General features: G+C 64.5%; 49 protein-coding genes, 6 tRNA genes and 1 pseudogene (1 of these 56 only partly in view). 29 read left to right on the top strand and 27 right to left on the bottom strand.

Features of this window, described 5'->3' with window-relative positions; genetic code table 11:
• A protein-coding gene (locus tag ACI2KK_RS20420; protein ID WP_404670316.1) for a glutathione S-transferase crosses the window boundary here: on the bottom strand, positions 1-79 show its 5' end (the start). It extends 545 nt beyond the left edge of the window; the window shows 79 of its 624 coding nt (coding positions 1-79); the start codon lies at positions 77-79; its stop codon lies off the left edge, out of view.
• Positions 80-878: 799 nt separating this feature from the next.
• Here ACI2KK_RS20420 and ACI2KK_RS20415 point away from each other — a divergent pair.
• The 10 genes from ACI2KK_RS20415 (at position 879) to ACI2KK_RS20370 (ending at position 14916) form a co-directional block, all read left to right on the top strand.
• On the top strand, positions 879-1106 hold the full coding sequence (locus tag ACI2KK_RS20415) for a hypothetical protein (protein WP_404670315.1): 228 nt from the start codon (positions 879-881) through the stop codon (positions 1104-1106).
• Positions 1103-1357: a DUF3077 domain-containing protein gene (locus ACI2KK_RS20410; RefSeq protein ID WP_404670314.1), complete on the top strand. Its 255-nt coding sequence runs from the start codon at positions 1103-1105 to the stop codon at positions 1355-1357. The genes ACI2KK_RS20415 and ACI2KK_RS20410 overlap by 4 nt, the downstream gene beginning before the upstream one ends.
• A gap of 277 nt (positions 1358-1634) precedes the next feature.
• Entirely contained in the window at positions 1635-4082 is a 2448-nt protein-coding gene (locus ACI2KK_RS20405; RefSeq protein WP_404670313.1) for an acyl-CoA dehydrogenase, read from the top strand.
• Positions 4083-4464: 382 nt separating this feature from the next.
• Positions 4465-4875: a PA2817 family protein gene (locus ACI2KK_RS20400; RefSeq protein WP_404670312.1), complete on the top strand. Its 411-nt coding sequence runs from the start codon at positions 4465-4467 to the stop codon at positions 4873-4875.
• A 352-nt stretch (positions 4876-5227) separates the two neighbouring features.
• Entirely contained in the window at positions 5228-5770 is a 543-nt protein-coding gene (locus tag ACI2KK_RS20395) for a fimbrial protein (RefSeq protein ID WP_404670311.1), read from the top strand.
• An 86-nt stretch (positions 5771-5856) separates the two neighbouring features.
• On the top strand, positions 5857-6609 hold the full coding sequence (locus ACI2KK_RS20390; protein WP_404670310.1) for a molecular chaperone: 753 nt from the start codon (positions 5857-5859) through the stop codon (positions 6607-6609).
• A gap of 35 nt (positions 6610-6644) precedes the next feature.
• Positions 6645-9140, top strand: a complete 2496-nt coding sequence (locus tag ACI2KK_RS20385) for a fimbria/pilus outer membrane usher protein (RefSeq protein ID WP_404670309.1) — start codon at positions 6645-6647, stop codon at positions 9138-9140.
• 52 nt (positions 9141-9192) lie between these two features.
• Positions 9193-10242 (top strand): fimbrial protein, encoded by a 1050-nt coding sequence (locus tag ACI2KK_RS20380; protein WP_404670308.1) that lies wholly within the window; start codon positions 9193-9195, stop codon positions 10240-10242.
• Between the two features lie 299 nt (positions 10243-10541).
• On the top strand, positions 10542-12551 hold the full coding sequence (locus ACI2KK_RS20375; protein WP_404670307.1) for a hypothetical protein: 2010 nt from the start codon (positions 10542-10544) through the stop codon (positions 12549-12551).
• A 238-nt stretch (positions 12552-12789) separates the two neighbouring features.
• The gene (locus ACI2KK_RS20370; RefSeq protein ID WP_404670306.1) at positions 12790-14916 is read left to right on the top strand and encodes an autotransporter outer membrane beta-barrel domain-containing protein; all 2127 of its coding nucleotides are present in this window, start codon (positions 12790-12792) and stop codon (positions 14914-14916) included.
• Positions 14917-15092: 176 nt separating this feature from the next.
• Here the strand turns inward: ACI2KK_RS20370 and ACI2KK_RS20365 are convergent.
• The 5 genes from ACI2KK_RS20365 to ACI2KK_RS20345 form a co-directional block, all read right to left on the bottom strand.
• Positions 15093-15168, bottom strand: a tRNA-Gly gene (locus ACI2KK_RS20365).
• 82 nt (positions 15169-15250) lie between these two features.
• Positions 15251-15326 (bottom strand) — tRNA-Gly (locus tag ACI2KK_RS20360).
• Positions 15327-15331: 5 nt separating this feature from the next.
• Positions 15332-15407: transfer RNA gene (locus ACI2KK_RS20355), tRNA-Glu, on the bottom strand.
• 93 nt (positions 15408-15500) lie between these two features.
• A tRNA-Gly gene (locus ACI2KK_RS20350) sits at positions 15501-15576 on the bottom strand.
• A gap of 4 nt (positions 15577-15580) precedes the next feature.
• Positions 15581-15656: transfer RNA gene (locus ACI2KK_RS20345), tRNA-Glu, on the bottom strand.
• A gap of 440 nt (positions 15657-16096) precedes the next feature.
• On the opposite strand from ACI2KK_RS20345, the gene ACI2KK_RS20340 reads away from it, so the two are divergent.
• Positions 16097-16864 carry a hypothetical protein gene (locus ACI2KK_RS20340; protein ID WP_404670305.1) on the top strand — a complete coding sequence of 256 codons (768 nt, stop codon included), beginning with the start codon at positions 16097-16099 and terminating at the stop codon, positions 16862-16864.
• A 146-nt stretch (positions 16865-17010) separates the two neighbouring features.
• On the opposite strand, the gene ACI2KK_RS20335 is transcribed toward ACI2KK_RS20340, so the two are convergent.
• Together ACI2KK_RS20335 and ACI2KK_RS20330 are read right to left on the bottom strand one after the other, a co-directional pair.
• Positions 17011-17493: a GAF domain-containing protein gene (locus ACI2KK_RS20335; RefSeq protein ID WP_404670304.1), complete on the bottom strand. Its 483-nt coding sequence runs from the start codon at positions 17491-17493 to the stop codon at positions 17011-17013.
• Entirely contained in the window at positions 17494-18381 is an 888-nt protein-coding gene (locus tag ACI2KK_RS20330; protein WP_404670303.1) for an ATP-binding protein, read from the bottom strand. It abuts the gene before it with no gap.
• Between the two features lie 174 nt (positions 18382-18555).
• Between ACI2KK_RS20330 and ACI2KK_RS20325 the strand changes: the two genes are divergently transcribed.
• On the top strand, positions 18556-20916 hold the full coding sequence (locus tag ACI2KK_RS20325) for a response regulator (protein WP_404670302.1): 2361 nt from the start codon (positions 18556-18558) through the stop codon (positions 20914-20916).
• Here ACI2KK_RS20325 and ACI2KK_RS20320 read toward each other — a convergent pair.
• Both ACI2KK_RS20320 and msrB read right to left on the bottom strand, forming a co-directional pair.
• Positions 20906-21394 carry a glutathione peroxidase gene (locus ACI2KK_RS20320; protein ID WP_404670301.1) on the bottom strand — a complete coding sequence of 163 codons (489 nt, stop codon included), beginning with the start codon at positions 21392-21394 and terminating at the stop codon, positions 20906-20908. The two genes, ACI2KK_RS20325 and ACI2KK_RS20320, sit on opposite strands and share 11 nt — an antisense overlap.
• Before the next feature lie 15 nt (positions 21395-21409).
• Complete coding sequence (gene msrB, locus ACI2KK_RS20315; protein WP_404670300.1) at positions 21410-21805, bottom strand: peptide-methionine (R)-S-oxide reductase MsrB; 396 nt, start codon at positions 21803-21805, stop codon at positions 21410-21412.
• A 166-nt stretch (positions 21806-21971) separates the two neighbouring features.
• On the opposite strand from msrB, the gene ACI2KK_RS20310 reads away from it, so the two are divergent.
• Both ACI2KK_RS20310 and htpX read left to right on the top strand, forming a co-directional pair.
• Entirely contained in the window at positions 21972-23183 is a 1212-nt protein-coding gene (locus tag ACI2KK_RS20310; RefSeq protein WP_217842393.1) for a pyridoxal phosphate-dependent aminotransferase, read from the top strand.
• A gap of 274 nt (positions 23184-23457) precedes the next feature.
• The gene (gene htpX, locus ACI2KK_RS20305; protein ID WP_404670299.1) at positions 23458-24345 is read left to right on the top strand and encodes a protease HtpX; all 888 of its coding nucleotides are present in this window, start codon (positions 23458-23460) and stop codon (positions 24343-24345) included.
• Positions 24346-24466: 121 nt separating this feature from the next.
• Here htpX and ACI2KK_RS20300 read toward each other — a convergent pair whose 3' ends face one another.
• Positions 24467-25114: a thiopurine S-methyltransferase gene (locus ACI2KK_RS20300; protein ID WP_404670298.1), complete on the bottom strand. Its 648-nt coding sequence runs from the start codon at positions 25112-25114 to the stop codon at positions 24467-24469.
• A 102-nt stretch (positions 25115-25216) separates the two neighbouring features.
• On the opposite strand from ACI2KK_RS20300, the gene ACI2KK_RS20295 reads away from it, so the two are divergent.
• Positions 25217-25969 (top strand): DODA-type extradiol aromatic ring-opening family dioxygenase, encoded by a 753-nt coding sequence (locus ACI2KK_RS20295; RefSeq protein WP_404670297.1) that lies wholly within the window; start codon positions 25217-25219, stop codon positions 25967-25969.
• A gap of 223 nt (positions 25970-26192) precedes the next feature.
• Here ACI2KK_RS20295 and ACI2KK_RS20290 read toward each other — a convergent pair.
• Positions 26193-27906, bottom strand: a pseudogene (locus ACI2KK_RS20290) (DEAD/DEAH box helicase).
• A 353-nt stretch (positions 27907-28259) separates the two neighbouring features.
• Complete coding sequence (locus ACI2KK_RS20285) at positions 28260-29015, bottom strand: spermidine synthase (RefSeq protein ID WP_404670296.1); 756 nt, start codon at positions 29013-29015, stop codon at positions 28260-28262.
• A gap of 113 nt (positions 29016-29128) precedes the next feature.
• Here ACI2KK_RS20285 and ACI2KK_RS20280 point away from each other — a divergent pair, with 113 nt between their 5' ends.
• Positions 29129-30475 carry a class II 3-deoxy-7-phosphoheptulonate synthase gene (locus ACI2KK_RS20280; RefSeq protein ID WP_404670295.1) on the top strand — a complete coding sequence of 449 codons (1347 nt, stop codon included), beginning with the start codon at positions 29129-29131 and terminating at the stop codon, positions 30473-30475.
• On the opposite strand, the gene ACI2KK_RS20275 is transcribed toward ACI2KK_RS20280, so the two are convergent.
• Together ACI2KK_RS20275 and ACI2KK_RS20270 are read right to left on the bottom strand one after the other, a co-directional pair.
• Positions 30456-31676: a winged helix-turn-helix domain-containing protein gene (locus tag ACI2KK_RS20275; RefSeq protein WP_404670294.1), complete on the bottom strand. Its 1221-nt coding sequence runs from the start codon at positions 31674-31676 to the stop codon at positions 30456-30458. The genes ACI2KK_RS20280 and ACI2KK_RS20275 overlap by 20 nt on opposite strands.
• 122 nt (positions 31677-31798) lie before the next feature.
• Positions 31799-31990: a DUF1127 domain-containing protein gene (locus tag ACI2KK_RS20270; RefSeq protein WP_217842385.1), complete on the bottom strand. Its 192-nt coding sequence runs from the start codon at positions 31988-31990 to the stop codon at positions 31799-31801.
• Positions 31991-32086: 96 nt separating this feature from the next.
• Here ACI2KK_RS20270 and ACI2KK_RS20265 point away from each other — a divergent pair, with 96 nt between their 5' ends.
• A complete protein-coding gene (locus ACI2KK_RS20265) occupies positions 32087-32938 on the top strand; it encodes a LysR substrate-binding domain-containing protein (RefSeq protein WP_404670293.1) in 852 nt (283 codons plus the stop codon).
• A 108-nt stretch (positions 32939-33046) separates the two neighbouring features.
• On the opposite strand, the gene ACI2KK_RS20260 is transcribed toward ACI2KK_RS20265, so the two are convergent.
• A complete protein-coding gene (locus ACI2KK_RS20260; RefSeq protein WP_217843540.1) occupies positions 33047-33796 on the bottom strand; it encodes a sulfite exporter TauE/SafE family protein in 750 nt (249 codons plus the stop codon).
• A gap of 113 nt (positions 33797-33909) precedes the next feature.
• On the opposite strand from ACI2KK_RS20260, the gene ACI2KK_RS20255 reads away from it, so the two are divergent.
• From ACI2KK_RS20255 to ACI2KK_RS20245, 3 genes are all read left to right on the top strand, one after another.
• Entirely contained in the window at positions 33910-34866 is a 957-nt protein-coding gene (locus ACI2KK_RS20255) for a LysR substrate-binding domain-containing protein (protein ID WP_404670292.1), read from the top strand.
• Positions 34867-34921: 55 nt separating this feature from the next.
• Complete coding sequence (locus ACI2KK_RS20250; protein ID WP_404670291.1) at positions 34922-35377, top strand: MarR family winged helix-turn-helix transcriptional regulator; 456 nt, start codon at positions 34922-34924, stop codon at positions 35375-35377.
• 131 nt (positions 35378-35508) lie between these two features.
• The gene (locus ACI2KK_RS20245; RefSeq protein ID WP_217842381.1) at positions 35509-35937 is read left to right on the top strand and encodes an organic hydroperoxide resistance protein; all 429 of its coding nucleotides are present in this window, start codon (positions 35509-35511) and stop codon (positions 35935-35937) included.
• A gap of 207 nt (positions 35938-36144) precedes the next feature.
• Here ACI2KK_RS20245 and efp read toward each other — a convergent pair whose 3' ends face one another.
• Positions 36145-36714: an elongation factor P gene (efp, locus tag ACI2KK_RS20240; RefSeq protein ID WP_013971530.1), complete on the bottom strand. Its 570-nt coding sequence runs from the start codon at positions 36712-36714 to the stop codon at positions 36145-36147.
• A 48-nt stretch (positions 36715-36762) separates the two neighbouring features.
• Positions 36763-37893, bottom strand: coding sequence for an elongation factor P maturation arginine rhamnosyltransferase EarP (gene earP / locus ACI2KK_RS20235; RefSeq protein ID WP_404670290.1), 1131 nt, complete (start codon positions 37891-37893; stop codon positions 36763-36765).
• A 128-nt stretch (positions 37894-38021) separates the two neighbouring features.
• On the opposite strand from earP, the gene ACI2KK_RS20230 reads away from it, so the two are divergent.
• Both ACI2KK_RS20230 and ACI2KK_RS20225 read left to right on the top strand, forming a co-directional pair.
• Entirely contained in the window at positions 38022-38420 is a 399-nt protein-coding gene (locus ACI2KK_RS20230) for a hypothetical protein (RefSeq protein ID WP_404670289.1), read from the top strand.
• A gap of 2 nt (positions 38421-38422) precedes the next feature.
• Positions 38423-38905, top strand: coding sequence for a GreA/GreB family elongation factor (locus ACI2KK_RS20225; protein WP_217888270.1), 483 nt, complete (start codon positions 38423-38425; stop codon positions 38903-38905).
• 106 nt (positions 38906-39011) lie between these two features.
• Here the strand turns inward: ACI2KK_RS20225 and ACI2KK_RS20220 are convergent, their stop codons facing one another.
• Positions 39012-39965: a LysR family transcriptional regulator gene (locus ACI2KK_RS20220; protein WP_404670288.1), complete on the bottom strand. Its 954-nt coding sequence runs from the start codon at positions 39963-39965 to the stop codon at positions 39012-39014.
• A 117-nt stretch (positions 39966-40082) separates the two neighbouring features.
• On the opposite strand from ACI2KK_RS20220, the gene ACI2KK_RS20215 reads away from it, so the two are divergent.
• Entirely contained in the window at positions 40083-40832 is a 750-nt protein-coding gene (locus tag ACI2KK_RS20215; RefSeq protein ID WP_404670287.1) for a 3-oxoacyl-ACP reductase family protein, read from the top strand.
• A 144-nt stretch (positions 40833-40976) separates the two neighbouring features.
• Here ACI2KK_RS20215 and ACI2KK_RS20210 read toward each other — a convergent pair whose 3' ends face one another.
• Positions 40977-41858: a LysR family transcriptional regulator gene (locus ACI2KK_RS20210; protein WP_404670286.1), complete on the bottom strand. Its 882-nt coding sequence runs from the start codon at positions 41856-41858 to the stop codon at positions 40977-40979.
• Between the two features lie 107 nt (positions 41859-41965).
• On the opposite strand from ACI2KK_RS20210, the gene ACI2KK_RS20205 reads away from it, so the two are divergent.
• Positions 41966-43156 carry an MFS transporter gene (locus ACI2KK_RS20205; RefSeq protein ID WP_404670285.1) on the top strand — a complete coding sequence of 397 codons (1191 nt, stop codon included), beginning with the start codon at positions 41966-41968 and terminating at the stop codon, positions 43154-43156.
• A 284-nt stretch (positions 43157-43440) separates the two neighbouring features.
• Here the strand turns inward: ACI2KK_RS20205 and ACI2KK_RS20200 are convergent, their stop codons facing one another.
• The 5 genes from ACI2KK_RS20200 to ACI2KK_RS20180 form a co-directional block, all read right to left on the bottom strand.
• Positions 43441-44721 carry a TolC family outer membrane protein gene (locus ACI2KK_RS20200; RefSeq protein WP_404670336.1) on the bottom strand — a complete coding sequence of 427 codons (1281 nt, stop codon included), beginning with the start codon at positions 44719-44721 and terminating at the stop codon, positions 43441-43443.
• Positions 44722-44793: 72 nt separating this feature from the next.
• Entirely contained in the window at positions 44794-46086 is a 1293-nt protein-coding gene (locus tag ACI2KK_RS20195; RefSeq protein WP_404670284.1) for an HlyD family type I secretion periplasmic adaptor subunit, read from the bottom strand.
• On the bottom strand, positions 46083-47804 hold the full coding sequence (locus ACI2KK_RS20190) for a type I secretion system permease/ATPase (protein ID WP_404670283.1): 1722 nt from the start codon (positions 47802-47804) through the stop codon (positions 46083-46085). The genes ACI2KK_RS20195 and ACI2KK_RS20190 overlap by 4 nt, the downstream gene beginning before the upstream one ends.
• A 44-nt stretch (positions 47805-47848) precedes the next feature.
• Entirely contained in the window at positions 47849-48220 is a 372-nt protein-coding gene (locus ACI2KK_RS20185) for an AprI/Inh family metalloprotease inhibitor (RefSeq protein ID WP_404670282.1), read from the bottom strand.
• Positions 48221-48277: 57 nt separating this feature from the next.
• The gene (locus tag ACI2KK_RS20180) at positions 48278-49735 is read right to left on the bottom strand and encodes a serralysin family metalloprotease (protein ID WP_404670281.1); all 1458 of its coding nucleotides are present in this window, start codon (positions 49733-49735) and stop codon (positions 48278-48280) included.
• A gap of 431 nt (positions 49736-50166) precedes the next feature.
• Here ACI2KK_RS20180 and ACI2KK_RS20175 point away from each other — a divergent pair, with 431 nt between their 5' ends.
• Positions 50167-50544 (top strand): hypothetical protein, encoded by a 378-nt coding sequence (locus ACI2KK_RS20175; protein ID WP_404670280.1) that lies wholly within the window; start codon positions 50167-50169, stop codon positions 50542-50544.
• Between the two features lie 180 nt (positions 50545-50724).
• A complete protein-coding gene (locus ACI2KK_RS20170; protein ID WP_404670279.1) occupies positions 50725-52860 on the top strand; it encodes a TonB-dependent siderophore receptor in 2136 nt (711 codons plus the stop codon).
• 140 nt (positions 52861-53000) lie between these two features.
• On the opposite strand, the gene ACI2KK_RS20165 is transcribed toward ACI2KK_RS20170, so the two are convergent.
• Positions 53001-53897, bottom strand: coding sequence for a class I SAM-dependent methyltransferase (locus tag ACI2KK_RS20165; RefSeq protein WP_404670278.1), 897 nt, complete (start codon positions 53895-53897; stop codon positions 53001-53003).
• 203 nt (positions 53898-54100) lie between these two features.
• Between ACI2KK_RS20165 and ACI2KK_RS20160 the strand changes: the two genes are divergently transcribed.
• Positions 54101-54343: a type II toxin-antitoxin system Phd/YefM family antitoxin gene (locus tag ACI2KK_RS20160; protein WP_404670277.1), complete on the top strand. Its 243-nt coding sequence runs from the start codon at positions 54101-54103 to the stop codon at positions 54341-54343.
• Positions 54340-54603 carry a Txe/YoeB family addiction module toxin gene (locus ACI2KK_RS20155; RefSeq protein WP_404670276.1) on the top strand — a complete coding sequence of 88 codons (264 nt, stop codon included), beginning with the start codon at positions 54340-54342 and terminating at the stop codon, positions 54601-54603. Before ACI2KK_RS20160 ends, ACI2KK_RS20155 begins: the two co-directional genes overlap by 4 nt.
• A gap of 67 nt (positions 54604-54670) precedes the next feature.
• Here the strand turns inward: ACI2KK_RS20155 and ACI2KK_RS20150 are convergent.
• Positions 54671-54760: transfer RNA gene (locus ACI2KK_RS20150), tRNA-Ser, on the bottom strand.
• Between the two features lie 289 nt (positions 54761-55049).
• Here ACI2KK_RS20150 and ACI2KK_RS20145 point away from each other — a divergent pair.
• A complete protein-coding gene (locus ACI2KK_RS20145) occupies positions 55050-55739 on the top strand; it encodes a crotonase/enoyl-CoA hydratase family protein (RefSeq protein ID WP_404670275.1) in 690 nt (229 codons plus the stop codon).
• Positions 55740-56010: the final 271 nt, after the last annotated feature.

Raw genomic sequence — 56010 nt, 5'->3', positions numbered from 1 at the left:
AGTCCAGGCCCAGTTCGTGGGCGACCCACAGTGCCTTGCGTACGTTGCTCGAGTTCTTGCGGCCCCAGATCTTCAGCATGACGACGTCCTTATGTGTGTGCAGGGTGGAGAGTCTACTCCATGTAAGGGTCCTATCCCTTTCAAGGTGTCCGCGTCAGGGCTGAAAAGTGTTCGCCGAAGGTTTTGCAGCGCCTATGAGATCGAGCGCCGCCCGCGCGGCGCTTCGCGGGTAAACCCGCTCCCACAGTTTATTTCGGGCCAATTACTCCTGTGCAAGTACCGGTGCCTGCCTTGGTGCATGTCTTGAGCCATGTGGGGCGGCTGCAATGCTCACGCTGAAACCGCGTCGTACAAACAAGGCGGACCCGGTACCAGCACAGGAGAGACTGGCCCGAAATAAACTGTGGGAGCGGGTTTACCCGCGAAGCGCCGCGCGGGCGGCGCTCGATCTGATAGGCGCTGCAAGGATTGTGGCGAGCACTTGGAGGCCCTGACGCGAACCCTCGGCAAGCACCTGGCAGCCCTGACGCGACCACCTCGAAAAGGATGGCCCTAAGCCTGTAAGACATTTCCCAACCTGAAACCAAATGCTTCAGCCCAAACACTCTTCGGAACTATCCTACGCGCTTGCCGGAAGCAGCCGCGTTGTCGGGGAAATCATCCGGGGATAACTTCACCCGGTCGCCACATTTGGTGACCGGGTGTGAGAACCCGACGCCCCACATCGAAAGCCGCTCTGCTCTATGGCAGCCGTGCGCGGGCAGGTTCGTCCTGACCGGTTTTCCTTGTGGCCGGGTTCTCACCCCTCGCACGGTTGCCACCCAATCCTGTGAGAACGATCAGGTAGCAACTCCAGCTAAAACATAAGGAGTTCCACCATGAAAAAACTGGTCCCTGACCCACCCCGCTTCATCCCCGCCCCCCACTTGACCCAGGCACAGCTGGAAACCGAAAAAGCCAACCTGGCCACCTGCCTGGTCGACACCCTCGACCTGCACGCCGCCGCAGCGCCGGGCCCTGAACGCGACAACCTGCTGCAGGCCAGCACCTACCTCGCCGAACTGGCCAGCTGCCTCAACCGCTACCGCCCCGGGGCGCAACCATGAGCGCCTTGCCTGTTACCTGGACAACCGCCGGGCGCAGCGAATGCCTGGAGCTGTACCAGGTGCGCCCGGGCGTGCCGTTCGAGGATGCCTTCAGCGAGTTGTCGGTGCTACTGGGCTGCATTCGCCACCTCACCTGCGAGGCCGAGATGGAAGGCTGCGTGCTGGCGGGCAGTTCGGCGCGCATTCTCAGTGCCATGGCCAAGGCGTTGATCGATGACATGGAATTGGGGATGAAGCGCCGGCCCGGCTGACCAGGCCAGGCACGGTCCCTGTAGGAGCGGCCTTGTGTTGCGAATGGGGCGCGCAGCGGCCCCGGGATCTCGACATCATGCAAAATCGCCGGGGCTGCTTTGCAGCCCTTTCCGACCGGTCCGGCGCCCCGGCGAGGCCGCTCCTACAGGTTATGGCGAATGGCCGAACTTACGTCCCCTCCCCCCGGTCTGTGTTCAAACAAGGCCACCCCCGGCAATGCGTCTAAGCTCTGAGGGTTCGGCTGAACACCCCCCAGGTTTCCATGGAGGAAAGCTCATGTTGCTGTTGTGGTTGCTGGTCCTGTTGCTCGGTGCTGTCTACCTCACCCACCGGCGCCTGCCGCCGTTGCAGATCCTTGGCGCGATGGCCGCCTTCACCTTGCTGATGGGCATTTTCAGCAGCGCGCCTGGCTGGCTGCTGACGCTGATCTGGCTGGTGATCGCCGTCAAGGTAGCCTTTGTCACCCTGCACGCGCAGCGCCGCGCGCTGTTCACCGCGCCGGTGTTCAAGTGGTTCCAGCGCACCCTGCCGCCCATGTCGCAAACCGAACGCGAAGCCATCGACGCCGGCACCGTGTGGTGGGACGGCCACCTGTTCAGCGGCCGGCCCGACTGGAACACCCTGCTCGACTACCCGGCGGCGAAACTCAGCGAAGAAGAACAAGCCTTCATCGATGGCCCCACCGAGCAACTGTGCGCCATGGTCAGCGACTGGCAGATCGGCCAGGACCTCGACCTGCCGCCCGAAGCCTGGGCGCATATCAAGCAGCATGGCTTTTTTGCCCTGATCATCCCCAAGGAGTATGGCGGCAAAGGCTTCAGCGCCTACGCCCATTCGCAGGTGGCGATGAAGCTGGCCACCCGCAGCGGCGACCTGGCCTCCACGGTGATGGTGCCCAACTCCCTGGGCCCTGCCGAACTGCTGCTGCACTACGGCACCGATGAACAACGCAACCACTACCTGCCACGCCTGGCCCGTGGCGACGACATCCCCTGCTTTGCCCTCACCGGCCCATTGGCCGGCTCCGACGCCGGCGCCATGCCCGACACCGGCATCGTCTGCAAGGGCCAGTGGCAGGGTGAAGAAGTCATCGGCCTGCGCCTGAACTGGGAAAAGCGCTACATCACCCTGGGCCCGGTGGCCACCTTGCTGGGCCTGGCGTTCAAAGCCTATGACCCCGACCACTTGCTGGGCGACGAGGAAGAGCTGGGCATCAGCCTGGCGCTGATCCCCACCGACACCCCCGGCGTTGACATCGGCAAGCGCCACCTGCCCCTGGGCGCGGCCTTCATGAACGGCCCCAACAGCGGCAAGGATGTGTTCGTGCCGCTGGACATGCTGATCGGCGGCCAAACCATGCTCGGCAAGGGCTGGATGATGCTGATGAACTGCCTGTCGGTTGGCCGTTCCATCTCGCTGCCTGCCGTGGGCACGGGTGCTGCCAAGTACACCAGCCTGGTCACCGGCCAGTACGCCCGGGTACGCGAGCAGTTCAACGTGCCGCTGAGCGCCTTCGAGGGCATTCAGGAGTCGCTGGCACGCATCGGCGGCAACGCCTGGCTGATGGACAGCGCCCGCCTGCTCACCGCCAAGGCAGTGGACCTGGGTGAAAAACCCTCGGTGCTGTCGGCAATCCTCAAGTACCACCTCACCGAGCGCGGCCGCGAGTGCATCCAGCACGCCATGGACGTGCACGGCGGCAAGGGCATCATCATGGGCCCGAACAACTACCTGGGGCGCAACTGGCAGGGCGCGCCGATTTTCATCACCGTCGAGGGCGCCAACATTCTCTCGCGCAACCTGATGATCTTCGGCCAGGGCGCCATCCGCTGCCACCCGTTCGTGCTGCGCGAAATGGCCCTGGCCGGCCGCGAAGACCACGACCAGGCGCTGCACGAGTTCGACGACCTGCTGATGCAGCACATCCTGTTCGCCGCCGGCAACGCCGCCAGCACCCTGGTGCTGGGGCTGGGCCTGGGGCATTTCGAGAAGGTGCCGGGCGATGCCCTGAGCCAGGGGTACTTCCGCGCCCTCAACCGCCAGGCCGCGGCCTTCGCCCTGCTGGCTGACCTGTCGATGATGCTGCTGGGCGGCGCGCTCAAACGCCGCGAACGCCTGAGCGCGCGGCTGGGCGATGTGCTGAGCTACCTGTACCTGGGGTCGGCTGCGCTCAAGCGCTACCACGACCAGGGCTCGCCCGAGCACCTGCAACCCTTGCTGCGCTGGGCCATGGAAGAAAGCCTGGGCAAGGCCGAGCAGGCCCTGGACGCGCTGCTGGACAACTTCCCCAACCGTTTCATTGGCTGCGCCTTGCGCGTGCTGGTGTTCCCGCTCGGCCGCCGGCATGCCGGCCCCAGCGATGAACTGGACGCCGAGGTGGCCGCGCTGATCAGCCGCAACCAGGGCGATGCTGCGCTGGAAGAACTGCTGGCCGGCTGCTACCGCCCGCAATCCGAAGGCGACCCGGTGGCGGCGCTGCAACGGGCCTGCGACCTGCTGGATGAGGTGGCGCCGTTGCAGGCGCAACTGCACAAGGCACTCAAAGAGGGCAAGGTGCAGCCTGAGCCCGGGCAGCCAGTAATAGATGCGGCAGTGGCGGCCGGCGTGCTGCAGCCAGAAGATGGCCAACGCCTGCACGCCGCCGAGCAAGCAAGGCGACGGGTGATCGATGTGGATGCGTTCGACAAGGAGCAGCTGCTGGCGGTGCCGGGCAAGGTGCGCTGAGCCGGCCTCATGCACCTGCCGGCTCCTATGGAACGAATCACAACTCGTTGATTTAACGAAGATTCTGTGAGAGCGGCTTTAGCCGCGAACACCGGCGAAGCGCCGGTGCCATCTAGCGCGGCGCCTGCTTCGCGGCTAAAGCCGCTCCCACAGGGATTGCATAAACTTCAGGCCTGTGCCGTACCTGTAGGAGCCGGCTTGCCGGCGATGAGGCCGGAACAGGCAGCACAAGACAGTTGCTCCCACAGGTATCGCGGGCGCGCTGTGTTCCCTAGGCAACAGCGCAGCCCGCAGGGCTGGGTGATCGCCTACAGCTACGGCGCCGACCTGAAGCGATTGCCGTATACTGCGCGCCTGTTTCCGAACCACCGAGGACCACCCCATGGCCAACCCCCACCTGCAATACCACCTGCAACTGCTGCACCACCTGCGCACCATCCTGGCCGCGCTGGGCGAGGCCGAGCAGGTGCCGGAGGAAAGCCACGCCCTGTTCCTCGAACGCTTCGACGAACTGCTGACCCTGCTGCCGCAAGACCCGCTCGAAAGCCAGTACCTGGGCCAGGACCTGATCTGCCAGGTGATCCAGCGCTACCCACAAATCGCCCACCTGGTGCCCCGCGACCTGCTGTGGTTCTTCGGCGGTGACTGCCTGCACTTCATGCCGGACGAAGAGCTCGATCTGTACCAGCAACTGGAAGAGCGCCGCTTCGAGGCCGAGCAGAACGACGAACCGTTCGACTGGCACCAGGAAAAACAACTGCTGAGCCAGGCCGGCCAGGGCAGTACGCACTAAGCTGTAGGACGTCCCGCGCAACGGCGTGGGACATCTCCCCCCACCAACTCCCCTCCCTCGCTTAAACACCTCGCCCTACAACGCACTCAGAAAACCCCTGCTTTCAATTGGCGAATTAATTGAACCGGGTAAACATGCGCACAACAACTTCAGAATTATCCCAAACTTCCAATCCAATACATTACTAGATAAAAAACATATCAAACTTCGATCGCACATAACGTTTGCAAAGTAAAACCTGCACTTTATAAGATACCCGCCGAACCGTGGCTGCTCTCGAAGCCGCAACTAAAACTTCGCGAGCCAGCAAAGACTTCGCAACTAAACACATCCCCTCTTACAAGGACATCTCATGAAGAAGTCGCTGTTTGCAACTTCGTTCGGCCTCGTTTTAAGCGTGGCTGCAAGTTCGGCATTCGCCAATACCGGTACCGTGCACTTCCAGGGCACCATTACGGCCGCCACTTGCCCAATCGTCATCCAGCCGCCGTCCGGCCTTGAGGGCGGCATCATCGACATGGGTGAGGTTCCGGCCTCGGCCTTCGAAAAGGTGAGCGACGAGAAAAACCCCCGCGACTTCGATCTGGTGGTGAAGGACGGTGTTATCTGCGGGATTACCCCTGGCCAGGTTGCCAAAGTGACCTTCGATGGCCCGTCTGCCGCTAACAACTACTACGCCATCAACCGCAGCCCCGACGCGGCCCTTGGCGTGGCAGTAGCCCTGCGCGACCGCAACTTCGACCTGGTCCCACCGGGCAGCTCATCTGCCGAGTACCCGCTCAATGAGCAAGGCGAATCGCGGCTGCGCTTCACCGCCTCCTACGTTTCGATCACCGACCAGGTACGCGCGGGCGAAGCCTTGGCCGACCTGAGCTTCACCGTCGACATTCCCTGACGTACCCGGCCTCAGCCGGCTCCCGCACCTACGTCTCGTTACCCCCCAGGTGCACCTCTGCGCCTGGGTTTTCAGGATAAATCCCCATGCCCGGCCTCACCCTGCCGGCAGCCCGCCTGCGACATGCCTTGGGCATCGGCGCAGCCTTGCTGCTCAGCCTGTCGACCAGCGCCAGCCACGCGGCGCTGACACTGAACAACACCCGCGTGGTGTTCGACAGCGACAAACGCAGTACCGCGGTGGTCATCCGCAACCCCAGCAAAGCCACCTACGCCGTCCAGGCCTGGGTCAATACCGAGGCGGACGCCGATACCGTCAGCGTGCCGTTTTTGCCGTCGCCGCAACTGTTCCGCCTTGCCCCCGACAAAGAGCAGCAAGTGCAAATCACCCTGCTGCCCAACGACTTGCCCACCGATCGCGAATCGCTGTTCTATTTCAACGTGCAGGAAATCCCCCAGGTGGATGCCAGCGCCAAGAACGCCTTGAGCATCGCCTTGCGCACGCGCATCAAGCTGTTCTACCGCCCGCACCAGCTCGAGGGCTCGCCTACCCGGCAACTGAAGTCACTGGTGTTCTCGCTGGTTAACGAGCAGGGCGCCCCGGCACTGCGGGTTGAAAACCCCACCCCCTTCCACATCACGTTCTCGCGCATGGAGGTCAGCGGCAACGGGCAGTACGCCACACCGCAGGCTACCGACATGCTGGCGCCGCACTCGAGCCTGGTTTACCCCTTGCCCGGCATCCGGCCGGCGCCCGACCTGCAGGTGCTGTTTTCGATCATCAACGACTACGGCGGCCACTCCGCCCCTGTAACGCTGCCGATCGCGCTGCCTCGTTAAGGCACCGCCCTGCCATATCGCAAGGATTACCGCACATGCGTCTTTCCCAGCCCCGCGGGCGCGCACCAGGCCGCCTGCGTCATGTATCCGTTTGCCTGCTCGCCGGCGCTACAACCTGGCTGATGCCCCCCATGGCCCTGGCCGAGCTTAAGTTCCAGAGCGGCTTTCTGCGCCAGGTGCCGGGGCAGCCCGAAACGTCTTCGGCCTGGGCCTTGCAGGCATTGGCCGAAGACCAGGTACTGCCGCCCGGCCGCTACCAGGTTCAGGTGCAGGTCAACCTGGAGCCGGCCGGCCTGCACAGCCTTGATTTTCAGCCAGACGCACAGGGCCAGCTGAGCCCCTGCCTGGCCCCGGCGCAGCTCGAAGACTGGGGCCTGCGCCTGGCATCGCTGCCCCTCACCGACGCCCCGCTGCCAGCCTGCCTGGATTTGGTGCAACTGGTGCCCGGCGCCCAGGTGAACTTCACCCCCGACAAGCTGCAACTGGCGCTTTCCATCCCGCAGATCGCCATGCGCCGGGAGGTTGCCGGCCAGGTCGACCCGCAGCAATGGGACAGCGGCATCAATGCTGCTTTCGTCAGCTACCAGGCAGCCCTGCAAAATGGCCATAGCCGCTACCGCGGCGGCTACGACAGCCGTGACCTGTACCTGAACAGCGGCCTCAACCTGGGCCCGTGGCGCCTGCGCAGCACGCAGTCCTGGCGCCAGGACAGCCACGGCAACCAGCAGTGGACCCGCGGCCAGGCCTTCGCCCAACGCGACCTGCCGGGCACCCTCGGCACCCTGACCCTGGGTGAAACCTTTACCGACAGCGACGTCTTTCGCGGCGTACCCATCGCCGGCGTACGCGTCGCCTCGGACATGAGCATGCTGCCAAGGGCAATGCAGGGTTATGCCCCGGTCATCCGTGGTGTGGCGCAAAGCCGCTCAAAGCTTGAAATCTGGCAGAACGGCTACCCGATCTACGCCACCTACGTCAGTGCCGGCCCCTATGCCATCGACGACCTGAGCACTGCCGGCAGCGGCGAGCTGGAAGTGATACTGACCGAGGAAGACGGCCAGGTGCGGCGCTTCACCCAGCCTTACTCGGCGCTGGCCAACCAACTGCGCCAGGGTGTGTGGCGCTACAGCGCCACGCTGGGGCGCTACAACCCGGCCAGCGCGCAGCAAACGCCGCTGTTCTGGCAGGGCACGCTGGCCGTGGGCAGCGCATGGAACACCACGCTTTACGGCGGGCTGATGGCCGGCGAGTACTACCAGGCGGGCGCGCTGGGCGCCACCAAGGATCTGGGCGAAATCGGCGCGCTGTCCTTCGATGTCACCCGCTCGCTCACCGAGCTTGCCCACGGCCCGACCGACAAGCTCCAGGGGCTGAGCTACGCGATGCGCTACAGCAAGGCCTTCGGCACGCAGACCACCCTGCGTTTTGCCGGCTATCGCTACTCGACACCAGGCTACCGGGATTTCGACGAAGCGGTGAACCAGCACAGCCATGATGGCAGCTTTCTCGGCAGCCGCCGCAGCCGCCTGGAAGCCTCGGCGCAGCAGCGCCTGGGCAAGGCCAGCTCGCTCAACCTGACCCTGTCGCAGCAAGACTACTGGCATCGGCGCGACACCCAGCGCCAATACCAGGTCTACGCCAGCACCCACCAGTGGGGGGTGAACTTCAACCTGTTCGCCTCGCAGTCGCTGACCCGCGGCCGCGGCAGCGACCGGCAGTTCGGCCTGAGCCTGTCGATGCCGCTGGCGTTCGGCCGGCATGCCCGTGCCGGCCTGGACCTGCGCAGCAGCGAGCGCGGCTACAGCCAGCGCGCCTCGCTCAATGGCAGCAGCACCGACCAGCTTAGCTACAGCGCCGCCCTGAGCCAGGATGCAAGCCGTAACCAGGCCGCGACCCTGGCACTCAACTACCGTGCGCCCCAGGCATCGCTGGGCGCTGCGCTCACCCAAGCCGACGACTATCGCAACCTGTCGCTCAATGCCAGCGGCGCACTGCTGGTGCATGCAGGCGGCGTTACGCTCGGGCCGTACCTGGGCGACACCCTCGGCCTGATCGAAGTCCCCGGCATTGCCGATGTTGGCTTGCTCAACGGCGCTGGCGCACGCACCGACCAACGCGGTTTCGTCATCGCCCCCTCGTTGCAGCCCTACCAGCGCAACAACCTGCAACTGAACACCGACCGCCTGGGCCTGGAAGTACAGATAGACAATGGCAGCGCCCAGGTTGTGCCGCGCCGTGGCGCGGTGGTCAAGCACCGCTTCGATGCCCAGCGCGTCTCGCGCCTGGTGCTGACCCTGCGCGACGGCCAAGGGTTGCCGTTGCCATTCGGGGCCCAGGTGCACGGCCAGGACGGCACCGCCATGGGCATGGTCGGCCAGGCGGGCCAGGTGATGCTGTCCACCCACGAAGCGCCTCAGCAGTTGCAGGCAAGCTGGGGCGACCAGGCCAGCAGCCGCTGCCAGTTTGCCCTGGAGCCCAAGGCCATCGCCATCACCGACGGCTTGCGCCTGCACACCCTGGCCTGCCTCTAGCCATTCGATTCGCGCGGCCTGCACCCACCCAGGCCGCGCAAGGGAAACCATCATGCACACGATAAACCGCACCCTGTACCCGGCCCTTCTGGCCAGCCTTGCCTGGCCCGCCACCCAGGCCATGGCCATCACGCAGTGCACGCTGACGCCTCCGGGCGCCTCGCAAAAAGTCTATGAGCGCGACCTGGGCACCCTCTACGTAGGGCGCGATGTCGCGCTGAACGAGGTTATCGGTAACAACAACCTGGTTGAAGACACGCCAGACCTGAACGGCCTGTCCCTGGACTGCGAAGCCGACAACTACGTCATCAACTTCGACTTCAGGGCCGTCAACGGCCAAACCGCGAACCGCGTGATCAATACCAATGTGCCAGGTATCGGGGTCATGGTGCAGATGGGCAATCCATTCCTGGGCGGCCCGAACGAATGGAGGCCTGACGACGGTGTTCCGGTGTTCGTGCCGTTCAACGCCTATCACGAAAACACCGTAGTGACAGGCCCGAAACTCGAGAGCCTGCACAACACCATCACCCTGGTGAAGACCGCCGACCTGGCCCCGGGTGAACACCTGGTGGACGGCCCGCTGTTCACCGGCCACCTCGACTGGGGTGGCATGGGCCAGGTATTGCAGTACTCGCTGAAGGCAAGGGTCATCCAGTCGGAGTGCGAGGTGGACAGCGGGTCGGTCACCACCCAGGTGGACCTGGAGGATTGGAGCATCAGCCAACTCGCCGGCCCGGGCCACACCACCACGCCCACCCCCTTCAGCATTCGGCTGATAAATTGCCTGGCCCCCCCGGCAGGCGGAACCCTGATCATGGCACGCATGGAGCTCAACGGCATCGACGGCTCCGCCCCCACCGGGCCTGCCGGTGAACATGTCTTCAGCCTGACCAGTGATTCCGATGCCGCCGGTGTCGGCATCCAGGTCTTGCTCAACAACAACCCGGTGCCACTGGACACCGTGTTCCGGGCTGCCGACTTGACCAGTGGCAGCATACCGCTGAACTTCCAGGCCCGTTATTACCAGCTCGAACCCCGCGCGCAGGTGCGCACGGGGACTGCCAAGGGGGCGTTGAGGTTCACCATGCACTATCGCTGAGGGCGCTGGATGCTGCTCGGCCAATGGCCATTGATTGTATGCACCAGGCTCGAGGCCATCGGGCGGTACCTGACAAAATTGCCAGGTGCCGGCCGACGATCATTTGGTTAGTGTTTACGGCATGAAGCACGCATTAGGTTGGCAGCCGGTACGCCCAACGCCGAGTGGGCAATGTGCGCCTGCAGCACAACATGTTCATGGACAACGTACAGGAGGAATGAAGCTCCCAGCCATTATCGCGGTATTTTCAACAGGCCCAAGTTTCGAACTTTCACCTCGACAGCTTTGGAGAATTGAAGATGAACACGTTCGTCGTCGCACGCGCACGCGCCAAACAAACTCGACTCGACTACTTTCGGTGGCGATTCAAACGGCTCCTGGGGCTCACCAATACGCTCGAAAAACCTTGGGTAGCCGGCATGGCCGATGAGCTCGACGGCACCTTGAAAAAAGAAACGCTCGCGCAAGACCTCGAAGTCCATGTGCCTAAATGGCTTAACTTTCCGACCAACCCGGCTTTTTGGGAAACGTTACAGCTCAAGTTTTCCCTGACCGGTGCGCCGAACACTTACACAGCCGCAGGCGATTTGCTGACAGTCGTGCCGAAAAACCCTCCCGACCCCGATCAGTTCCCCATCAAAATGCCATTCCCTAAAGAGCTCCTGCCCCGGGATGGCGATTTGTGGATTGTTTACGAGCACGAAAACTACCGGGGCGAAAAGGCCGATTCCGCCCCCATCAAGCTGATCTGCGACTCCACCCCACCTTATGGCGAGCAGGAACCTCGGTTTGCCGAAGGGCCGAGCGATACGATCGACGAGGCCTATTTGCAGACCCATCCGGACGGTATCGAATTTGTGATCCCCGACTACGCCGGACGACAAGCGAGCGACTACTACAAGCTGTACTACCGGACCGAGCCCCCAAGCGGCCCGGGGGACTTGACCATTACTGCCAACGAAGGCGCACTGCAGGACTCGCGGCGAGTCATCATTCCAGTCGAAATAGTACGCAGCAGGGGCGATGGCACCTTCTACAGCGTCTTTACGGTGTCAGACAAGGCAGGGAACACTAGTCGCATATCCTATACCTGGCAGGTCAATGTAAAGCTGACGGAGGAAGAGACCGTTCCCGAAAACTTGCAACCCCCTCTGGTACGGCTTGCCGCCGACGGTGTTCTGGACCTTGCAGATGCCCAGCTCGGCATCAAGGTAGAGATCGATGAGTACACCAACCACGACCCCGAAGACCGTCTGGTCGTCAGTTTCCGTGGCATCCCCTTACCTGAAATAGTACTGGGCGAAACCCCGTTCCCTATCGAGGTGGACGTGGGCAATGGCGTATTGCAGACCGCCTACGGCAATGCCACCGAGTACTTGACCGTACCGGTCAGTTACGAGGTAAGGCGCGGCACGGCTTCCTTTGGTTCCCCGAAAACCGATGTAATCCTGAACTTCTCGGTGGCCGGCCCCGCTCGCCCCGACCCAGACCTGACCTGGCCGTCTTCCACCAACCCTAACTTGACCGCCCCCACGATCACCAGCGCCTCAGGGCCACCCAATGAAGTGGGGACAGGCGACTACGGCAAGGATGTCACGGTGACCTTTGGCTTGTACGCAGGCATCAAACCCGGCCAGGTAATCGATATCTTCTGGGGTGGCACCGAGGTCCCCGAAGCGCAATATGTCCATACCGGGGGCAGCGCCGATATCGAACGCGTGATCCCATGGCTGTATGTCAGCCGGGGAGGCACTGGTGTAGTACAGGTGCACTACACCGCACGTGGCCGCGAGGCCAGCGCCTTCAATGACCAGGAGTCCGTACGCCAGCCCGTGAACGTGCCTACTTTCATCCTGGAAGCTGACCCCGTGGTCTTCCAGAACCTGACACCCAGAGGCTGGCTGAGCTGCAGTTCGCTGTGGGACCCGGACGACCCGGCAGCCCCACCGTCGTTCCGGGTCAAGGTGCCGCCATTTGCGCAATTCGATCTCGGGGTTGGTCAGGCCACAATCTTTATTTCCTGGATGGTCTTCACAGACGACGAAATGAATGTACCGATCACGGAAGTGCGCTTCGATGATGCAGTAGATGTAACTCGGGACATGATCGACAACGGGTTCATCTGGCGAATCGAACCTTACGCAGACTACATACTACCCATCTACGACCAAGCACCAGAGGTCGGTTACGCACGCGTCATATATTCGATTCAACCAGCAAACGGCGCCCCCATCCCATCCGCGAAAGCGCACTGCTATGTCAGCATTGCAGGCGCCGCAACCGAAACCTGCGACATATCCAGGCCCTGAGCGCCCATGGCAGCGGCCTGTTCACCGGGCCGCTGCCAATCAGCAGAAATAGGACTTTGGAGCATTACATGTAGGGCTTTTCTTACACCAATCACTGACTGGCGAACTTACGCTCTCGGCTCGCAGATCCCCTCAGCAAACCACAAGGATCATCCGCACCTCAGCGCCGCACATGAGAACCGCCATGCCAGACCGTATTCGCTTTACCCCCTCCCCGTTAGCACGCTTGAGCAAACTCATGCTCGCCTCCCCCCTGCTGTTCGCGACCTCGGCACTGGCCGAAACGCTCATCGAACACGACCAACTGCTGGATGAAGGATCGCTCCATGACAGCTACCGCGTGCTGGGCCCGGCCACCTTGACTACCCAGGGCGCGACCACCTTTGCCCTGACCGCCGAAGCCGGCGCGGCGCTCGAGCTCAACGACACCACGGTGCAGGGCGGCAACAGCGGCCACGGCATCAGCCTGGAAGCGGCACGCGCCAATGTGCGCGGTAGCACCATTACCAGCAATACTCGCGGCATCTCCCTGTTCAGCGGCTCCCATGCCGTCTTCAGCGACAGCGTGGTCGAAGGCATTGCCAATGGAGCCCTCATCAATGCCAGCACCGTCGAGCTGCTCAACACTAAAGTAAGCGGCACCGGCGCCACTGCCGTGGGCGCCCAGTTGTTCGACGGCAGCTTGACTGCCCGGGCGGGCAGCGAAATCCGCGGCACCACCCATGGCGTAGCCATCGGCGATGATGGAACGCTTGGGGGCTCTACCCTTGAGCTCGACAACAGCCTGGTGGAGGGCATTGGCGGCTCCGCCATTCTGGTGGGCCAGTTCCCGGGCCTGCCCACCACGGCCACCATCAACGTGCTCAACGGCTCGACCCTGGTTGCCGGCAACGGCGTACTGATGGAAGTCGCCGACAGCGCCAGTGCCAACCTGCGGGTCAACAACAGCCACCTGCTCGGCGATATCATCGTCGACGCCGGGGGCACGGCCAATGTGCTGCTGGAAAACGCCGCCACCCTCAAAGGCCGCCTGCACAACGTCGACAGCCTGGGGCTGGCCAGCAATGCCCAGTGGGTCATGGTGGAAGACAGCCAGCTCGGCGACCTGACCATGAACGGTGGTTCGGTGCGTTTTGGCGAGGCTGGCGAGTTTTACCAACTGCAGGTGGATAACCTGGCAGGCAATGGCACCTTCGTGATGGAGGCGGACTTCAGCAGCGGCCAGACCGACTTCCTCGATATCACCGGCAACGCCACCGGCAGCCATGGGCTGTTGATCAGCAGCAGCGGCCGCGACCCGCTCGGCGAAGCCAGCCTGCACATGGTGCATGCCGCCAGTGGCGATGCCTCGTTCAGCCTGGTGGGCGGCCCGGTGGACCTGGGCACCTACTCCTACGACCTGGTCCAACGCGGCGCCAACGACTGGTACCTGGACCTCACCACGCGCATACTCAGCCCCGGCGCACAATCGGTGATGGCACTGGGCGATGCCACACCGACCGTGTGGTACGGCGAAATGGGCGTGCTGCGCAGCCGCATGGGCGAAGTGCGGCGCAACCCGCAACAGTCAGGCCTGTGGCTGCGCAGCTACGGCAACAAGTACAACGTCTCCGAACGCGCTGGCGCGGCCTACCAGCAGCAGCAACATGGCATGTCATTCGGCGCCGACACCCCGCTGGATGCCGGCGACGGCCATTGGCTGGTCGGTGTGACCGCCGGCTACAGCCGCTCCAACCTGAACCTGGCGCGCGGCTCCTCGGGCAGCATCGACAGCTACCACGCCGGCGCCTACGCCACCTGGCTGCAACCGCAAAGCGGCTACTACCTGGATGCAACAGCCCGGCTCAACCGCTTCCAGAACAAGGCCGATGTGCGCCAGAGCGACGGCACCAAGGCCAAGGGTGACTACGCCACCCTTGGCGTGGGTGTGTCACTGGAAGCCGGCCGGCACCTGGCCCTGAGCGATGGTTACTTCATCGAGCCTTTCGTCCAGCTGTCCGGGCTGATGGTGCAGGGCAAGGACTACAGGCTCGACAATGGCCTGCAGGCCGACGTCGACCGCACCCGCTCGCTGCTGGGCAAGCTGGGCGCCACCGCCGGGCGTACCTTCGATGCAGGCCAGGGGCGCACGGTACAGCCCTACGTCCGCGCAGCCGCCGTGCACGAGTTCGTCAGTGACAACCAGGTGCGGGTCAATGGCAATGCACTGGGTAACGACTTGTCCGGCACACGTGGCGAAATCGGCGCCGGCGTGTCGGTAGCCTGGGCGCAGCAATGGCAGGCCCATGCCGATGTCGAATACAGCAACGGCAGCAAGATCGAACAGCCCTGGGGGGTCAATTTCGGGCTGCGCTACAACTGGTAGCCCCTGCCCTTCGCGGCCAAGCCCGCCCCACTGGATTGCACCTGTAGGAGCGGGCTTGCCCGCGATGGGCTGCAGCGCAGCCCCAATAAAACATGAGCCATGAGCTCCGCTTTTATGCCTTGCGAGAAAACAGGGCAAAAAAAAACGCCACTCCGAAGAGTGGCGTTTTTCATGTTTGGAGCGGGAAACGAGACTCGAACTCGCGACCCCGACCTTGGCAAGGTCGTGCTCTACCAACTGAGCTATTCCCGCAAAGTGAAGCTTTACTGCTTTTGGCGTGACCGGCTTTACACCTTTCACCACCGCCGCATCGCCGTAGCGCTGCGTTTTGAACTGGAGCGGGAAACGAGACTCGAACTCGCGACCCCGACCTTGGCAAGGTCGTGCTCTACCAACTGAGCTATTCCCGCAAATATGGCGTCCCCTAGGGGACTCGAACCCCTGTTACCGCCGTGAAAGGGCGGTGTCCTAGGCCACTAGACGAAGGGGACTAAGCCTGCGCTTTGCAGCGCTGCCAGCACATGAACCTCACGATTCAGACTGGGCTTTCTTTTCCTGCCCTGCCGAAGCAGTGCCGGAGAAACTGGAGCGGGAAACGAGACTCGAACTCGCGACCCCGACCTTGGCAAGGTCGTGCTCTACCAACTGAGCTATTCCCGCAATATGGCGTCCCCTAGGGGACTCGAACCCCTGTTACCGCCGTGAAAGGGCGGTGTCCTAGGCCACTAGACGAAGGGGACACGCTGCTCGCATTTACATGCTTGCTTTCACTCCCTGCAGCGTTTGGCTGTGTGCTTTACGCTGCAAGTGGCGCGCATTCTAGGGACGCCTCGGCATAGCGTCAAGCCCTTTATCAAAATTTATTTAAATCAATGACTTCGCGGTGTCTTGGTGCCCTGCACAAGGGGCGCCCGGGGTTTGACGTTGCTTTTCTGGCGGCAGGCCGGCAAGCTCATGGCAATGCGCCATAGCTGGAGAAATCCAGGCGTTGGCCGATAGCAATGGGTGTAGTGCCTGTGCCGGCCTCTTCGCGGGCAAGCCCGCTCCTACAGGGGGCGGTTTGGCTGTGCGGGCAGCTGCCGGGGTGCACTGTTCGGCCGTCGACGAACTCACTACACTCTCTATACACAGATGCAACCTATATACAGATGCAACACTTCTTCATGATGAGGCGTTAACGGTGACACCACTTCTGATCACCCTGCTTATCGTTGCGGGTATCGCACTGCTGATCGTGATCGGCTACCTCAACAACGTGGTCGAAAACGGCAAGCTCGAGCGGGCACGCCTCAAGGTCGAGCTGGCCGACCGCCTGCGCCGCTGCGGCGAAATCAGCGAAACCTTCCCCGGCCAGTTCATGACCCCGGCGCTCAAGCTGCTACTGACCCGCCTTGAGCTCAACCTCAACCAGCGCCAACTGGCGCTGGACAAGCACAGCAGCGAACTGAAGGCGCGCATCGCCGAGCTCGAGGGCCTGATCGCCCAGGGCGACAAGATGCCGGTCAGCAACCCGCCCTCGCCCATCGTCACCGAGGTCAAGGCCAAGGACGTGCGCTTCTTGCTGGAGCTTTTGCACAACCAGATCGTACGCGCCACCCAGGAGAGCTTCCTGGCTACCAACGAGGGCAAGTACTGGGTCAAGGAAATCCGCCATATCCTGGTGCTGCTACATATCGAGTTCTTCAACAACCTCGGCCAGCAGGCCCTGCAGCAGAACCAGCCTGGCCAGGCGCGCCTGGCCTTCGAACGCGGCGTGCAGTACCTGCGCAAGCAACCGGAACCCAAACAGTACGAAGAGCAGCTCACCTACATGGAAAAACTGCTGGCCCGCTCCAATGCCCAGGTACTGGACCAGATGGAGCCTGCCGAGAACGAGCAGAACGCCCTGACCGAAGGCTTGAAGACCGACGACGACGAAACCTGGAAAAAGCGCGTCATCTACGACTGATCCGAAGCCCCCTGTAGGAGCCGGCTTGCCGGCGATAGGGCCAGCAGCTACAGCATCGGTTGCAGGCCCGGCCTCATCGCCGGCAAGCCGGCTCCTACAAGGGACCACGCTAAAACAAGGGGCCATTCAATGGCCCCTTGTTCATTTCAGCAATCGCTCAACTGCAAAAAGATCGCCGCCAGGCGCTCCAGCCCCACTTGGTCCGCTTCACTGAAGCGCGCAAGCTTGGGGCTGTCCAGGTCGAGCACACCGATCAACCGGCCATCTTTGACCAACGGAATCACCAGCTCGCTGTTGGACGCACTGTCACAGGCAATGTGCCCGGGGAAGGCATGCACATCCTCCACCCGCTGGGTCTGCCGGGTAGCCGCCGCTGCGCCGCACACGCCCTTGCTGAACGGGATGCGCACACAGGCCACCTGGCCCTGGAACGGGCCGAGCACCAGCTCTTCGTTGCGGTTGAGGTAAAAGCCGGCCCAGTTCAGGTCGTCCACCTGGTTATAGAGAAACGCCGAAAACTGCGCGGCATTGGCGATGAAGTCGCGCTCGTCGGCAAACAGCGCCTGCACTTGCGCAGCCAGCAGGTCGTAGCCATCGAGGCCTTTGCCACTGGCATTGAGGTCGATCATTTATTTCTGCTCCAGCAATTGCAGCCCGACCCAGTAGCGGGCGAACTGATAGGCACAACGGCCATTACGGTTGCCGCGGCCGGTGGCCCAGCGCACGGCGAGGATTTCGAGCTCTTCGGTACGCGCCCAGCGCAGCCCGGCCGGGCGCGCCAGCTGGCCGATCCAGTGTTCGACCACATCGAGGAAGTGCTCCTGGCTGAACGGGTAGAACGACAGCCACAGGCCAAAGCGGTCAGACAGGGCGATCTTGTCCTCCACCGCTTCGTTGGGGTGCAGCTCGCCGTCGACCATCTTCCAGTTTTCGTTGTCGCTCTGCTTTTCCGGCACCAGGTGGCGGCGGTTGGAGGTGGCGTACAGCAGCACGTTGTCTGGCGCCTGCTCCAGCGAGCCGTCGAGCACGCTCTTGAGCACCCGGTAGTCGCCCTCCCCGGCCTCGAACGACAGGTCATCACAGAACAGGATGAAACGCTGCGGCAGCTTTTGCAGTTGCTCCACCACCCGCGGCAGGTCGGCCAGGTGGTCGCGCTCGATCTCGATCAAGCGCAGGCCCTCGCCTGCGTGCTCGGCCAACAGCGCACGCACCAGCGACGACTTGCCGGTACCGCGCGAGCCCCACAGCAAGGCGTGGTTGGCAGGCATGCCGCTGATGAACTGGTGGGTGTTGCGGCCCAGTTGCTCGCGCTGCTTGTCGACGCCGATCAGGTCGGACAGGCGAATGTCCAGGCTCACTTCCAGCGGCAGCAGGTAGCCGCTGCGGCCATCGCGCTGCCAGCGCGCGGCAAGGGTGTGCGACCAGTCGATGCTTGGGCGTGGTGCGGGCAGCAGCGGTTCGAGGCGCGCGAGGACCGATTCGGCGCGGTCGAGAAAAGCGGTAAGGCGGGCGTCCATGGGGGCTCCAGGAGAATTCAGTAGTTTTGGGGCTGCTTTGCAGCCCATCGCCGGCAAGCCGGCTCCTACAGGGATCAGGTTTTCCTGTAGGAGCCGGCTTGCCGGCGATGGGGCCAAGCGAGCGAGCAACCGAAAGAACAGACAGACCCGCCAGCAGCCAGGGGCTGATCGGCTATGCTTGCGCAGCGCGCACGGAGCAATCACACCGGCTTGGGACCCATGGATATCAAGTTCACCAATCGCCTGTCATACAAGCAAGCCCGGTTGACAGTCCTGGTCGGCTTCATCCTGGGAACATTGCTCAGTCTCATCCAGATCGGCATCGATTATGCCAGCGAAGACGCGTCCATCAACCGTGAAATTCAGGCGCTGCTGAAAATCAGCCACGACACCGCCTCGCGCATTGCCTACAACATCGACACCGAGCTTGCCCAGGAGCTCACTGGCGGCCTGCTCAAATCACCGGCGTTGATCCGCGCACGGCTGATCGACAACAACGACACGGTGCTGGCCGACGTCGAGCGCCCGCGCCTGGAAAGCCGCTACCGGCCGTTGTCGGATTTTCTGTTCGGCGAGCAGCGCCAGTTCCAGGACCGCCTGTACCTGGCCCACCTGCCCGGCGAATTTCTCGGCACCCTGTACCTGGACGTCGACACCTACGCCTTCGGCGGGCGCTTTCTCGACCGCGCCGGAGTCACCCTGCTCAACGGTTTTGCCCGCAGCCTGGTGCTCACCGGCATCCTGCTGGCGTTGTTCTACCTGATGCTGACCAAGCCGCTGGTGACGGTGATCGCCGCCCTGAGCGGCCCAGGCGATACGCGTACGCCCCGGCAAACCCGGGTGGACTGCCCCAAGGGCCACGAGAACGACGAGATCGGCGTACTGGTGAAAGTCGCCAACCAGCAGTTCGTCAGCATGGCCACCGAAATCCAGCAGCGGCGCAACGCCGAAAACCGCCTGACCCAGTACCTCAATGAGCTGGAAGACATCGTCGCCGCCCGCACCACCGAGCTCAAGGCCAGCAACAGCCGCCTCAGCCAGTCCAACCAGGAGCTGGACGACGCCCGCCAGCGCGCCCTGGAAATGGCTCATGCCCGCGCTGCGTTTCTGGCCAACATGAGCCACGAAATCCGCACCCCGCTCAACGGCATGCTGGGCATGATCGCCCTGGCCCTGGACAGCGGCCTGGCAGCAGAGCAGCGCCAACAGCTGTCGATCGCCCACGACTCGGGCAAGGTGCTGGTGGAACTGCTCAACGATATTCTCGATTTGTCCAAGTTCGACGCCGGCCAACTTGAACTTGAGCGCATCCCCTTCGACCTCGGGGCAATGGTGGAAGACACCGCCAACCTGCTGTCGCAGAACGCCGCCCCCAGCGTCGAGCTGACCTGCCTGATTGCCTCGGACTTCCCCAGCACGGTGCTCGGCGACCCCACGCGGGTGCGCCAGATCGTCAGCAACCTGCTGTCCAATGCGTTGAAATTCACCCGCTTCGGCCGCGTCGATGTGCGCCTAGCCAGCATCGTCGGCGGCGTGCGCCTGGAGGTCAGCGACACCGGCATCGGCATCCCCGAGGAAGCCCAGGCGCGGATCTTCCAGCCGTTCACCCAAGCCGGCGCGGGGATCACCCGCCAGTACGGCGGCACCGGCCTGGGCCTGGCCCTGACCCGCAACCTGTGCAAGGCCATGCAGGGCCATTTGCATATCCAGTCCGAAACCGGCTTTGGCAGCCGCTTCAGCGCCGAGCTGCCACTGCCAGCCCACACCCCGGCGGTGCCGCCCGAAACGCTCGCCGGGCGCGTGGTGGCCCTGGGCAACGCTGGCAGCGGCCTGGCCGAACTGCTGCAGGCGCTGCTGCCGCGCTGGGGCCTGGATTACGCCCGCTTCGACGATGCCCGGGAACTGGCCGGCCAGGCGGTGGACGTGCTGATCACCGATGATCTGGACCGGGTGCTGGACCTGCGCCCGCAGGTGCAGGCCCCCATCGTGCTGGTGACCGCCTACGGCAGCTTTTTGCCCGGCGAGCAGGCCACACAACTGGCGCCCTTGCAGCAACTGGCCCGGCCGCTGGCGCGCAATGCCCTGTACCACACCCTGCGGCGTACCTTGCACGGCGAACCCAATGCACCCTTACCCCACGAGCTGCCGCCGGGGCAGGAGCGCCGTGCGCGCATCTTGCTGGTGGAAGACAACCCGGTGAACCAACTGGTGGCCAAGGGCATGCTCGGCAAGCTCGGCTGCCAGGTGCAGGTGGCGGCGCAAGGCGCCGAGGCTTTGGAGTGCCTGGAGCAGGCCACCTTCGACCTGGTGCTGATGGACTGCAACATGCCGGTGATGGACGGCTACGAGGCCAGCCGGCGCATCCGCCAGAGCGGGCGCTGGCCGCAGTTGCCGATCGTCGCCCTGACCGCCAACGCCATGCCCGAGGAGCGCGAACGCTGCCGCGCCGCGGGCATGAACGACTACCTGGCCAAACCGTTCCGGCGCGAGGAGCTGGTGGCGCTGATCGACCACTGGGTGCCGCTCAGCGGCTGAGCAGGCGCTCGATGTCGGCTTGCAGCGCTTCGGGCTTGGTGGTGGGGGCGTAGCGCGTCACCTTGCCGGTGGCCGGGTCGAGCAGGAACTTGGTGAAGTTCCACTTGATCTTCTGCCAGCCCAGCAGGCCCGGGGCGCGGCGCTTGAGCTCGACGAACAGCGGGTGGGCGCCGGGGCCGTTGACCTCGACCTTGCGAAACAACGGGAAGCTCACCCCGAAGTTGAGCTCGCAGAACTGCGCGATCTCCCGGGCATCGCCCGGCTCCTGCTTGCCGAACTGGTTGCAGGGGAAGCCCAGCACCACCAGGCCCTGGCCCTGGTAGTCCTGCCACAGCCGCTCCAGGCCCTTGTACTGCGGGGTGAAGCCGCACTGGCTGGCGGTGTTGACCACCAGCAGCGCCTTGCCGGCGAAGTCGCCGAGGGTTTTCTGCGTGCCATCGAGGGTGACACAGGGGGTGTTCAGCAGGGCATCGGCCATGGGGCGCGCTCCAGGTCAGTCGCGGGGCTTGAAATCAAGGCACACCGAGTTGATGCAATAGCGCAGCCCGGTGGGTGGCGGGCCATCGGGGAACACGTGGCCCAGGTGGGCGTCGCACTGGGCGCAGGTGACCTCGGTGCGGATCATGCCGTGGGAAGTGTCGCGGATCTCGATCATCGCGCTTTGCTCGAGCGGCTGATAGAAGCTCGGCCAGCCGCAGCCGGAGTCGAACTTGGCCTGCGAATCGAACAGCGCCAGGTCGCAGCAGATGCAGTGGTAGATGCCGTCGCGGCGCTCGCTGTTGTACTTGCCGCTGAACGGCCGCTCGGTGCCCTTCAGGCGGCACACCTGGTACTGGGCCGGGTCGAGCATGTCGCGCCATTCGTCCAGGGTTTTGTCGATCTTTTGCATGGGAACCTCGGCAGGCTTGAATTTCACCTCGCACCGGCTTTTCCCTGGCGCGGGTGGCACGTATATTAGTTGGCTTCGTGTGCAAGGCGCCAAGTCTGGCACCCGCGCCCCGCCCTTTCAAACCTTTCGACGGCGGCGCGCGCGTATTCTCAACCGGGATCTCATCATGCAGTTCAGCAAATCGAACAAGCTCGCCAATGTCTGCTACGACATTCGCGGCCCAGTGCTCAAGCACGCCAAACGCCTGGAAGAGGAAGGCCACCGCATCCTCAAGCTGAACATCGGCAACCCGGCACCGTTTGGCTTCGAGGCGCCGGACGAAATCCTCCAGGACGTCATCCGCAACCTGCCCACCGCCCAGGGCTACAGCGACTCCAAGGGCCTGTTCAGCGCGCGCAAGGCGGTCATGCAGTACTGCCAGCAAAAGCAGATCGAAGGCGTCAGCATCGAGGATATCTACCTCGGTAACGGCGTGTCCGAGCTGATCGTCATGTCCATGCAGGCGCTGCTCAACAACGGCGACGAAGTGCTGATCCCGGCCCCCGACTACCCGCTGTGGACCGCCGCGGTGAGCCTGGCCGGCGGCAAGCCGGTGCACTACCTGTGCGACGAGCAGGCCGACTGGTTCCCTGACCTTGAAGACATCAAGGCCAAGATCACCCCGAACACCAAGGCGCTGGTGATCATCAACCCGAACAACCCCACGGGCGCGGTGTATTCCAAAGAGCTGCTGCTGGGCATGCTGGAGCTGGCGCGCCAGCACAACCTGGTGGTGTTCTCCGACGAAATCTACGACAAGATCCTCTACGACGAGGCCGTGCACATCAGCACCGCGTCGCTGGCCCCGGACTTGCTGTGCCTGACCTTCAACGGCCTGTCCAAGTCCTACCGCGTAGCGGGCTTCCGTTCCGGCTGGCTGATCATCTCCGGCCCGAAACAGCACGCCCTGAGCTACATCGAAGGCATCGACATGCTGGCCAACATGCGCCTGTGCGCCAACGTGCCGGCCCAGCATGCCATCCAGACCGCCCTCGGTGGCTACCAGAGCATCAACGACCTGGTACTGCCGCCCGGCCGCCTGCTGGAACAGCGCAACCGCACCTACGAGTTGCTCAACGACATCCCCGGGGTGAGCTGCGTCAAGCCGATGGGCGCGCTGTACGCCTTCCCGCGTATCGACCCGAAGGTGTGCCCGATCTTCAACGACGAGAAGTTCGCCCTCGACCTGTTGCTGTCCGAGAAACTGCTGATCGTCCAGGGCACCGCGTTCAACTGGCCGTGGCCGGACCACTTCCGCGTGGTCACCCTGCCGCGGGTGGATGACCTGGAGCAGGCCATCGGCCGCATCGGCAACTTCCTGCGCACTTACTCGCAGTAGTGCGTTACCTGTAGGAGCCGGCTTGCCGGCGATAGGGCCAGGCCTGCAAGCGCTTTGTTGGCGCTGCCGGCCTCATCGCCGGCAAGCCGGCTCCTACAGGGGGTATTCATTCTTACATCCTGCAACGCTCTATCTGACAGCCCTCTCGGCATCCTCTGCCATACTCCCTCGCGTACACAGTTTGAAATAGTCGGCCGGTTGAATCGCCGCCCCCTCCCCCTTATATACCCCCGCAGTACGCAACAATTCCTTCCGTCAGGAGAACGTGACAACCATGATGCGCATTCTGTTGTTTGTAGCCACCAACCTCGCGGTGGTGCTGGTTGCAAGCATTACCCTGAGCCTGTTCGGCTTCAACGGGTTCATGGCCGCCAACGGGGTCAACCTCGACCTCGGCAAGCTGCTGGTGTTCTGCGCCGTGTTCGGTTTCGCGGGCTCGCTGGTCTCGCTGTTCATCTCCAAGTGGATGGCCAAGATGAGCACCGGCACCCAGATCATCACCCAGCCGCGCACCCGCCACGAACAGTGGCTGCTGCAAACCGTCGAGGAGCTGTCCCGCGAGGCCGGTATCAAAATGCCCGAAGTGGGTATTTTCCCGGCTTACGAGGCCAACGCCTTCGCCACCGGCTGGAACCGCAACGACGCCCTGGTGGCGGTTTCGCAGGGCTTGCTGGAGCGCTTCTCGCCGGATGAGGTGCGTGCGGTGCTGGCCCACGAAATCGGCCACGTGGCCAACGGCGACATGGTCACCATGGCGCTGGTGCAGGGCGTGGTGAACACCTTCGTGATGTTCTTCGCCCGCATCATCGGCAACTTCGTCGACCGGGTGATCTTCAAAAACGAAGAGGGCCACGGTATCGCCTACTTCGTCGCCACCATCGTCGCCGAGCTGGTGCTGGGCATCCTGGCCAGCATCATCGTCATGTGGTACTCGCGCCGCCGCGAGTTCCGCGCCGACGAAGCCGGCGCCCAGCTGGCCGGCACCGGCGCGATGATCGGCGCCCTGCAACGCCTGCGTTCGGAACAAGGCCTGCCGGTGCACATGCCCGATACGCTGAAGGCCTTCGGCATCAACGGCGGCCTCAAGCACGGCCTGGCCGGCCTGCTGATGAGCCACCCGCCGCTGGAAGAGCGCATCGACGCCCTGCGCCGCCGCGGTTGATAGGCAGATGTGAGTGAAAAAGGGCGACTTCGGTCGCCCTTTTTTATGGCCCCATCGCGGGGCAAGCCCGCTCCCACACAGGCCGGATAATCCGTGGGAGCGGGCTTGCCCCGCGAAGGCCCTAACGCCGAATGCGGTACACCCGCTCAACCAGGCTCGGCACCCCGGCCTTCTGAAACTTGGAGCTTTCCCCGATAATTTCCGGCGCTTCGAGCACTTCCACCTGCCACCCGGCGAGCCCCGTCCGCACCTCATCATCCCCTACCGAGAACGGCGGCCCGTCGATCAGCGCCTGGTCGTAATCCAGGGTCACCAGCAGGCCCTTGCAGGCCGGCAGCAGCTCACCGAGCAGCGCCAGATACTGCTTTCGCATCTCAGGCGGCAAGGCAATCAACGCCGCACGGTCGTACAGCCCGGTGCAACCGGCCACGTCTTCGGCACGCAAGGCGAAGATATCCCCGCACCACAACTCGACTTCGCCACTACTCCACACCTCGAACGCCCCGCGCCGAGACACCTGCGCCACCAACCCATGCTCGGCAAAAAAGTCTTCAACAGCCCGACGCGACAGCTCCACACCCATCACCCGATGCCCCTGCCCGGCCAGCCAGGCCAGGTCCAGGCTCTTGCCGCACAACGGCACCAGCACCCTGGCGCCAGGTTCAAGCCCCAGCGCCGGCCAGTGTGCTTGCAGGTACGGGTTTACCTGGGCCTGATGAAAGCCGATCTGGTTGTCAGCCCACCGCTTGTGCCAGAACGCTGGCTCCATGATCCCTCCCGGTTTTTCGATAAATAGCCGTAAAAACTTATATTGGATCTCGATCGTTGCCTGACCGAAGATGACAGCATCTTACCCGTCAGGACCCTTACCATGCTGCCCAGCCTGTTCATTTCCCACGGCTCACCCATGCTCGCCCTGCAACCCGGCGCCAGCGGCCCTGCGCTGGCCAACCTGGCCCGCGCCCTGCCCCGGCCAAAGGCGATCGTGGTGGTGTCGGCGCACTGGGAAAGCCGCGAGCTGCTGGTGATGAGCAACCCGCAACCCGAAACCTGGCACGATTTCGGCGGTTTCCCGCCGGCGCTGTACGCCGTGCAGTACCCGGCACCGGGCGAGCCGGCACTGGCTGCGCGGGTGGCCCAATTGCTCGGTGCCCGTCTTGATGCGCAACGGCCCTTCGACCATGGCACCTGGGTGCCGCTGTCATTGATGTACCCGCAGGCGGACATTCCGGTGATCCAGGTATCACTGCCCAGCCACGCCGGGCCGGCCTTGCAGTTGAAGGTCGGCGAAGCACTGCGGGCGCTACGTGAGGAAGGCATCCTGCTGGTAGGCTCGGGCAGCATCACCCATAACCTCGGCGAGCTGGACTGGCACGCCGGGCCCGAGGTGATCGAGCCCTGGGCGCTGGCGTTTCGAGACTGGGTGGTGGAGAAGTTACAGGCCGATGACCAGGCAGCGCTGCTGGACTACCGGCAACAGGCACCGTTTGCCGTGCGCAACCACCCAAGCGATGAACACCTGCTGCCGCTGTACTTCGCCATGGGCGCTGGCGAGCGCTTTGGCATCGTGCACCAGGGCTTCACCCTGGGGGCGCTGGGGATGGATATCTACCGGTTCGATTGAACAGACTGGCGCTACCCCCTGTAGGAGCGGCCTTGTGTCGCGAAAGGGCTGCGCAGCGGCCCCGGCGATTTTGTATGAGGCCGAGATCCTGGGGCCGCTTCGCGCCCCTTTCGCGACACAAGGCCGCTCCTACAGGGGAGCGTAAGCCCATGAAAAAAGCGCCAGCAATCAGACAAAAAAAATCCCGGGCCAAGGCCCGGGATTTTTCGTTACTGCCTGAGGATCAATCCTCGCGGTAGCGACGCAGCTTCAGCTGCTTGCCGGCCACGCGGGTGTCCTTGAGCTTGGTCAGCAGACGCTCCAGGCCGTCTTCCGGCAGCTCGATCAGGCTGAAGCTGTCGCGCACCTGGATACGACCAATGGCGTCACGGGCCAGGCCACCTTCGTTGAGGATCGCCCCCAGCAGGTTCTTGGCCGCGATACCGTCACGGGCACCCAGGGCGGTACGGCAACGCACGCGGCCTTCGGCCAGCGGCATCGGCGCACGGCGCTCACGGTCACCACCGGCGCTGCGCTCACCACGTTCGGCACGCTCACCGGTGCGCTCACGCGGGGTGTAGGTCGGCACCAGCGGCTGCTCGCGCTCAACGCTGGCCAGGTCCAGCGCCTGGCCATTGGTGGCCTTGCGCAGCAGGGCCGAAGCCAGGGCGCGGGCACTGCAACCCAGGTCGGCGGTCAGGCGGTCGAACAGCTCGCCGTGGCTGGCCTCGGACTCGGCCACCAGCGGCGCCAGGCTCTTGGTCAGCTTCTTGATGCGCGCATCCAGCACGGCTTGTGGGCCAGGCAGGCGGGCTTCGGCAACTTTCTGCCCGGTGACACGCTCGATCACCTGCAGCATGCGGCGCTCACGCGGGGTGACCAGCAGCAGCGCACGGCCATCGCGACCGGCACGGCCGGTACGGCCGATACGGTGCACGTAGGACTCCGGGTCGTACGGCATGTCGACGTTGAACACGTGGGTGATGCGCGGTACGTCCAGGCCACGGGCAGCGACGTCGGTGGCGACGACGATGTCCAGGCGGCCGTCCTTGAGCGAGTCGATCACGCGCTCACGCTGGTTCTGGGCGATGTCGCCGTTCAGCGCAGCAGCCTTGTAGCCCTTGGCTTCCAGGGCCGAGGCCAGGTCCAGGGTGGCTTGCTTGGTGCGCACGAAGGCGATCAGCGCGTCGAACTCTTCGACTTCCAGCAGGCGCAGCACGGCCGGGATCTTCTGGTCGGCGTGGACCATCAGGTGGGCCTGGTCGATCGCGGTGACGGTCTGGGTCTTGCTCTGGATCTTGACGTGCTTGGGCTCGCGCAGGTGACGCTCGGCGATCGAACGGATCGACGACGGCAGGGTAGCGGAGAACAGCACGGTCTGGCGCGAGGCCGGGATGGCGTCGAAGATCACTTCGAGGTCATCCATGAAGCCGAGCTTGAGCATCTCGTCCGCTTCGTCCAGTACCAGGTACTGCACGGTGGACAGGACTTTCTCGTCGCGACGCAGGTGGTCGCACAGGCGGCCCGGGGTGGCAACGACAATTTGTGCGCCGTTGCGGATGGCGCGCAGCTGCGGGCCCATCGGGGCACCACCGTACACGGCCACCACGTTAACGCCCGGCATCTGCTTGGCGTAGGTTTCGAAAGCGGTAGCTACTTGCAGCGCCAACTCACGGGTTGGCGCCAGGATCAGGGCTTGCGGTTCGCGCTTGCTCACGTCGATCTTGTTGAGGATCGGCAGGGCGAAGGCAGCGGTCTTGCCGGTGCCAGTCTGCGCCTGGCCGATCATGTCGTGACCGGCGAGGATGATCGGGATCGACTGATGCTGAATAGCCGATGGCTCTTCGTAGCCGGTGGCCAGAACAGCAGCAACGATATTCGGATTGAGATCGAGAGCGGCGAATCCGCCGGTTTCCTGGGTCATGGGTCTGCCTCTAGGTGCATCCGCAAAGACCCATGCTCCAAAACTGCACATGCCTTGAAAGACCAAACGGTCACCCAGGCAGCTTTGGCGGCGGGGATTTGCGAAAACGATTGAAATAAGAAACGTGTGAGAGGGTCCGCCTAGCGGACATGCAGCCGAAGCTGGATTCGGAGGATTTGCACCACCTGATTTTAGGGTCCGCTAAAAGACCGGCGCGTACTATATACGAATTAGCGGGGTACCGGGAGAAATATTTCAGTGGCAAAGGCCAGTATGCAGCCATCATTGCACGCACGCTGAAACGTTTCGCTCACGGGCCTCATCGCGGGGCAAGCCCGCTCCCACGCAAGTGACACCGTGGGAGCGGGCTTGCCCCGCGATGAGGCCTCAACTGGCCGGTCGAACTGCCTTGATCAGGTACTCCAGCGAATACCCCAGGCGCGGCGCCAGCGCCTCGGCCCGCGCCCGCAACGCGTCGATGTCCAGCGTTTGCTCAAGGTCTGCCGGCACCAGCAGGATCACGTTGCCCTCCTTCACCGGCAGCTCCCAGTAATGCCGGTGGTACAAGCCGCGCAGCAGCGCCGCCCCCAGCGGCCGGCCATCGTCGCCGGCCCACTGGTTGATCACCAGCCAGCCACCGGGGTTGAGCTGCTTCTGGCAGTTTTCCAGAAAGCGCCAGGCCAGGTGCCCGACACCCGGCCCGTAGTCGGTGTACAGGTCGACGAACAGCAGGTCGGCCTTTTCCGCCGTGGCCAGCAGTTCCAAAGCATCGCCGATGCGCACGTACAACCGCGGGTCGTCTTCCAGGCCCATGTACTGCATGGCCAGGCGCGGTACATCGGGGCGCAGCTCGATGGCTTCGACATCGTCCAGCGGCAGGAACTTCAGGCACGCCTGGGTCAGGGTGCCGGCGCCAAGGCCCAGAAACAGCGCGCTCTCCGGCAACGGGTGGCACAGCGCGCCCACCAGCATGGCGCGGGTGTAGTCGTACTCCAGCCAGCTGGGGTCGGCGGTGAAGGTGCAGCTTTGTTCGACGGCATCGCCGAACTCGAGGAAGCGGTAGTCCTCAACCTCGTACACGCTGATCACGCCGAAGGCGTCCTCCACCCGTGCCAGCAGCCGTTCTTCCCGCTCCGTCGCCATGCCAACCACCGCCTGCGCAAAACGCGCATTGTCCGCCAATGCCGGTGGTGCAACAAGCGGCCCGGCGGCTGTACCATGGCTGCACGCCCGAACCGATAACAACAGAGCCTGCAATGAACCAACCCTGGAGCCCTGACAGCTGGCGCGCCCTGCCGATCCAGCAGCAACCCGTCTACCCTGACGCCGCCCACCTGCACAAGGTCGAACAGACCCTGGCCAGCTACCCGCCGCTGGTGTTCGCCGGCGAAGCCCGCGAACTGCGCCGGCAGTTCGCCGAGGTGACCCAGGGCCGCGCCTTCCTGCTGCAGGGTGGCGACTGCGCCGAAAGCTTTGCCGAATTCTCGGCAGCGAAGATCCGCGACACTTTCAAAGTACTGCTGCAGATGGCCATCGTCATGACCTTCGCCGCCGGTTGCCCGGTGGTGAAGGTGGGGCGCATGGCCGGCCAGTTCGCCAAGCCGCGCTCGGCCAACGACGAGACCATCGGCAATGTCACCCTGCCCGCCTACCGCGGCGACATCGTCAACGGCATCGGTTTCGACGCCGCCAGCCGCATACCCGACCCCGAGCGCCTGCTGCAGGCCTACCACCAGGCCACTGCCAGCCTCAACCTGCTGCGTGCCTTCGCCCAGGGCGGTTTTGCCGACCTGCACCAGGTGCACAAGTGGAACCTGGACTTCATCGCCAACTCGGCGCTGGCCGACAAGTATCACCAGTTGGCCAACCGCATCGACGAAACCCTGGCGTTCATGCGCGCCTGCGGCCTGGACAGCGCGCCACAACTGCGCGAGACCAGCTTTTTCACCGCCCACGAAGCGCTGCTGTTGAACTACGAAGAAGCCTTCGTGCGCCGTGACAGCCTGACCGGCGACTACTACGACTGCTCGGCACACATGCTGTGGATCGGCGACCGTACCCGCCAGCTGGACGGCGCCCACGTCGAGTTCCTGCGTGGCGTGCACAACCCGATCGGGGTGAAAGTCGGCCCAAGCATGAACCCCGAAGAGCTGATCCGCCTGATCGACGTGCTCAACCCGGACAACGACCCGGGCCGCCTCAACCTGATCGTGCGCATGGGCGCCGGCAAGGTCGGCGACCACCTGCCAGGGCTGATCCGCACCGTGCAGGGCGAGGGCCGCCAGGTGCTGTGGAGCTCCGACCCGATGCACGGCAACACCATCAAGGCCAGCAGCGGCTACAAGACCCGCGACTTCGCGCAGATTCTTGACGAGGTGAAGCAGTTCTTCCAGGTGCACCAGGCCGAAGGCAGCCATGCCGGTGGCATCCACATCGAGATGACCGGGCAGAACGTCACCGAGTGCATCGGCGGTGCCCGCCCCATTACCGAAGACGCGCTGTCAGACCGCTACCACACCCACTGCGACCCGCGCATGAACGCCGACCAGTCGCTGGAGCTGGCGTTCCTGATTGCCGAAACGCTCAAGCAGGTGCGCCGCTGAGCAGCGCCTGACGCAGCCGGCGGCCCTCGCTGCGGGGGCAGTTGAGCTGCACGCTCTCAAGGCCCAGCCAGGCAGCCAGTCGGTACAGATTGGCAGCCAGGGCCTGGTAGCCCTCCTCGTCCAGCCCCGCCGGCTCCTCGTGTACCGCATGCACCGCCAGGCGCCCGTGCGCGCGTTCGGCGCGCAGGTCCACCCGCGCGGCAATACGCTCCTGATAGAGGAACGGCAGCACGTAGTAGCCGTACACCCGCTTGTGCGCTGGCGTGTAGATTTCCAGGCGATAGCGGAAATCGAACAGCCGCTCGGTGCGGGCACGCTCCCAGACCAGCGAATCGAAAGGCGACAGCAAGGCGCTGGTGTGGATGCGCCGGGGAATGCGCGGGGTGCCAGCGGTATAGGCGGGCTGCTTGCAGCCTTGTACCGTGCAGGCCTGCAAGCGCCCGTCGGCCAACAGCTCGGCCAGGGCGGCCTTGCTCTGCTGGGGCGACAGGCGAAAGTAATCGCGCAGGTCCTGCTCGGTGGCAACGCCCAGGGCGTTGGCGGCGTGCAGCAGCAGGCCCTGCTGGGCCTGCGCCTCGTCTGGCACGGGCTGATCGAGCACGGCAGCCGGCACCACCCGTTCAGGCAGGTCGTACAGCCGCTCGAACCCTCGGCGCCCAGCCACCGTCACCTCACCTGCAGCAAACAACCATTCCAGAGCGAGCTTCTCTTCGCTCCAATCCCACCAGGGGCCGGCACGCTCTTCGCGGGTGGACAGGCTGCCGGCACCCAGCGCGCCCTGCTGCTGCACGGCGGCCAGCACGCGGTCGATGACCTCGCGCCGCTCGCGGCCGAAGCTTGCCAGTTGCCGGTAGATGCCCCGGCCCTGCGCAGCATCTGCCATGCGCCAGCGCATCAGCGGGTAGAGTTCCAGCGGCAGCAATGAGGCCTCGTGGCCCCAGTACTCGAACAGGCGCCGCTGACGGGGCTTACCCCAGGCCAGTTGCTCGAGCGCGGCCTGTGGATAATCGCCCAGGCGCGAGAACAGCGGCAGGTAGTGGGAGCGCACCAGGGCGTTGACCGAATCGATCTGCACCACGCCGAGCTGTTGCAAGGTGCGCTTGATGGCCGCCAGGCTCGGTGTGCGTTCTGGCGGTTTGCCAAAGCCCTGGGCAGACAAGGCCAGGCGGCGGGCCTGGGGGATGGATAACGCTAGGCTCACTGCGCGCCCTCCTGGTAATGATGCAGTGCCTGCACCATAGCATTCGCGGGTAAACCCGCTCCCACAGGATATGCACTGCCCCTGTGGGAGCGGGTTTACCCGCGAATGCCATCACACCGGCCTTAGCCCTTGCTCAGCGGGTCATCCCAGAAGTGCCGCTCGGCCTCCTGCTGGATGTCGGCCCGCGACAGCCCCAGGTCGTGCAGCGTGGCGTCACTCATGCGCGCCAGCTCCTGACGCTGCTGGTACAGCTCGTACCAGCGCAGCAGGTGGGACAGGACAGGTGATTGGGTGAAGCTTGCATGACCTTTCATCGTGAAGCCCTCCGTGTGGATGGCTTCAGTCTCTGCCCAGGCCTAGGATCAATCCAACGAATGTTTCTGATGCCATGCATCTAGAGGATTGATGCCATGTCCCAGTACCAGAGCCTCGACGCCGAGGTGCTGCGCACCTTCGTCGCCATCGCTGAACAAGGCGGTTTTACCCGCGCCGGCGAAGTGGTCAACCGCACCCAGTCGGCGGTGAGCATGCAGATGAAACGCCTGGAAGAAGACATTTTGCAGCGCCAGCTGTTCGAGCGCGAAGGCCGCCAGGTGCGCCTGACCGCCGAGGGCGAGGTGCTGCTGGGTTATGCCCGGCGCATCCTCAAGCTGCATGGCGAGGTGTTCAATACCCTGCGCATGCCGCACATGGTCGGGGTGGTGCGCATCGGCACGCCGGACGACTACGCCATGCGTTTTCTGCCCGGCATCCTCACCCGTTTCGCCCAGGACTACCCGCTGATTCACGTCGAGGTGCACTGCGACTCGTCCAAGCACCTGATGCAGCGCCAGGACCTGGACCTGACCATCGTCACCCGCGAGCCAGGCAACGAAGTGGGCCAGTTGCTGCGCCAGGAGCGCCTGGTTTGGGCAGCGGCGCACGGCTTTTGCCCGCAGGAACAGCGGCCGATGCCGCTGGCGCTGTTCAACACCGACTGCTTTTGCCGCGCCTGGACCTGCAACGCCCTGGAGCAGCACGGCATCGAGTACCGCATCGCCTATACCAGCCCGAGCCTTGCAGCGCTGTTCGCCATCGTCAGCGCCGGGTTGGCGGTGACCGCGCAACTGCAGAGCCTGATCGGCGGCAACCTGCGCATGCTCGATGAAAGCGACGGGCTACCGCAGTTGCACGTGGCCAATGTGATGCTGCTGCGCAATTCGCAGCAGCAATCGCCGATCACCGACTGCATGGCCGGGTACATCGTCGAGGGGTTCAAGTAACGCAAGCCCCTGTAGGAGCCGGCTTGCCGGCGATGGCGTCACCTGCCCTGACGAAGGCGCCTGAACGGACGCTATCGCCGGCAAGCCGGCTCCTACAGAGAACCGTGATTACAGCTCAAACCCCAGCATCACCGCACACACCACCAAGAACACACAGAACATCCCGCGCAGCACCTTCTCCGGCAGCGCGTGGGCCAGCTTCACCCCCCAGCTGATGCTGAGCAAGCCGCCCACCGCCAGCGGAATGCCAATGCTCCAGTCCACGCTGTGGTGCACGCCGTAGGTCGCCAGGGTCACCATGGTGCTGGGCGCCGCCAGTGCCAGCGACAGGCCCTGGGCCACCACCTGGGTGGTGCCGAACACGCTGGTCAGGATCGGCGTTGCCACCACCGCCCCGCCCACCCCGAACAAGCCGCCCATGGTGCCAGCAAAGCTGCCCAGCACACCCAGCCATGGCCACGGGTAGCGCAGTTCACTGCTCGGCGGCGCCACCCGCAGGAACATCCGCGCCACGTTCCACACCGCCAACGCCACCAGAAAACCGACGAACCCCAGGCGCATGGCGTGGGCATCGATGCCCACCGCCCAGATCGACCCCAGCCAGGCGAACACGAAGCTGCACAGCGACAGCGGCACGGCATGGCGCAGCTCGATGCGGTTGCGCTGGTGGTAGCGCCACAGCGCCAGCAGCACGTTGGGCACCACCATCACCAGCGCGGTGCCCTGGGCCAGTTGCTGGTCCAGGCCAAACAGCACGCCCAGCGCCGGGATGGCGATCAACCCGCCGCCAATGCCGAACAGCCCGCCCATGGTGCCCAACCCCGCGCCCAACACGATATACAACAACCACTCGACCATCTGCCTCATCCAACCTGCTTAAACGATGCAGGCATGCTACCCAGTCGCGGCTGGCGGGGAAACGCACAGCAGCGCACAATGGCTATGCGCATTACGCACAAGCAGAGCCCGCCATGAGCCCCGATATTCTCACCGAACAACTCAGCCTGTTCCTCGACGTGCTGGACACCGGCAGTTTTTCTGCCGCTGCCCGCCGCCACCCGCTGACCCCATCTGCCGTTGCCCGGCGCATCGACAACCTGGAAGCCGCCGTCGGCAGCCGCCTGTTCTCGCGCAGCACCCACGCCGTGCGCCCTACCCCGGCCGGCAACGCCTTTGCCGAACGGGCCCGGCGCATCATCGAAGAGCTGCGCCTGGCCCGCGCCGAGGCGGTGTCGCTGAGTAACGCCCCGGAAGGGTTGATCCGCATCGACGCCCCGGCCGCCTTTGGCCGCCGCCACCTGGCCCCGGCGATTGCGGACTTCCTGGTGGCCTACCCGGGGCTGGATGTGCAACTGCGCTTGATCGACAGCTTCGTCGACCTGCACGGCAGCCACCTGGGCGAGGTCGACCTGGTGCTGCGCGCCGGCCCCCTGGCCGACACCCGCCTGGTGGCCACGCCGCTTGCGTACATGGTGCGCATCGCCTGCGCCAGCCCCGCGTACCTGGCCAGCCGCGGCGTGCCGGCCTGCCCCAGCGAGCTGCCGCAGCACGATGGCCTGGACTGGGATGGCCTGGCGCCGCCCTTCGCCTGGCGCTTTGCGGTGGCCGGCCAGGCCCGGCTGTACCGCCCGGCGCGCATGCGCATGACCGCCAACAACGCCGAAACCCTGCTGTTCGGCGCCCTGGCCGGCCTGGGGGTGGCGCACCTGCCGACCTGGCTGATCAGCGAGTACCTGCTGCGCGGTGAACTGATCCCGCTGTTCTGCGACAACGGCCTGCCATCCCCTGAAACCACAGGCATCTATGCATTGCGCCTTGAACATGAAACGAACTCTCGCAGCCGCTTGCTGCTCGAATTCCTCAAGAGCCGCTTCAGCCCGGTGCCCCCCTGGGACCTGGCGCTGCGCAGCGAGCTGCGCTGGCAATAAGCGCGCAAACAAATCGCGTGCTAGATTTCTCACCTGACCGAATTCAAGGACCTGCATGAACGCCGACACCCAAGCCCCCTGCGACGAGCTGCTGCTGGACAACCAGGTGTGCTTTGCCCTGCACTCCACGTCGCTGCTGATGACCAAGGTCTACAAGCCACTGCTGCAGGCCCTGGGCCTGACCTACCCGCAATACCTGGCCATGCTGGTGCTGTGGCAGGAGGACGGCCTGACCGTGGGCGAGATCAGCCAGCGCCTGCTCACCGACCCCGGCTCCCTCACCCCGCTGCTCAAGCGCCTGGAAAGCGAAGGCCTGCTCAAGCGCACCCGCAGCCGCGAGGACGAGCGGGTGGTGCTGGTGGAACTGACTGACAAGGGCCGCGAACTGCAACAGCAGGCCCGCGAGGTGCCGCACTGCATCCTCAAGGCCAGCGGGCGCAGCGCCGAACAGCTGCGTAAACTGCAGGCCGACCTGCTGCAACTGCGCACACAGCTGCAAGAAAACCTCTGACGTCTATGCTGTGATCTGGCCGTTTGGCGCCATGGCCAAAAAATTATCTTGCGCGCAAATTAATTGAGCGCTAAATTAAGCCCACACCCACCCAGCGCCCCCCGGCGCACAGCACACACATGAGGCTCAAGATGCAAAAGGTCACTCCGCTGTACATCGCAGAAGCCACCTCCACCGGCGGTCGCGACGGCAAATCCCGCTCCAGCGACGGCAAGCTGGAAGTCAAGCTGAGCACCCCGAAAGAGCTGGGCGGCGCCGGCGGTGACGGCACCAACCCCGAGCAGATGTTCGCCGCCGGCTACTCGGCCTGCTTCATCGGCGCCCTGAAGTTCGTCGCCGGCCAGGAGAAAAAGGCCCTGCCGGCCGATGCGTCGATCACCGCCAAGGTGGGTATCGGCCAGATCCCGGGCGGTTTCGGCCTGGACATCGACCTCAACATCAACCTGCCGGGCCTGGCCCAGGCCGATGCCGAGGCACTGGTGGAGAAGGCGCATAAAGTCTGCCCGTACTCCAACGCCACCCGCGGCAATGTCGATGTGCGCCTGCACGTGAGCGTGTAACGCACACGCCTCCTGTAGGAGCGGCCTTGTGTCGCGAAAGGACCGCAAAGCGGTCGCGGCGATTTTGCATGAAGCCGAGATCCTGGGGGCGCTACGCACCCCTTTCGCGACACAAGGCCGCTCCTACAGAGGGTGCGCCTTATGCCGCGAACAGGCACAAAAAAACCCGGCCAAGGCCGGGTTTTTTTGTGCTCGCAACAAGAAGGATTACTTCTTGGAACGGCCCTTGAAGCTGTTGTCGCGAGTGTCGATGTCGATCCACTCGTCGATCTGGATGAAGTCGGCAACCGAGATTTCGGTACCGTTCTTCAGCTTGGCAGGCTTCATGACCTTGCCGGAGGTGTCGCCACGGGCGGCGTTCTCGGTGTAGACAACCTGACGGCTGATGGTGGTCGGCAGTTCTACCGATACCAGGCGGCCTTCGAAGAACACGGCTTCGCAGACGTCTTCCATGCCTTCTTCGATGTACGGCAGAACGGCTTCGATGTCCTCGGCGTTCAGTTCGTACATGGTGTAGTCGGTGGTGTCCATGAAGGTGTATTCGTCACCGTTGATGAACGACAGGGTCGCTTCTTTGCGATCCAGGATCACGTCGTCCAGCTTGTCGTCTGCACCGTATACGGTTTCGGTCTTGTAACCGGTCAGCAGGTTCTTCAGCTTGGTCTTCATGATCGCGCTGTTACGGCCCGACTTGGTGAACTCAGCTTTCTGTACCAGCCACGGGTCGTTGTCGATACGCAGTACGGTACCGGGTTTCAGTTCTTTACCAGTTTTCATTACGAAGTATCCGAATCTGGATGGATTTATAAAAATCGAGGCCGCGTATCATAGCGAATTTCGATAAAACTGTACCAGCTTCGTGGCAAGGTCCGGCCGAGCGGCCTGCGCGGCGCACCATTGGCGGGCGTGCTGGCGCAGTTCCGGCCAGTGCGCTTGCAGGTTTTGCCAGGCCTGGCCCATCGCTTGGTCGATGTTCCAGGCACGCCACATCTCGACCAGCGCTTGCCCGGCAACGTCCGACAAACCCTGGCGATAAAGCGCCAGGAACGCGTCGAGCTTTTCCCAATGGGCGTTCTCCTCCTGCACGTAGATGTGCCACAGCATGGGCACCCCGGCCCACTGCGCGCGCACGAACGAGTCTTCACCGCGCACGGCGTTGAAATCGCAGCTCCACAGCAAGCGGTCGTAGTCGTCCTGGCTGACGAACGGCAGCACCTGCACGGTCAGCGCGCCACGCCGGTGCACCGCGCCCACCGCCAGCTCGCCCTCCCCCAGCCATTGGCCGAGGTCGCCGAGAATACGCCCGTGGGGCACCAGCAGATGGGTGGCGTTGCTGGCATCGGCGGCCAGCACATCGAGCCAGCTACGTAGCTGCGGGTTTTCGTAGGCGAACAGCGAGATCAGCCGCGCATCAGCCTGCACCTCGACGCCCAGCCCGCGTAAAAACGCCGTGCGCGCGTCTGCCCCGAACGCCTCGCGGCGCGCCAGCAGTGAGGCCTCGCGCAGCAGCCCGCCGGTTTTTTCGCTGAACCCCGGGAAGAAGAACATCTTGCGCAACCCGTTGGCCTGCGGCGACGGCAATCCGTGGCAGCCCTCGACCCAGTCCTCGGCACTCAGGTAATCGAGGTTCAGCCACAGCGGCGCCCTGGGCTGGGCGGCCATGGCCTCGGCCAGCCCGTCGGGCAACTGGCAGGCGAAGGCGCCGATCACCACCTGGCCGGGCGCCTCGCCCGGCCAGCTAACCGGCCAGCGGCGCACCTCGACACCCTGCTGCCATTGTTGCTCGGCGCTGCTGTCAGCCGCAGGGCACAGGCGCACGAAAGGCTGCAGATCGTCCACCCACAGGCGCACCGCCAGGCCGTGCTCGGCCGCCAGCTGGCGGGCCAGGCGCCAGGTCACGCCGATATCGCCATAGTTGTCGACGACGGTGCAGAAGATGTCCCAGGTGGCTTTCATCACGGTACCTGCCAAAAACGAGCGCGGATTTTGCGCACAATTGCCGCCGCTTTAAAGCGCGACGCTGAAAAAACCTGCCACGCCATGCGACAATGCCGCCACCGTACCGCCCCTGCCAGGAGGCCGCCATGCCCCGCCGCCGCGAACTGAACATCCGCCTCAAGCCCGTGCAACTGACCCTGTGCATCGCCTTCGGCCTGTGGCTGGGCGCCGTGGCCATCGCCCTGAGCCTGTGGCTGGCCCTGCGCCTGTGGCCGGAGCAGGTACAACCGGTGGCCCAGGCCGTCGCCCCGGCACTCGTACAGCCCGCGCCAGCAGCAGCGCCGGCCCAGCCGCAGGACGCCCAGGCGCAGATGTTCGAGCGCTACAAGGACATTTTGCAACACCAGCAAGAACAGCAGGCCGCCGAGGCGGCGCAAGGCAACCCGCGCAACCTGAACAACCCCAAGTGCCAGTTCTGGCTGCAGCAGAACCGCACCGCGCCCACCGACAAGAGCCAGGCCAACGTGCTGGAGTTCTGCTACTGACCATGGACAAGCCTGCCCTGCTGCAACGTATCCTGGCCACCCTCGAGCACGACGTCGAGGTGCTGCGCCGCGCCGCCCAGACCGCCTACGAAACCGCCACCGCCGAAGAGAACATCGCCGAGAACAAGTACGACACCCTGGGGCTCGAGGCGTCGTACCTGGCCACCGGCCAGGCCCGGCGTACCGCCGAGATTCGCCAGGCACTGCTGACCTACCAGCAGTTGGTGCTGCGCGATTACGACCCGGCGCGGGGCATTCAGGTTGGTTGCCTGGTGACGCTTGAGGATGAAGACGGGCAGCAGCGCCGGGTGTTCATCGGGCCCGAAGGCGCCGGGCTGAAGATCGGCGAAGGCGACGCACTGGTGACCGTGATCACCCCGCGCGCGCCGCTGGGGCAGCAACTGATGGGCAAGAAGCTCGATGACGAGGTGAGCCTGGTGGTCAACGGGGTGGCGCAGGTTCAGTACATCATCGATGTAACCTGACACGCGCCCTTGTAGGAGCCGGCTTGCCGGCGATGAGGCCGGCCCTGCCAACCCAGGTTCAGGCCTTGTGGCAAAGCTGATGGCCCTATCGCCGGCAAGCCGGCTCCTACAGGGGATTGCCGCTAGGCTCGTGCAGGGCATTGAATTTATCGGCCAAGCCCTGCACGGCAAACTGCTCCACCAAGAAATCGATGAACACCCGGGTCTTGCCCGGCAGCAGCTTGTGCCCGGCGTAGTACAGGCTGATATGCCCATCGTCCACGTACCAGTCCGGCAACACCCGCTGCAAGCGCCCTGCCGCCATGTACGGCACGGCGAACGGCAGGCTCACCAGGGCAATGCCCAGGCCCTGCTCGGCCACTGCGCACGCGGCATCGGAATCGCTCATGGTCATCGCCTGGCGCAGTTGCAGCGGGCATTGCTCCTGCCAGCGGCTGGTCAAAGGCCACGAGCGCACCCGGCCGGTCTGCGGCGAACGGATCAGGATGCCGTCGTGCCGTTGCAGGCTCTGCGGGTCTTGCACCGCCCCGCAGCGCTCAATGTAATCAGGTGAAGCCACCAGCACCCGGTGCGCCGGGGCCAGCTTGCGCGCCACCACCCCCGGCGGCAGGTCGAAGCCGCCGCCGATGGCGGCATCGAAACCCTGGCCGATCAGGTCCACCTGGCGGTTATCGAAGTGCCAGTCCGGGGTGATGGCCGGGAACCTGCGCAAAAACTCGCCCAGTAACGGCAGCACATACAAGCGCCCGAACACCGTGCCCATGCTCACCCGCAGCAAGCCGGCCGGCTGGCCTTCAGCGCTGGCCAGGTTGGCCACGGCGTACTGGATGGTGCGAAAGCTGTCGCTGACCTCACCGAGAAAACGTTGCCCCGCCTCGGTCAGGGTCAGCTTGCGCGTACTACGCTGGAACAGCCGCACCCCAAGGCGCGCTTCCAGCTGGGCAACGTGCTTGCCCACCGCCGCCGGGGTGATGCTCAGGCGCCGGGCCGCCTCGGCAAAACTGCCCACCTCGGCGCTGCGAATGAAGCACTCGAGGGCATTGAACGATTCCGTGGCCATGATTACCAACCAAAGGTTTACTCAGCTAATAGCGATTGCCATCTTATCAGCAGGTAATCATCGGTCGATACTGCGTCCATCCAAGGCATCCGGCCTTGCTTCCAGCAGGAGATCAGCATGTCCCAGCAACTTACCCTCGAAGGCAAAGTAGCCTTCGTCCAAGGCGGCTCGCGCGGTATCGGTGCAGCCATCGTCCGCAGGCTGGCCAAAGAAGGCGCGCAGGTGGCCTTCACCTACGTCAGCTCCGCAGGCCCCGCCGAAGCGCTGGCCGAAGAGCTCAAGGCCGCCGGCGGCCAAGCCCTGGCCCTGCGCGCCGACAGCGCAGACGCCGCCGCCCTGCAACTGGCGGTGGACGACGCCGCGAAAGCCTTCGGCCGCATCGATATCCTGGTCAACAACGCCGGCGTGCTGGCGGTGGCGCCGATCACCGAGTTTGACCTGGCCGACTTCGACCGCACCCTGGCGGTCAACGTGCGCAGCGTGTTCGTTGCAAGCCAAGCGGCTGCCCGCTACATGGGCCAGGGCGGGCGCATCATCAACATCGGCAGCACCAACGCCGAACGCATGCCGTTTGCCGGTGGCGCGCCCTACGCCATGAGCAAGTCGGCACTGGTCGGCCTGACCAAGGGCATGGCCCGCGACCTGGGGCCGCAGGGCATCACCGTGAACAACGTGCAGCCTGGCCCGGTGGACACCGACATGAACCCGGCCAGCGGCGAGTTCGCCGAGAGCCTGATCCCGCTGATGGCCATCGGGCGTTATGGGCAAGCCGAAGAAATCGCCAGTTTCGTGGCCTACCTGGCAGGCCCCGAAGCCGGCTACATCACCGGTGCCAGCCTGCTGGTGGATGGCGGGTTCTCGGCCTGAGCCAAGGGCATGCCCCCTGTAGGAGCGGCCTTGTGCCGCGAAAGGGCTGCGCAGCAGCCCCAGGCTCTTGATATTGCTCAAGATCGCCGGGGCTGCTGCGCAGCCCTTTCGCGACACAAGGCCGCTCCTACACAGAGGATCGCATTACCCTGTGGTAGACAGGTTTTGTTCCATCACCTCCAGAAACGCCCGCGCTGCCGGCGTCGGGCTGGGTGACCAGACGGCATACAGGTGACGCACCGGTGCCCCCGCCAGCGCCACCGTAGCCACCCCCTGGAAACCCCGCGCGATGCGTTCGGGCACCAGCCCCACAGCCATGCCGCGCTGCACGAACTTTTCCACCAGGCGAATATGCCCGATCTCGAACTGCACCCGGCGCAGCAGCCCCGCCGCTTGGAATGCCTCGTCGGTTTGCCGCCGCGCCCCGGTGCCTTCGGGGAAGTCCACCAGCACCTCGCCGGCAAGTTCCGCCAGTGCCAGCTGCGTGCTCCCCGCCAGCCGGTGCCCGAGGGGCAGCACCGCCACCAGTTCCTCCCGCGCCAGCAGCCGATGCTGCACGCCCTGCAACACCTCGCCCTGCCACAGGCCGATAAAGCCCACGTCCAGGCGCCGCTCGATCACGTCGGCCACCAGCAGCTCGCTCTTGGCCGTCAGCCAGCGCACGTCCACATCCGGGTGACGGCTGTGGAACACCTCCAGCACCTCCACCAGGTCCAGCGCGGTCAACGAGCTGATCTCACCAATCGACAGGCGCCCGCGCACTTGCCCGCAGGCGGCGGCCACGTCGTCGGCGATACGCCGCGCCGCTTCCACCGCCGGCCGCGCGCTTTGCACGAAGGCCTCGCCGGCCGGGGTCAGGCGCACCCGCCGCGAGGTGCGCTCGAACAGGCTCACCCCCAGTTGCGCCTCCAGGCGCGCCACCTGGTGGCTGAGCGCCGACTGCACCACATGGCAGCGCTCGGCGGCGCGGGTAAAACTGCCACTGTCGGCCACCGCCAGGGCGTACTCCAGTTGCTTGAGGTTCATGATCTATCTGTTTTCAAGATGGACAAGTTGAAAACTATACATTGGCGTCATGCCAGACACTTCCTGATACTTGTCCGCATTCCTCCTTGCCTGCCACGAGAGCCCCCATGCACACCCCGACACTCAGTCGCGCCCTGATCCTGCTGATGGCCACCGCCACCGGCCTGGCGGTGGCCAGCAACTACTACGCACAACCTTTGCTGCACAGCATCGCCGAGCAGTTCGGCCTGAGCACCGCCAGCGCCGGCAGCATCGTCATCGCTGCCCAGCTCAGCTATGGCGCCGGCCTGCTGTTGCTGGCACCGCTGGGTGACCTGTTCGAGCAGCGTCGGTTGATCGTGACCATGGTGCTGATCTCGACCGCAGGCCTGGTGATCAGCGCCTGCGCGCCCAATCTGCCGTGGCTGATCGTCGGTACCGCGCTGACCGGGCTGTTCTCGGTGGTGGCGCAGATTCTCGTGCCCATGGCCGCCGCCCTGAGCGCCCCCGACCAGCGCGGCCGCGCCGTGGGTACGCTGATGAGCGGCCTGCTGCTGGGTATTCTGCTGGCCCGTACCGCCGCCGGTTTCATGGCCGAGCTGGGCGGCTGGCGCAGCATCTATGTGCTGGCCGCGGTGCTGATGGCGATCACCGCCGTGGCCCTGTACCGCAGCCTGCCGCAGCACCACAGCCATGCCGGGCTCAAATACCCGGCGCTGATCGGCTCGGTGTTCCGCCTGTTCGCCGAAGAGCCGGTGCTGCGCCTGCGCTCGCTGCTGGGGCTGCTGTCGTTCAGCCTGTTCGCGCTGTTCTGGACGCCGCTGGCGTTTTTGCTGAGCAATGCGCCGTACCACTACTCGGACGCGGTGATCGGCCTGTTCGGCCTGGCCGGCGCGGCGGGTGCGCTGGCCGCCAACTGGGCCGGGCGCCTGGCCGACCGCGGCAAAGGTGCGCTGGGCACCACCGTGGGCCTGACTGCGCTGCTGCTGTCGTGGGTGCCGCTGGGCTTTGCCCAAAGCTCGCTGGCAGCCTTGCTGCTGGGCGTGCTACTGCTGGACCTGGCGGTGCAGTTGGTGCACGTGAGCAACCAGAACGCAGTGATCGTGCTGCGCCCCGAGGCGCGCACCCGGCTCAATGCCGGCTATATCACCTGCTATTTCATCGGTGGCGCGTTGGGGTCGCTGCTGGGCACGCAACTGTTCGAGGTGTACGGCTGGGACGGCATCGTCGTCACGGGCCTGGTGATCGGCGCACTGGCCTTGCTGGTGTGGGCGCTGGCCGAGCGCAAGCGGGTGAAGCTGGAAGCGGCAACAGCCTGACCGGAGGCGATCTGCGGCCTTGTAGGAGCGGCCTTGCCGGGGCGCCGGACCGGTCGGAAAGGGCTGCGCAGCGGCCCCGGCAATTCTGCATGATGCAAAAATCCTGGGGCCGCTTCGCGCCCCTTTCGCGACACAAGGCCGCTCCTACAGATACAGCGTCTGATTCAGGTTCTGCGCAATCCTGTAGGAGCCGGCTTGCCGGCGATCACCGGCGCAGCCGGTGCCAGCGAACGCCTGGGCGGGCCCTATCGCCGGCAAGCCGGCTCCTACAAGGGGGCGCTGATTCAGTGCCTGGCACTGACGAAGGCTTCATCCACCCGCGCCAGCTGTACATCGCTCAATACCCCTGCCTGGTAATGCAGCTTGATCCACGCCAGCAGGTAGTCGTAACGCGCCTGGGCCAGGTCGCGGCGGGTGGTTGCCAGCTGCTGCTCGGCATTGAGCACGTCGAGGTTGACCCGCTCGCCGCCCTGCACGCTCTTGCGCGTCGACAGCACCAGCGCCTCGGCCGCCACCCGTGCCCGCTCGTAGGCGCGCAAGCGGCTGGCGCCGGACTGGCAGGCGTTGTACTGCCGGCGCAGCTCGATCAGGGTGCTGCGGGTGGCGCCGTCCAGCTCGTACTCGGCCTGCTGCATATACCGGCTGGCCTGGCGGGTCGTGGCCGACACGCCGCCGCCGGCAAACAGCGGCAGGCTCACCTCTATACCGACGGTGTTGGTGTCGTAGCGCTGGTTGTAGGTGTTGCCGCTGTCCGACTGCTGGCGCCGCGAGCTGGCATAGGCGGTGACCTTGGGCAGATGCCCGGCACGGTTGCGTTCCACCTCCTGGCGCGCTACCTCCACCGCCTGGCGCGATGAGGCCAGTTGCGGGTTTTCGGCCAGTGCCCGCGCCTGCCAGGCTTCATAGCCCTGGGGCTCGACCTGCGGCAGGGCGAACGCGCTGTCCAGCGGCGCCAGGTCCTCGACCCTGACTGCCGGCTCGCCAATCAGCGCCCCCAGCTCGCGCAATGCGGCGTCCTGATCGTTACGCGCCTGGATTTCCTCGGCATCGGCCAGCTCAAAACGCGCCTGGGCCTCGAGGATGTCAGTGCGGGTGCCCTCGCCAGCTGCGAACAGGCGCCGGTTTTGCTGGAACTGCTGCCGGTACGCCTGCTTGCTGGCCACGCTGATGGCGATCTGGTCCTGGGCGAACAGCGCCTGGGTGTAGCTGGTCATCACCCGCACCAGCAACTGCTGGCTCTGGTCGCGAAAGCTCTCGTCGGCGTACAGCGCCTGGGCCACACCTTTGCGGTAGGCGGCGTAGGCCTGGTAATCGAACAACGGCTGCTGCAGGGTGAACGACGAGCCCATGCTGCTATAGGTGCGGTCCTCCTGCTGGCGTCGCGAATCCCCCAGGTAGCGCACCTGGGAGTCGTTGCGGCCCTTGTTGTAGTTGTACGAAAGGCTCGGCAGCAACCCGGCACGGCCGATGGCGCGGTACTCCTGGCCGGCCTCGCGCTGCTCGAAGGCAGCCAGGTAGACCGGGTCGCGGCGCAGCGCCTGTTCGTACACCTGGAACGGGCCCATGGCCGCCTGCGCCGGCCAGCAGGCACAGGCGGCCAGCAGGCCGGTCAATGCAAAGGTCTTCACGGGCGGTCCTTATTGTTCGGTCAACGCAGACCCTGCGCGGTCGAGCAGGGGCTTGAACAGGTAATTGAGCAGCGAGCGCTCGCCGGTACGCACGAACAGCTCGGCGGGCATGCCCGGGCGAATCACCAGGCCGTTCAGGCGCGCCAGCGCCGCTTCGCTGACCGTGCTGCGCAGCACGTAGTACGGCTGGCCGGTACGTTCGTCGAGCAACTGGTCGGCCGACACCAGCGCCACCTCGCCGCTGACCCGCGGCGTGCGGTTCTGGTTGAAGGCGGTGAACAGGATGTCCACCGGCATCTGCATCGCCACCTTGTCCACCAGGTTGACCGGCAGGCGCCCTTCCACCTCCAGCGCCGTGCCCTGCGGGACGATTTCCAGCAGGGTGTCGCCGGCCCGCACCACGGCGCCTTCGGTATGCACCCCTAGGTTGACGGCAATGCCGTCGGCGGGGGCGACGATGTCACTGTGCTGCAACTCGAAGCGCGCCGAGTTGAGCTGCTGCTCAAGCGTTGCGGCTTTGACCTGAACCTCCGCCAGTTGCGTGCGCACCTCTTTTTGATACTCGTCGCGGCGCTGCTGCAGGTTGAGCCGGGCCTCGACGATCACCTGCTCCAGCCGCGCGCTTTCGCCAGCGTTCTGTGCCAGGTCGCGCTGCACCTGTGACAGCTGGCGCTGGTACTCGAGCACGCGGTTACGCGGGATGTAGCCCTCGCCGGCCAGCGGGCGCAGGTTGTCCAGTTGCTCGCGCAGCGAGTCGGCCTGGGCCTGCAAGTCGCCACGCGCGCGGCGCATGCCGGCCAGCTGGGCCTGGGAGCCGTCGATGCTGGCGGCCAGCGCGCCCTGCTCGCGGGCCTGGGCCTGGCGGCGGCTGTCGAACAGCTGGCGCTGGCCTTCAACAATCAACCCCAGCTGCGGGTCGTCATCGCCCAGCAGTTCGGCGGCAAACGTCAACTGCGCCCGGTTATCACGCTCGGCCTGCCAGCGCGCCAGGCTGGCGAGTGTGGTGCGGTACTGGGCCTGCAAGGCAGCGACATCGGCCTGCACCTGGGTGCGGTCAAGGCGGAACAGCGCCTCGCCCTGATGCACCTGCTGGCCCTCGCGGACCAGAATCCGGCTGACCACCCCAGGGGCCATCGACTGCACCGCCTTGCGCTTGCCCGAAACCACCACGGTGCCCTGCACCGGCACCCCCTGGTCGAGCGGCGCCAGGCTGGCCCAGGCCATGAAACCACCGAAGCCGGCCAGGGTCAGCCACCAGCCCAGGCGCACGTGAAAGCGCGCGTCGCGCTCATGCCGGCTCATGCGCCACCCCCGGCCTGCAGCGGGCGTTGCGCCGGGCCCTGGCCCAGGGCGTGGAGGATGTCGCGGGCCGGGCCAAAGCCCTGCAAGCGGCCTTCGTTAAGCACCAGCAGCTTGTCGGCCTGGCCCAGCGCGGCGCTGCGGTGGGTCACCAGCACCACGCTGCGGCCCAGGGCCTTGAGCTGTTGCAGGGCATTGGCCAAGGCCGCCTCGCCAAGGCTGTCGAGGTTGGAGTTGGGCTCGTCCAGCACCACCAGGCAGGGGTTGCCATACAGGGCCCGGGCCAGGGCGATGCGCTGCTTCTGGCCACCGGAAAGGTCGCCGCCCGCCTCGCCCAGGCGCGTGTCATAGCCCTGCGGCAGGCGCAAGATCAGCTCGTGCACCCCGGCCAGGCGCGCGGCCTCGACCACCTTGTGGCCGTCCAGCTCGCCGAAGCGGGCGATGTTTTCGGCGATGCTGCCGCGCAGCAGCTCGATGTTCTGCGGCAAATAGCCGATGTGCGGGCCTAACGCTTCGCGGTCCCACTGGCTGAGCTCGGCGCCGTCCAGTCGCACCTGCCCGGCCAGGGTCGGCCACACGCCCACCAGCACCTTGGCCAGGGTCGACTTGCCCGAGCCCGAGGCGCCCAGCACCCCCAGCAACTCACCCGGGGCCAGGCTGAAACTGACCTGCTGCAAGGTCGCAAGGTTGCGCCCGGGGGGGCCTGCGCTAACCTGCTCGACCGCCAGTTGCCCGGTGGGTGCCGGCAACGGCATCGGCGCCGCGGGCTCGGGGTGTTCGCGCAGCAGGCTGTCCAGGCGCTGGTAGGCCAGATGCGCGGCGCTCCACTGCTTCCACACGGCAATCAGCTGGTCGATCGGGCTGAGCACCCGGCCCATGAGGATGGAACCTGCGATCATCATGCCCGGGGTCATCTGCCCCTCGATCACCAACAACGCGCCCAGCCCCAGCACCAGCGATTGCAGGCACAGACGCAGGCCCTTGCTGGTGGCGGTGACCACCGCCGAGGTGTCGCTGGCGCGGTTTTGCAGGTCGAGAAAGCGCACATGCAGGGCGAACCAGCGCTGGCGCAGGGCGCCGAGCATGCCCATGGCCTGAATGCTCTCGGCGCTTTGCAACTGGCTGCCGGCCAGTTGCGTCGATTGCAGCTGGTACTGGCTGGCCTCGGCCAAGGTGGCGTGGGTCAGGCGCTCGTTGAGCAGCGCCAGGCCAATCAGCAGCACCGCGCCGACGCAGGCCATCACCCCCAGCCAGAGGTTGAAGACGAAGATCACCGCCAGGTACAGCGGGAACCACGGCGCGTCGAAGAAGGCGAACAGCGCAGGGCCGGTGACGAACTGGCGCAGCTGGGTAAGGTCACCCAGGGCCTGCCCGGCGGCGCCGTCACGCTGGCGCAAGTTGCGTTCGAAGGCGGCGCGGTAAACATTCAGGTTGAAACTTTTTTCCAACTGGTTGCCCACCCGGATAACGATGAAACTGCGCACCGCCTCCAGCGCACCGATATAAACGAAGAAGCCGACGACCATCAGCGTCAGCACCCATAAAGTTGTGGTGTTCTGTGAACTCAGTACACGGTCGTACACTTGCAACATATAAATCGACGGCACCAGCATCAGCAGGTTTATCAAGGCGGTAAAACAGCCCACGCTGATCAAGGTCGATTTGTATTGGCCGAGCGCCGCCCACAAGGGCGCCCCGGGCTTGTGGCTCGGAAGTTTCATGTTTCGCCCTGTCTGGCTGGAACTTTACAAGTTCCAGGCGGGGGTTATGGGTTCAAGCGCTCAAGTACCCGTTGCGTGCCGTCCGGCGCAGCCCAGGTATAACGCTGGGCAGCTTGGCGGCTGAAATGCACCACGCTGCTGCCGTCAGCGCCCACCAGGGCGAGGGTGTCGGGGGTCACCAGCCAGCTGCCGGGGCGCAGCCCGAGCAGGCGCTCGGCGCACGCCAAGTCACCGTCCAGCTGGCCTTCGCTGGCGCCCAGGCGCAGCTCGCAGGGCTGGCCCTGCGGCTGTTCGGCGTAAAGCTGCCAACGCCCGGCCAGTTGCGCGGGGTTGGGGAGTAACAGGCTGCTGCCCATGGCTACCTCGGTCATCCACATCAGGGGGATCGCACACAGCGCGATCAAAGGGTTGCTCACTCGCATCGCTTGGCCTCTTCGGCAGAAGGGGCAGCGCCGAAGCGCCGCCCCCATGCATCAGACCACGATGTCGGTGACTGCGGCCTGGCCAACGGTGGTCACCAGGAAATCACCCAGGCTGTTGCCGGTGAAGTCGATGGCCAGGCTGCCCAGGTTGGTCGCCTGGTCGTAACTCAGCACCGCCTCGCCGGCATGGCCGGTGAAGGCGTTGACGAAGGTCAGCGGCAGGTGGTCCACGGCGAACGCGGCAATGCCCGACAGGTCGATCTTGTCCACACCCGAGGTGAAGTCCATGATCCGGTCCGGCGCGGCCCGGGTCGAGTCGCTGACCGCGCCGAACACGAAGGTGTCGGCACCGCTGCCGCCCCACAGCGTATCGGCACCGCCACCGCCGTAGAGGATGTCGTTGCCGGCACCGCCCTTGAGCAGGTTGGCCACCTGGTTGCCGATCAGCAGGTCGTTGCCCGAACCGCCGATGGCGTTCTCCACGGTGACGCCCTTGGCGATGGACACGTTGCCGACCATGCCGCCCACGTCCGAGAACGACGCCTCGTTGAGGTTGATCTTCTGGTTCTGGGTAAAGCCCGAGAAGTCCAGGGTGTCGTTGCCACCACCGTCCCACACCGCAAACACCACTTTCGACGAGGCCGAGGTGGCCGAGAAGTAGTCGCGATCGGCGGTGGAGTTGAAGCCGTAGGTGGTGTCGCCGGAACGGGTCGCGTAGTTGGCGCCGTAGAGCTTCTGGATGGCCGCGATGTCGTCCATCAGCGGCGCCGAGGCGTAGTACTGCCCGCCGCCCTTGATGAAGTTCTGCCCGGTGTTGCTCTCGCTCCAGTAGCTCATGACGCTGTAGCCGCGCGAATCCTGGGCGTAGGAGGCGTCACGGTAGCTGGGGTTGCCTTCGCCGGCGTTGTAGTCGCCGGGGTGCGACAGGCCCAGCACGTGGCCGATCTCGTGGGTGATGGTCTGGCGCCCGTAGTTGCCGGTGCCGGGGTTGGTGTTGACCTGGTAGCCGCTGTTGATCAGGTACCAGGACTCGCCCTTGTGCGAGCCGGGCTGATCGAACGGCAGGTAGGCGAACGCCGCACCGCCGTCGTTGGCGCTGTAGTTGCCGAAGGTCATGTGGCCGTCGCCGCCGCTGGCCGACTCGGTGAAGGTGACCTTGGCCACGTCCGCCCAGGACTGCATGGCGAGCTTGGCCTGGTCTTTCTGCAGGCTGCTGAACTGGCTGAAACTGCCCAGTTCGCGGCTGTAGAAGTCCGACGGTGCGCGGGTGAGGAAGCTGTAGGTGAGGCTGATGGTGCCGTCCTTGTTCAGGTCTTTCCAGGCGGCGCCATCGCGCAACAAGAAGTCCGCCGCCTGGTCGACGCTGAACGAGGGCTTGCCGTTGATATCGACGCCGCCACGGTCGTACTGGTGGGCAAAACGCTCCACCAGCCCGGCAGTGGCACTCGGCCCGTGGGGTTGCAGCGCGGCCGCGCTTGGAGCAACGGCATTGAGTGTGGCTTTTGACATGCAGTTAACTTCCTTGTGTACAAAAAGCAGTTGATGTCCGACAGGAGTCTCCCACCTGGCGAGTTCATCCTGTCACTCGCCCTTATGAGGCGCAAAAAAACTGACATATTCAGAAACTTTCTGTCCAGCAGTTTTTTGCATATTTGTTCATTTTCGAAAACAGCAACTCTTTGCGAAAAGTCCCCTTGTACGGCAGAGCACTTGTAAAACCATGAGTCCCGTTAATGACTGCCGGGTTTCGTGTTCAAAAGTTCGAAGTTTAATTATGAAAATGCGACCCGCTAATGTTCACTCGAACCATCGCCTATCCGCAGGGATAGTTACCGCGACAACTGGCCACATGACCCTCCGTCGCCTGGCCGTTGACTTGCTAACGGCCGGAGCGCTCAGTAGGCGCTGGTCAAGAAGCCCTTTCCCGACAGGACGACACGATGACAAGACTCACGGTGCAATCCGGCGATTTCTTGCAAGGTGAAGGCGAGTATCGCAATGGAGCGCTCACACTCAAGACCCCGCGCAGCCCCTCGCCTGGCGAGCGCATTTCACTGACCCGCATCACCGACTTGAAGCTTGCCAACCTCGAGTCCACCCGCAGTCTGGGCAGCGCCATCGGCTGGGGCATGGCCGGTGCACTGGTGGCAGGCCCGGTGGGGCTGCTGGCCGGGCTGTTGCTGGGCGGCAAGGAGGATGAAGTGACCTTCCTCGCTACTTTCAAGGACGGGCGCAAGCTGATGGCCATCACCGATGGCAAGACCTGGTCGAAGATCGACGACAGCTGGCGCCGGCATCAGCGCCCGGCTGCCGCCTGAATTTTCACCGGGCTTAAACGTTACTCCCCATAAGTGCCCGCTTTTAAGCGGGCACGCGTGCTTGCGTGCCTGCTAACATGGCGCCCTTTTTTGCCTGCCTGCCCGGCGCAACGCCGGCGGCCCGCGCCTGCCCGACAGCCAACACCCACCGCTGACGCGCGCCTATTCAAGGAGCCTTGCATGACCCCGCTTCGCCCCCGCCTGCCCCTTGGCCTGCTCGGCCTGGGCCTGGCCCTGCACAGTGGCCAGGGCCTGGCCGATGACAGCGTTACCCTGGCCCCGGTGCGGGTCACCGACAGCTACGCAAGCGAAGGCTACCAGGTGCGCGAGGCCCAGGTCGGCGGCCTGCACGCAGCGCCCGTGCTGGACACCCCGGCGGCGGTCAGCGTGTTCAGCCGCCAGCTGCTGGACGACCGCCAGGTGCGCAAGCTCAGCGAAGTGCTGCAAAGCGATGCCTCGGTAGGCGAAAGCTATGCGCCGGTGGGCTACTACGAGAACTTCAACGTGCGCGGTTTCGAGCTTAACGCCGCCAGCAGCTACAAGATCAACGGCCAGACCATCGCCGGCGAGCAGAACGTGGCGCTGGAGAACAAGCAGCAGGTGGAACTGCTCAAGGGCCTGTCGGGCTTGCAGAGCGGCGTGTCCGAGCCTGGCGGGCTGGTCAACTACGTGACCAAGCGCACCGAGGATGTACGCAGCGTCAGTGTGTCGAGCAACGAACAGGGCGAGCGCTATCTGGCCACCGACCTGGGCGGCTGGTTCGGCGCTGAACGCCAGTTCGGTGTGCGGGTGAATCTGGCCCATGAAGACATCCGCTCCTACGTCGATCACGCCGACGGCAAGCGCGACTTCGCCTCGGTGGCCTTCGACTGGCAGATCAACCCCGATGCCGTGCTGGAGCTGGATGCCGAGTACCAGCACCGCGAGCAGTATTCGGTGCCGGGCTACCAGCTGCTGGGCGGCACGTCGCTGCCCCACGGTGTGAACCCGAAGGACCACCTGGCCTGGCAGCAGTGGGCCAAGCCTGTGCAGAACGACTCGCTGAACCTGGGCGGGCGCTTCAAGTACCGGCTGAATGACAACTGGAACAGCACCCTCAGCGCCTCGCGCAGCGAGGTGGTGATCGACGACTACAGCGCCTTCGCCTGGGGCAGCGACGGCGGCAATGCCGCGCACTTCAGCCCCTCGGGCGATTACGACATCTATGATTTCCGCAGCCCCGATGACACCCGCCGCACCGACGAGGCCCAGGCCACGCTCGACGGCAGCTTCCGGGCGCTGGGCGTAGACCATGAACTGACCCTGGGCGCCAGCGCCCAGCGCCGCACCCTCGACCAGCGCCCCTACTACAACATGCTGGTGGGCAGCGGCAACATCGGCGAGGACGCGCCCGCGGTACAACCGTCCAGCGCCCCGGTCGGCGACAGCGAGCGCCGCCTGGACAGCCGCCAGTACGGCCTGTTCTTCAGCGACCGCATCACCTTCAACGAACACTGGCAGACCGTGATCGGCGCCCGCGAAGTGCGCCTGGACGAAAAGACCTGGAAGGAAGGCGGCGAAGCCGGCCGCCATACCCGCCAGTACCAGCTGCTGCCAAACGCCGCGCTGATCTACAAGCCGCAGCCGGACACCACGCTGTACGCCAGCTATTCCAAAGGCCTGTCGGCCGGCGGCACCGCGCCGTGGTTTGCCAGCAACGCCAGTGAAATCCTCGCCCCGACCCTGTCGCGCCAGCTGGAAGTGGGCATCAAGCGCGACTGGCAGGGCATGAGCTTCAGCGCCGCGCTGTTCCAGATCCGCCAGGCCTACCAGTACGCCCGGCCCGAGGGCACCGGCTTCACCTACGTGCAGCAGGGCCAGCAGAAGAACACCGGCCTGGAGTTGGGCGCCAGCGGCCACGTCACCTCGAACCTGCAGATTCACGCCAGCGCTGCGGCGATCCGCGCGCGGGTGCAGAACAGCGGCACCGACACTTACGAGGGCCACCAGGCGATCAACGTGCCGCGCCTGCGCGCGGCGCTGCAGGCCGATTACGCCCTGCCCGTCCCTGGCCTGGCCCTGCTCGGCGGCGCGCGCTACAGCGCCAGCAAGTATGCGAGCCAGGCTGGCAACGTCGAGGTGGGCGGCTACACCGTGTTCGATATCGGTAGCCGCTACCGCACGCAGATTGGTGGCTATGACACCGTGCTGCGCCTGACGGTGGATAACGTCTTCGACAAGCGCTACTGGCGCGATGTGGGGGATTACCTGGGGGACAACTACCTGTTCCCGGGGGCGCCGCGTACGGCCAGGTTGTCGGCTTCGGTGAGTTTCTAGGGTTTGTACGAAAAGTCGCCGAGCGGCGATCAGGCAAGGCGAAAACAGGCGAGGAAGCGGAGTTTACGGGTTGTAAATGAGCATTCCGAGCCTGTTTTCAACGCAGCATGATCGTCGCGCAGGCACTTTTCGTACAAAACCTAGGCCTTGATCATCTTCAGGTAAACCACATTGCGATAAGGGTCGAAGTACACGCAACTGCTGGCAACCCCTGCTACGGGCACCAGCCTGCGCATGTCGTCCCGAGTACGCAGTACCAGATGCCAATCCATGAAGGCCTCCATATAACCGCGCCCCCAGTTGTCCGGTGTGAAGTTGGCGATCAGCACGGTGCCGCCGGGCGCGGTACGCTCGACCAGCAGGCGGGTCAGCGCCGCTGCTGCAGGCTCGGCGAGGTAGTCGTAAAGACCTGCCGAATAGACAAGGTCGAAGCCGCGCAGGCTTGGCTCGCGAACCAGCGATTGTGCGGCCATCCTGCGCGGCACGATCTGCGCGGGCAGGGTCTTGCGCACAACTTCAAGGCTGTCGGGATCCTGGTCCAGGGCTATGAATGTCTCGATGGCTTGCAAGGTTTCGCTGGGCAGCAGCAGACATTCCCGGCAATGACCGCACGCCACTGCCAACACTGAAAGTGCATCACAGCGCCACGCCTGGCTGTCGATCAAGTCAGCGAGGTGCGCCCGTCGCCAACGCACGCTTGCGCCGTTGGGGGAAGCGGTCACGCTGAAAAATAGCTGCCTGCCGAGCTCGCTGCAGGCATCTGGCGGCGTGCGGAAGTAGTTGTAATCCATCATCACCGCGTCGCCTGCATAACCCCGTGGGCGCTCCCTGGCGCGGCGGGTATAAGGGTCTTCGAGCAGCAACTGGTCCAGGGCATGGCTTCGACAGGCGGGCAGGATATCCGCGCGCCACTGCTCATCGGACATCTCCAGCCGATACTCGGTCAGCCCTTCACATAGGGTGGTGAAGTTCTGCGCCGGCTCACCGTTAACCAACCCGTCGTGACAATCCGCAAGCCATGATGCAACGCTCGCCATTGGCCACCTCCCGCCGGTGGTCCTTTATTTGGCGACCACGCTAGCGCTTGGCGATCAGTCTTCCAACTGGCAAAAATGCTAGCCCCCCCACACAGCCAAGCCGGTATCCCACACGGGAAGCTGCACACATGCGGCGACAAAGCGGCATTACCAATGCGTACGTCTTGGCGTACGATGCCTGAAATTTCAGGAGACCAGGCGCCATGCGAATACTGACTGCCAGCGAAGCGCGTACCAACCTCTATCGACTGATGGATCAGTCCGCCGAGTCCCACCAACCGATCATGATCTCGGGCAAGCGCACCAATTCGGTCCTCATCTCTGCCGAGGACTGGGAAGCCATCCAGGAAACGCTCTACCTGCTGTCCACCCCAGGCATGCGCGAATCCATCAAGGAAGGCATGGAAGAGCCAGTGAACGAATGCGCCAAGGACCTTGACTGGTGAGCTGGCAGCTCGCTTTTACCAAACAGGCCCAGAAGGACGCGAAGAAGCTTGCTGCAGCAGGCCTGAAAGAAAAGGCAGTAGCCTTGCTGGAGGTAGTACAGGCAAACCCCTTTCAGAATCCGCCACCTTTCGAAAAGCTGGTGGGAGACCTGAGCGGCGCTTACTCCCGGCGCATCAACATTCAGCACCGCCTTGTCTATCAGGTGCTGCAGGATGATCAGGTGGTCAAGGTGCTGCGGCTTTGGACCCACTATGAATAAAGCGCACCCTGGGCCCAGAAAACAAAAAGCCCCCGAACCTTTCGATTCGGGGGCTTTTCGCAGAATGTGGCGGTGAAGAAGGGATTTGAACCCTTGATACGATTTCTCGTATACACACTTTCCAGGCGTGCTCCTTCGACCACTCGGACACTTCACCGTTTCTCTTCAAGCTGTTCAGCCTGTCGAGGCGCGCTAATTTAGTCGAAGGTCTTTTCTTTGGCAAGCATTTTTTTCAGAATTTTCATGCGCTTAAGCCCTTCCGCCGAAAAGCCGCAGCCATCAGGGCAATGCTGCCATTGTCGCCAGCGCTTTTACCGCCCCTGAAGTGCCTGCCCTGCTGTACTGCGGGATCACAGGCCAAGGCTGACTGGCCAGTCAGCCTTGCTGCTTTACCTGGCTGGCGGTGCTGGGTAACGTCGTCGCCACGCCACCTAAAGGACTCTGCCATGAGCGAGCTGATTACCTACCACGCCGAAGACGGCGTCGCCACCCTGACCCTCAACAACGGCAAGGTCAACGCCATCTCGCCGGATGTCATCACAGCGTTCAACGCAGCCCTGGACCGCGCCGCGCAAGAGCGCGCGGTGGTGATCATCACCGGCCAGCCGGGCATTCTTTCTGGCGGTTACGACCTCAAGGTAATGACTGCCGGCCCCAAGGAGGCGGTAGGCCTGGTGACTGCTGGCTCCACCCTGGCCCGTCGTCTGTTGTCGCACCCGTTCCCGGTGATCGTCGCCTGCCCTGGCCATGCCGTGGCCAAGGGTGCGTTTTTGCTGCTGTCGGCTGATTACCGCATTGGTGTCGAGGGGCCGTACAAGATCGGTCTGAATGAAGTGCAGATCGGTATGACCATGCACCATGCAGGCATCGAACTGGCCCGCGATCGCCTGCGCCGTTCGGCCTTCCACCGGTCGGTGATCAATGCCGAGATGTTCGAGCCTCGGGATGCGCTGGATGCGGGGTTTGTTGACAAGGTTGTGCCGGCTGAGCGGTTGCTCGATGAGGCGCATCAGGTTGCCCGGGAATTGAAGAAGCTGAACATGCTGGCGCACAAGAATACCAAGCTGAAAGTGCGCAAGGGGTTGTTGGAGGCTTTGGATGAGGCGATTTTGCTGGATCAGGGGCATATGGGGTGAGTTGAGGGGTTCGGGTTCGGGTTCGGGTTCGGGTTCGGGTTCGGGTTCGTAGTCCATGGTGATTGCTTTGGTAGATGTACGCGCATTCATTGACGATGTCGGCTTTTCGTCACCTTTCCGCCCTTACGGCGGGTCACTTTTTGTCAAACGCGACAAAAAGTAACCAAAAAACGCTGGCTCCCATCATCCGGCCCCCTACGCTGCGCTCCGGGGGTTCCCTCGCTCCGGGCTTGCTCCGGAGGTACGCGCCGACGGGCCGTCCCTGGCCCGA

Source organism: Pseudomonas sp. NPDC089406 (genome assembly GCF_044900265.1).
Classification (GTDB): domain Bacteria; phylum Pseudomonadota; class Gammaproteobacteria; order Pseudomonadales; family Pseudomonadaceae; genus Aquipseudomonas; species Aquipseudomonas fakonensis.
This window is presented reverse-complemented; position numbering and strand designations above follow the sequence as displayed.

Bases quoted from the DNA above. Each gene is read 5' to 3' on its own strand.
- ACI2KK_RS20415 (WP_404670315.1), top strand. From the start codon at position 879: ATGAAAAAACTGGTCCCTGACCCACCCCGCTTCATCCCCGCCCCCCAC.
- ACI2KK_RS20410 (WP_404670314.1), top strand. From the start codon at position 1,103: ATGAGCGCCTTGCCTGTTACCTGGACAACCGCCGGGCGCAGCGAATGC.
- ACI2KK_RS20405 (WP_404670313.1), top strand. From the start codon at position 1,635: ATGTTGCTGTTGTGGTTGCTGGTCCTGTTGCTCGGTGCTGTCTACCTC.
- ACI2KK_RS20400 (WP_404670312.1), top strand. From the start codon at position 4,465: ATGGCCAACCCCCACCTGCAATACCACCTGCAACTGCTGCACCACCTG.
- ACI2KK_RS20395 (WP_404670311.1), top strand. From the start codon at position 5,228: ATGAAGAAGTCGCTGTTTGCAACTTCGTTCGGCCTCGTTTTAAGCGTG.
- ACI2KK_RS20390 (WP_404670310.1), top strand. From the start codon at position 5,857: ATGCCCGGCCTCACCCTGCCGGCAGCCCGCCTGCGACATGCCTTGGGC.
- ACI2KK_RS20385 (WP_404670309.1), top strand. From the start codon at position 6,645: ATGCGTCTTTCCCAGCCCCGCGGGCGCGCACCAGGCCGCCTGCGTCAT.
- ACI2KK_RS20380 (WP_404670308.1), top strand. From the start codon at position 9,193: ATGCACACGATAAACCGCACCCTGTACCCGGCCCTTCTGGCCAGCCTT.
- ACI2KK_RS20375 (WP_404670307.1), top strand. From the start codon at position 10,542: ATGAACACGTTCGTCGTCGCACGCGCACGCGCCAAACAAACTCGACTC.
- ACI2KK_RS20370 (WP_404670306.1), top strand. From the start codon at position 12,790: ATGCTCGCCTCCCCCCTGCTGTTCGCGACCTCGGCACTGGCCGAAACG.
- ACI2KK_RS20335 (WP_404670304.1), bottom strand. From the start codon at position 17,493: ATGATCGACCTCAATGCCAGTGGCAAAGGCCTCGATGGCTACGACCTG.
- ACI2KK_RS20330 (WP_404670303.1), bottom strand. From the start codon at position 18,381: ATGGACGCCCGCCTTACCGCTTTTCTCGACCGCGCCGAATCGGTCCTC.
- ACI2KK_RS20325 (WP_404670302.1), top strand. From the start codon at position 18,556: ATGCTTGCGCAGCGCGCACGGAGCAATCACACCGGCTTGGGACCCATG.
- ACI2KK_RS20320 (WP_404670301.1), bottom strand. From the start codon at position 21,394: ATGGCCGATGCCCTGCTGAACACCCCCTGTGTCACCCTCGATGGCACG.
- msrB (WP_404670300.1), bottom strand. From the start codon at position 21,805: ATGCAAAAGATCGACAAAACCCTGGACGAATGGCGCGACATGCTCGAC.
- ACI2KK_RS20310 (WP_217842393.1), top strand. From the start codon at position 21,972: ATGCAGTTCAGCAAATCGAACAAGCTCGCCAATGTCTGCTACGACATT.
- htpX (WP_404670299.1), top strand. From the start codon at position 23,458: ATGATGCGCATTCTGTTGTTTGTAGCCACCAACCTCGCGGTGGTGCTG.
- ACI2KK_RS20300 (WP_404670298.1), bottom strand. From the start codon at position 25,114: ATGGAGCCAGCGTTCTGGCACAAGCGGTGGGCTGACAACCAGATCGGC.
- ACI2KK_RS20295 (WP_404670297.1), top strand. From the start codon at position 25,217: ATGCTGCCCAGCCTGTTCATTTCCCACGGCTCACCCATGCTCGCCCTG.
- ACI2KK_RS20285 (WP_404670296.1), bottom strand. From the start codon at position 29,015: ATGGCGACGGAGCGGGAAGAACGGCTGCTGGCACGGGTGGAGGACGCC.
- ACI2KK_RS20280 (WP_404670295.1), top strand. From the start codon at position 29,129: ATGAACCAACCCTGGAGCCCTGACAGCTGGCGCGCCCTGCCGATCCAG.
- ACI2KK_RS20270 (WP_217842385.1), bottom strand. From the start codon at position 31,990: ATGAAAGGTCATGCAAGCTTCACCCAATCACCTGTCCTGTCCCACCTG.
- ACI2KK_RS20265 (WP_404670293.1), top strand. From the start codon at position 32,087: ATGTCCCAGTACCAGAGCCTCGACGCCGAGGTGCTGCGCACCTTCGTC.
- ACI2KK_RS20260 (WP_217843540.1), bottom strand. From the start codon at position 33,796: ATGGTCGAGTGGTTGTTGTATATCGTGTTGGGCGCGGGGTTGGGCACC.
- ACI2KK_RS20255 (WP_404670292.1), top strand. From the start codon at position 33,910: ATGAGCCCCGATATTCTCACCGAACAACTCAGCCTGTTCCTCGACGTG.
- ACI2KK_RS20250 (WP_404670291.1), top strand. From the start codon at position 34,922: ATGAACGCCGACACCCAAGCCCCCTGCGACGAGCTGCTGCTGGACAAC.
- ACI2KK_RS20245 (WP_217842381.1), top strand. From the start codon at position 35,509: ATGCAAAAGGTCACTCCGCTGTACATCGCAGAAGCCACCTCCACCGGC.
- efp (WP_013971530.1), bottom strand. From the start codon at position 36,714: ATGAAAACTGGTAAAGAACTGAAACCCGGTACCGTACTGCGTATCGAC.
- earP (WP_404670290.1), bottom strand. From the start codon at position 37,893: ATGAAAGCCACCTGGGACATCTTCTGCACCGTCGTCGACAACTATGGC.
- ACI2KK_RS20230 (WP_404670289.1), top strand. From the start codon at position 38,022: ATGCCCCGCCGCCGCGAACTGAACATCCGCCTCAAGCCCGTGCAACTG.
- ACI2KK_RS20225 (WP_217888270.1), top strand. From the start codon at position 38,423: ATGGACAAGCCTGCCCTGCTGCAACGTATCCTGGCCACCCTCGAGCAC.
- ACI2KK_RS20220 (WP_404670288.1), bottom strand. From the start codon at position 39,965: ATGGCCACGGAATCGTTCAATGCCCTCGAGTGCTTCATTCGCAGCGCC.
- ACI2KK_RS20215 (WP_404670287.1), top strand. From the start codon at position 40,083: ATGTCCCAGCAACTTACCCTCGAAGGCAAAGTAGCCTTCGTCCAAGGC.
- ACI2KK_RS20210 (WP_404670286.1), bottom strand. From the start codon at position 41,858: ATGAACCTCAAGCAACTGGAGTACGCCCTGGCGGTGGCCGACAGTGGC.
- ACI2KK_RS20205 (WP_404670285.1), top strand. From the start codon at position 41,966: ATGCACACCCCGACACTCAGTCGCGCCCTGATCCTGCTGATGGCCACC.
- ACI2KK_RS20200 (WP_404670336.1), bottom strand. From the start codon at position 44,721: ATGGGCCCGTTCCAGGTGTACGAACAGGCGCTGCGCCGCGACCCGGTC.
- ACI2KK_RS20195 (WP_404670284.1), bottom strand. From the start codon at position 46,086: ATGAGCCGGCATGAGCGCGACGCGCGCTTTCACGTGCGCCTGGGCTGG.
- ACI2KK_RS20190 (WP_404670283.1), bottom strand. From the start codon at position 47,804: ATGAAACTTCCGAGCCACAAGCCCGGGGCGCCCTTGTGGGCGGCGCTC.
- ACI2KK_RS20180 (WP_404670281.1), bottom strand. From the start codon at position 49,735: ATGTCAAAAGCCACACTCAATGCCGTTGCTCCAAGCGCGGCCGCGCTG.
- ACI2KK_RS20175 (WP_404670280.1), top strand. From the start codon at position 50,167: ATGACAAGACTCACGGTGCAATCCGGCGATTTCTTGCAAGGTGAAGGC.
- ACI2KK_RS20170 (WP_404670279.1), top strand. From the start codon at position 50,725: ATGACCCCGCTTCGCCCCCGCCTGCCCCTTGGCCTGCTCGGCCTGGGC.
- ACI2KK_RS20165 (WP_404670278.1), bottom strand. From the start codon at position 53,897: ATGGCGAGCGTTGCATCATGGCTTGCGGATTGTCACGACGGGTTGGTT.
- ACI2KK_RS20160 (WP_404670277.1), top strand. From the start codon at position 54,101: ATGCGAATACTGACTGCCAGCGAAGCGCGTACCAACCTCTATCGACTG.
- ACI2KK_RS20145 (WP_404670275.1), top strand. From the start codon at position 55,050: ATGAGCGAGCTGATTACCTACCACGCCGAAGACGGCGTCGCCACCCTG.